Below are 56,451 nucleotides of genomic sequence, written 5' to 3' on the forward strand. Positions count from 1 at the left end.
TGATCCCATCCCGAACTCAGCAGTGAAACGATGCATCGCCGATGGTAGTGTGGGGTTTCCCCATGTGAGAGTAGGTCATCGTCAAGATTAAATTCCGAAACCCCAATTGCGAAAGCAGTTGGGGTTTTGTTTTGCCTGCGAGAAAGTGCCCGAACAACCTGACTAGGTTGCCCGCGCCAGCTTCCACTGCCTGGCCAGATGCACATAGACAATCACGTTGATGAGAAGCACCAGGCAGCCCAGCCCTAGCTGTATCGCCGGTGTCAGTCCGGCCGGGTATATCAACGGCCACACATAGTGCTCGATGAAACTGTCACGGTAACCGTCCTGTCCGGCAGATTGGCGCCAGAGGTTTTCCCAGCGGGTCAGGGGACAGGTCAACTGGAAAACTTCGACGACCACGCCCCACACGGCGGCAGGCAGGTGCCACCAGATCAAGTGCCGCCATTTGAGCGTTAACAGTCCGCCGAAAAGCACGAACAGAATGAACAATAGATGAAACAGTACCAGCCCGTCGGCGGCTATTCGGTAAAGCATGACGACTCCGTCCCCTGATTGTTTTCCATAGCCGCGGAATATGCGGTTTTGCTGAAGTAAGGCTGCTCGCCTTCACCAAAACCACAGATTCACACGGTGATTTTTTGTCCTGTCTCTCGCCACCTATACTCAAAATAGCATGGTTGGAAATGCTGCTCGTTTCGTTCGGACAGCGTAAAGGTTAGCGCTGCCGTGTCATTTCTAGGGGACTGCGATCTTGAATCTGCGTTTCCTGCACGTTGTCTTGTTAGCGGTGTTGGCGGGATGTGCCACAGTACATCGCGCCTCCGAGCCGACTGCGCCGGTGGTGATCTCGCAAGCAACCTGGCAACAGATTGATCAAGACATAGACACCGCTTCATTGGCCTCCAAAGGGGTAGTCAAGCGTTACACGCGTAGCGCCATGGAGCGCTGGAGGGAGCTGGTCTACCAGCGTACTGAAACAGACTTCATCCCGTGGTTTACCAACTATTGGACTCAGCAATGGCTGTCTGCGAAGGTGGGCTGGTACAAGATGAGCAGCGGGGGAGAGGTCGATCCTGTGGTAAACCGGCTAACGGTTTATCTGCAGGAGCAATACCATGAACGCGTGCTGGACCCCGTCGCCAAGGTCACCGATCCCAACGCGATCATGGTTGACGCAATTGCCCTGTATTTACAGACCCTCGACGCGCATCTGGTGGAGATTCAGCAGCACTACAGCGCACCTCAAGATCAATTCGACCGTCGACTCAACGACATTCCGGCAATTGCGCTGGCACCTCCGCCTGCACGCAACGCTTCGCTCTATCAAATTGCTCACGCCGAACCGGTTACCAATCTGCCAGCCTATCAGGCCTTGATCGAACGAGTCCGCAGCGCTAACAGCGGTGCGGGAGCCGGGTTATCGGACGCCGGTATATCGTCGGTGGCCAAGCGAGCCGGTGAAAAACTCGAAGCCCAGATCGCCACCCGTAGTGCCGCGGGTGCTGTTGCGGCGGCCGTTGGCCGAGTGGCGGGGGCCGTAATTTCTGTGGTGACGGCGAGTATTGGTGCCGTCTCGAACGAGAATGATCGAGCGGAGACCGAAGTACAGCTACGCAAAAGCCTGGGCGACGCGTTCGACAAAGCGTGGCTTGGGTTGATAGAAAACGAGGCCAATGGGGTAATGGCGGGGGTCTACTACATTTCGGGACAGATAGAAGGCAGCCTCGCCAAAAGCCTGCCGGTCGTGCCCGAGCCTGCACCGCTAGAGTCTCCTCTGCAAGGCGGTCAGGCTCTTCAGTAGGAAAATAGCCCACCTCTGCTACTCAACAGGTGGACATCCACTGAGGGGCGCGCTGGCCATTTTACTGATCAGGCCGGCCAGTCGTTTTACGTTGTTTTGATGAGCCGCCACCAGATCATCAATGGTCGACCCCGCCGGTGTTTGCAACGTTGTGCGGCAGGTCAGCGGTGCGCTGTTTGCATCAGCTCCCGCAGTCCTCAGGCGCCATTTCACATCGACGAGCGCGTACTGACCGGGGACTGAATCAAAGCGCTGCACATCGACCCGTAGCGATGCAGTGCGTTGAGACGTTGTGCCGGACAGCTGATCGACCAAGGCACTTTTCAACTCGTCGGACAGGCTGGCCCCCCACCATTCGGTATCCAGAATTGCCAGGCCGCTGTCGCCCTGGCGAACGACGATTTGCGGGCGATCGACCTGAGGCGGCACGGTGACTCGCTCAATCTGGATATCTGCGCCGCTCCGCGAGCCTGTGGCTGGCTGGGCGGGAGTCAAGGTGTGGTAATGAATCGGATCACTGCGGCACGCAGCGAGCAACACCGCCAGGCTGAGCAACGAAACTTTTAGTGACAAAGACATGGACGTGCTCCTCGGTCAGTTGCTCGAAGACGGTTTCAGGTTCAGTACGGGAAGACCTGTGGGCCGCCCGCGCAGCAAGGATTCCGGGTGCTGGGTCAGATAGTCCGACAACTCACGCAGCGAGCGTGATACACGCCCGAGTTCGTCCAGGGTTTCGCGCAGTTGTTCACGTTGTGGCGAGTCTTCGGCGAGGGTCGAGCTGGCCGATTGCAGGGTTTTACTCATGTCCTGCAAGGTGTTCTGTACGCCCGGCAATGTCTTGCTGTTGACCTGTTTGAGGCCTTTGCGCAGTTCCGTCAGGTTGTCATCGAGGTTATTGGCGATGCGCTCGATCGGCAGTTTGTTGATCTTGTCGACCATCGCCTGGAGCTGCTCTTGCAGCTGTTCGAGGCTGGCAGGAACGGTAGGTATCCTGAGCGGCCGGGTATTGGGGTCGTAGGCAATTTTTGCGGCTTTGGGGAAGAAGTCCAGCGCAATATACAGCTGCCCGGTCAACAAATTGCCACTACGTGCCTGAGCGCGCAGGCCATTTTCGATAAAGCTGCCCATGAGTCGGTTAACAGCCTGTTCGTCGTCGGGATCGTACTTCAAGACCTTGAGCAACTTGATATGGGCCTGTCCCAGGCGTTGCGGGTAGATCACGATGCCCACGTTGATGGGGAAAGTGTGGGTCTTCTCGTCGAAGTCCAGATTGATCGCGACCACCTTGCCGATTTCCAGTCCCTGGAACTCCACGGGGGCATCGACTTTCAAGCCGCGCAACGCCTGATCAAAACGCAGCGACAGAAATTGCGCCTTGCCATTAGGTGGGGCGAGGGCGGTCTGTTGATTGTCGAACAGCTCGAAATTCTTGTCTTCGGCGGCCGGTTGGTCGTTGGGGCTGTAGTCGGGAGCGCGGAAGGTAATACCACCTACCAGCAAGGCTGACAGTGACTCGGTTTTGAACGCAAAGCCATTGGCGCCGACATCGATGGCGATGCCGCTGACGTTCCAGAAGCGAGTGTTTTCGGTGACGTGGACATCGTTCGGCGCCTTGACGAAGACCTGGATATCTACACCCTTGCCCTCTGAGTCCAGGGCATAGGCGACCACCTGGCCGACCGGAATCTTGCGGTAATAAACAGGAGAGCCAATATCCAGCGAACCGAGATCCTGAGTGTGCAGTGTGAAACGCTTGCCCGGTTCACCAAGGGTGAGGGGCGGCGGGGCCTCCAGGCCGATGAAGGTATTGGCGCGGGCATCGGCGTTGCCGGCGTCGGCACCGACAAAGGCGCCCGAGAGCAAGGTGTCAATTCCAGACACGCCGCCGGCACCAATGCGTGGCCGCACGACCCAGAATTTCGAGTCTTCGCGGGTGAAGGACTCTGCCTGTTTGACGAGTTTTACCGTGGCATTGACGCTCTTCTGATCGTCGCTCAGTTGGACATCGGAGACCTGGCCGATCACTACGTTGCGGTACTTGACCTCGGTCTTGTTGGCCGTCAGACCTTCGCCGGTCTTGAAGTTGAGAGTGATGGTCGGCCCTTGTTGCAGCACGTTATGCACCACCAGGGAAATCCCGACCAGCACCGCGACGATCGGTACGATCCATACCAGCGAAACACTCCAGCGACGGGTCTTGATGTCGGCATGGCCGGGCACTGGTTGCCCCTCAGTGGCTTGCGACTTCATCCATGTCCTCCTCGGATTTTCGGTTTTCCCAAATCAGGCGAGGGTCGAAGCTCATCGCCGACAACATTGTGAACACCACCACCAGGCCAAAGAACAGAATCCCCGGTCGGGGTTCGATATCGCCCAGCGCCTGAAACTTCACCAGTGCCGCGACTAGCGCGACGACTATCACATCGAGCATCGACCAGTAGCCGATCAACTCGACGAAACGGTAGAGTTTTGAGCGCTCTCTACGAGCCCAGAGGCTGCGGCGTTGTGCGGTGATCAGCAGCAGCGAGAGGGCAACGAACTTGATGCCCGGCACCGCGATACTGGCGATGAAAATGATCAGTGCAATGTCCCAGGCACCATGCTCCCAGAACTCCAGCACGCCGCTGATGATGGTGCTGTCGGAGCCACTGCCGAACATGCTGGTGTTCATCACCGGTAACACGTTGGCCGGAACATAGAACACCAGTGCAGCCAGCAGGTAGGCCCAGGTCCGGGTCAATGAGTTGGCTTTGCGCACATGCAGTGGTGCGCCGCAGCGCTCGCACTCGTCGGGATGGTCGGTCATGTCACAGGCGTTGCCGCAGCTGTGGCACAGACAAAGGTTGAGATCGCGGGCCTCGGGCGCGGTGTTCATAGGGTGTCCCAGAGATCACGAACGTCGCGGCCGGCAATCCGGATCAACAGCAGGCTCAGCACCGCGAGGGCAAACAGGCCGATGCCCGGTAATACATCAAGCAGGCCCGCGAGCTTGAACACCGCCACCATCGCCCCCAGCAGGCAGACCTCAAGCATGCTCCAGGGCCTGAGGGTTTCCAGCCAGCGCATGCACAGCTTGAATGCCGGTGAACGCCTGGCCGCAAGGGCGAAACTCAACACCCAGACCAGCAACAGCAGTTGAAAGATCGGCGCAATGATTATGGCGATGGCCGCGACCATGGCCATGAAGGTAATCGGCCCCTGGCTGAGCGCCAGCACCGAGTCCCATAAGGTGGCGCTGTTCTTCAGGCCTTGCAGGCTGATGCTCATCACCGGATAGAAGTTGGCGAAAATCCACAGCACGGCGGCTGTCAGGCTCAAGGCCAGGCGTTGCTCCACCGACATTCCGTTGTAGCGCTGAAGTACCCCGCCACAACGCGTGCACACGGCGGTTTGATGTTTGGCGAGCGCGACTTTTTCATACACGCAATCGCAATGTTCACAGATGATCAAATGATCAGTCCTGGTCATGGTTCGCGCTCAAAAAAAAGTCGAAAGCTGCAGGCAGTTAAATGAATATAGAAGTGCCTCGCGATAGAGCAAATTTAAAGTGCGGGGGGCCTTGAGATGGAGTAGGAGGTTGAGCGGTAGTGGCTTACGGGGGGACACAACGAAAAACTGCGCGCTCTTGCTGATCAAGAGCGCGCAGTCAGTGGATCGGATAGAGGGGCGAGAGAGGCTATTCGCCGCGAATGTACTGCTCCAGCTGCTGGATCAGCTCGGCCTGCTCGGCGATGGCTTCCTTGACGAGGTCGCCGATGGACAACAAGCCCAGCAGTTGACCATTTTCCACCACCGGCAAATGACGCAGGTGCTTGTCGGTCATGATATTCATGCAGGTTTGCACGGATTGATGGGAGTCCACCGTGATTACCGGCGAGTTCATGATGTCGCTGACGGGCGTACCGACCGAGGAGCGACCTTTGAGCACCAGTTTGCGCGCATAGTCACGTTCACTGATCACACCAACAATTCGACCGTCTTCGAGCACCGGCAACGCTCCGACGTTTTTTGCGGCCATCACCATCAGGGCTTCGAGCACCATCTGATGCGAGTTGATGGTATGAACCTGCTGGTTCTGTTCGGCCTTTAACTTGAGCAGTTGCGCGACGGTCTTCATGAGGGCCTCTCCGGTGTTGTACTTATTAGGCGTCGCCAGCGCGCTGACGCCTATACAGAATCATAGACGCACGCCAACAGAGCAAGAGGGTAAAGCGGCATTCAGGGGTTCTAAAGCGTCATGGAGGGGTGTTTGACCGCGCTCCTGGCAGTCGCTGATAACCCGGGCGGGCTATCAGCGTCCTGGCAGACTCGCTTAGCAGTAGCGGTCGATCACGTACACGTCGGACTGGCCCTGTGCACTTTTCCACGCCTGATTCAGCGTCTCAAGAACACGCCCGACAAAGTCTTTGTCGGCGGCGGCTTTCTTGCCAACATAACCCTGGCCGCGACGGTACATCTTCAGTCGGGCACGCAAGTCATGTTTGTTCTTTTCGAACTCATCTTCATGGGCGTGGGGCGACAGGCAGTCGATATGCACCTGGCCAGACTCGGCAATCCACAGGATATGGCTGTCATGGCTGTCCTTGTGTGCTGCGAACATCCGAGCCAGTTCATCAATAGTCGGTTGATTGTTCAGATTCATTTGTAAGCCCCTTGACCAGTGTTTGATCTGTCTAGTTGGTTCGCTAATTCACTTCTCTGCATCGGTAAGTTGATATCTGGTACCGAAACCAGGGCGACAGTGGGTGTCTGCCGAATATCGGCAGGGCCTTGAGCAGGATGCATGTAGTCTTGCCGAGAAACTGCTACGCACGTGCGGCACAGCGGGGAGAAACAGCGATTACCTGGACGTTGTTACCGACATTATTCAGCTCGGCCACAAGCATCTTGAGGATTGATCGCCAGCGTTTCTCGTCCTTGTACTGGACACTCATGCTGGGTCAGCTTCATCAATCTGCCTTGTGGGCAGTACACATCCGGGAGCAGCTCGGCGGTCAGTCGAGCTTTTTCACAACACTTTTGCCAATGCTCCCGATCGGGGAGACGTCCGCATCATGCAAGGGGAAAAACAACTCGTCAACGGTTTTGTAGTGAATATTTTAAATCACTACATAAAACTCTTTGGCGCCTGCAGGGTCGGTCTAGAGCCTTGTCCTACAATCACTTGCGCGGCAAACGCAAAGGCAGCCTTGAGCATCGATGACGCGTAGAATCACCCTGTGGAATAGTCTTCGAGGTTGCAGTGGTGGATTTACAGCAGGGCTTCGTCTTGACCCGGCATTGGCGCGATACCCCGGCCGGCACGCAAGTCGAGTTCTGGTTGGCGACCGATCAAGGTCCAAGGCTTGTCCGGCTGCCGGTTCAGCCGTCGGTGGCGTTCATTCCCGAACAGCAGCGCGAGCAAGCCGAGTTGCTGCTGCGTGGCGAGCAGGGTATCGAGCTTCGCCCGCTGGGGTTGCAGGATTTTCAGCATCGGCCAGTGTTCGGGCTGTATTGCCAGCAGCACCGCCAGTTGATGCACCTCGACACGCTGTTGCGCAGGGCTGGTGTCGATGTGTTTGAGGCGGATATCCGTCCGCCGGAACGCTACCTGATGGAGCGCTTCATCACCGCGCCCGTGTCATTCACTGGAACGGCGGACGACTCCGGCACACTGCTCGACGCTCATCTCAAGCCTGCACCGGACTATCGCCCGCGCCTGAAGCTGGTTTCGCTGGATATCGAAACCAGCGAGCAGGGCGAGCTGTATTCGATTGCACTGGAAGGCTGTGGTCAGCGCCAGGTCTACATGCTCGGGGCGCCAAATGGCGATGACTCGTTGGTGGATTTTGCGCTTGAGTATTGCGACTCGCGAACCCTGTTGCTGAAAAAACTCAACGAGTGGTTTGCGCTCCATGACCCCGACGCAATCATTGGCTGGAACCTGGTGCAATTCGACCTGCGCGTGCTGCACGAGCATGCCCGGCGCCTGGCAGTGCCGCTGCGCCTTGGGCGCGGTGGCGACGAAATGCAGTGGCGCGAACACGGCTCGGGCAACAATCACTTCTTTGCCGCCGCGGCTGGCCGGCTAATCATTGACGGCATCGAGTCGCTGCGCTCGGCAACCTGGAGCTTCCCTTCGTTCAGCCTGGAAAACGTCGCGCAGACGCTGCTGGGCGAAGGCAAGTCGATCGACAATCCGTATCAGCGCATGGACGAAATCAACCGCATGTTCGCCGAGGACAAGCCCGCACTGGCGCGCTACAACCTCAAGGACTGCGAGCTGGTCACGCGGATCTTCCACAAGACCGAACTGCTGACCTTCTTGCTCGAGCGCGCCAGCGTTACCGGTTTACCGGCGGATCGCAGCGGCGGTTCGGTAGCGGCCTTCACTCACCTCTACATGCCGTTGATGCACCGTCAGGGCTTTGTGGCGCCGAACCTCGGCGAGCGTCCTCCGCAGGCCAGTCCCGGCGGGTTCGTCATGGATTCGCAGCCGGGGTTGTATGAGTCGGTGCTGGTGCTCGATTACAAGAGCCTGTACCCGTCGATCATCCGGACCTTTTTGATCGACCCGGTGGGATTGGTGGAGGGCTTGCGCCACCCCGACGACAGCGAGTCGGTACCGGGTTTTCGTGGTGCACGTTTCTCGCGGACCCGGCACTGCCTGCCAGCGATTGTCGCCCGTGTATCGGAAGGCCGGGAAGTTGCCAAGCGTGAGCACAACGCGCCGCTTTCCCAGGCCTTGAAGATCATCATGAACGCGTTCTATGGCGTGCTCGGCTCCAGTGGTTGCCGGTTTTTCGATACGCGTCTGGCGTCATCGATCACCTTGCGCGGGCACGAGATCATGCTCAGGACTCGCCAACTGATCGAGGCCCAAGGGCACGCGGTGATTTATGGCGACACCGACTCGACCTTCGTCTGGCTGCGGCGTGCTCATGGTCAGGAAGAAGCGGCGCAGATCGGTCGCTCTCTGGTCGAATACGTCAACCAGTGGTGGCGCGATCACTTGCTGAAGGAGTTCGGGTTGCACAGCGTGCTCGAACTGCAATTCGAAACGCACTTTCGACGGTTTCTGATGCCGACCATTCGCGGTGCAGAGGAGGGCAGCAAGAAGCGCTATGCCGGGCTGGTGACACGCGCCGACGGCACTGAGGACATGGTCTACAAAGGCCTGGAAACCGTGCGTACCGACTGGTCGCCGCTGGCCCGGCAATTTCAGCAGGAACTCTACCTGCGGATCTTTCACCGTCGGCCTTATCAGGATTACGTTCGCGAGTTTGTCCGTGCGACTTTGGCCGGTGAGCACGATGACCTGCTGATCTATCGCAAGCGCCTGCGCCGGCCGTTGGACGACTATCAACGCAACGTACCGCCCCATGTGCGCGCCGCGCGCCTCGCCGACGAATACAACGATCGGCAGGGCCGGCCACTGCAGTATCAAAGCGGTGGCTGGATCAGTTACGTGATTACGGTGGCGGGTCCCGAACCGCTGGAAACCCGCAGCGCACCGATTGACTATGACCATTACGTCAGTCGCCAGTTGCAGCCGGTGGCTGACGCGATCCTGCCATTTGTCGACGACGATTTCGGCACGCTGATTGGCGGGCAATTGGGTTTGTTCTAAGCCTCAGACCATCGCCAGTCGATGCTTGCGGCTGGGCGCGCGAAACGCTCGATCAAGCGCCTGAAGATCTTCAGCATCGAGCTTCAAATCAGCGGCGGCAGCGTTCAACCGCAGGTGTTCTGGATGTACGGCTTTGGGGATCGCAATCACGCCGTCCTGACGCAGAATCCAGGCCAGTGACACCTGGGCCGCAGTGACGTTATGGCGTGCAGCGATCTGCTTCAGTGCCGGCTCGACCAGAAGGCCCCCGGCCTGGGCAATCGGACAATAAGCCATCAACGGTATGCGCTGTTGCTGGCACCAGGGCAGCAGGTCGAATTCGATGCCGCGCTCCTCGAGGTTGTAGAGCACCTGATTGGTCGCGCAGGCGTCCGAGCCCAATTCGTGCAGGTCCGCTACATCGAAATTGGACACGCCCCAACGGCCAATCTTGCCGTCGTCGCGCAGGCGCTCGAAAGCATCGACGGTCTCTGCGAGTGGAAACTGGCCGCGCCAGTGCAGTAGATACAGATCGATGTAGTCGGTTCCCAAACGGCGCAAACTGCGTTCGCAGGCTTGAGGAATACCGCGTTGGCTGGCGTTGTGCGGGTAGACCTTGCTGACCAGAAACACCCGATCGCGAACACCGGCAATGGCTTCGCCAACCACTTCCTCTGCACCACCTTCGGCATACATTTCTGCGGTGTCGATCAGGGTCATTCCCAGCTCGATGCCGGTGCGCAATGCGGCGATTTCACGGGTTCGTTTTCGTGGGTCTTCACCCATGCGCCAGGTGCCCTGACCAATGACAGGGACGGACACCCCTGCCAGTTCAAGCGTTCGCATCACAACCTCCAGACGAGACTTGATGAATAGAAATTGGGCCGCAGCGAAGCCAAGAGGTTCTATCGCACACTCGACGCCATCCATTGCATATATTTAAAAGGAATAAATATCTAGTTATTTATTCCTTTGTTCCGTGTTCAATCAGGTGCATTTTAAGGTCATGCACAACCGTGCTTTTGTAGCCATTTCGACAGGAAGCCTAGTCATGACCATCAAAGCAATCAACGTCCGCAATCAATTCAAAGGCATCGTCAAGGAAATCCTGGAAGGGCCGGTGGTTTCTGAAGTCGATGTGCAAACCGCTTCCGGTATTGTCACTTCGGTGATTACCACGCGTTCGATTCGCGATCTCGAATTGGTGGTGGGCAGCGAGGTCATCGCGTTCGTCAAATCCACCGAGGTATCGATCGCCAAGCTCTGACGATAGAGGGATAACTGTGAAAAGCAAAAAGGGCGCCCGAGGGCGCCCAAAATCACCTTAACCGAGGAGCCAGGTGAGGCCGTTCGTGTAACTGCGGCGGTGGTAAGGCGCTGCGTGAACGGAATTGCGTGGAACGCCCGGCAAGGGGAGCGCCATTGTTTATTTGCCGAGTTTTACCCGGGTCCAGCCACGGGTCATCACCCGTTGAGTGGTGATGGGCATGTCGGGGATGGCATACAGCGTCGCCATCACTTCTTGCGGCGGATACGAACCCGGGTCATCACGAATCGCTTCGTCTACCAACGGCGTGGCTGCTGCGTTGGCGTTGCTGTAGCCGACGCTGTTGGTGATCTCGGCGATGATGTCCGGGCGCATCAGGAAGTTCATGAACCGGTAGGCGTTCTCGACGTTGGCCGCATCCCGAGGGATGGCGACCATGTCATAGAAGCTGCCGGCGCCTTCTTTCGGGATGCTGTAGTCGATCTTCACCAGGTCGCCGGCTTCCTTGGCACGCGCCTTGGCTTGCAGTACATCGCCGGAGTAACCGACGGCAACGCAGATGTTGCCGTTGGCCAGGTCCGAGATGTATTTGGACGAATGGAAGTAGGTTACCGATGGGCGAATCTTCATGAACAGCGCTTCGGCTTTGGCGATCTGTTGCGTGTCCTGAGAGTTCACCGGGTAGCCCAGGTAGTGCAGGGCGGCCGGGAGCATTTCTGTCGGCGAGTCGAGGAAACTGATGCCGCAGGCTTTCAGCTTTGCCGCGTTTTCCGGTTTGAACAACAAGTCCCAGGAGTTCACCGGAGCGTCCTTGCCCAGCACTTCCTTGACCTTGTCCGGGTTGAAGCCAATACCAATCGAGCCCCACATGTACGGAAACGCGTGAGCGTTATCGGGATCGCTGGCAGATGCGTTTTTCAACAGCACCGGGTTGAGGTTTTTCCAGTTGGGCAGTTTTGACTTGTCCAGTGTCTGGTAGACCCCGGCCTTGATCTGCTTGGCCAGAAAACTGTTGGACGGCACGACGATGTCGTAGCCCGATTTGCCGGCGAGCAGGCGCGCCTCAAGGGTTTCGTTGCTGTCGAACACGTCGTAGGTCACCTGGATGCCGGTCTCGTCTTCGAACTTCTTGACGGTGCCAGGGGCGATGTAATCCGACCAGTTGTAGACGCGTAGCACCTTGTCATTGGCCTGGGCGCCGGTAGCGAAAGCGCCCAATAAGGACAGTGTCAGCAGAGTCCTGCCAAGGGTTTTCATGAGTACAGCTCCATTTCTTGTTGTGCACATTCCGGTTGCGGTGAATCGCGACGGCGTTAAGCCGTCGCACCGATCTGTTGAGTGACAGGTCGCTGTGAAGCCGGTTGCTTCCAGGATTCGCTCGCGGTCTGATCCATGGCTTCCTGGATCGCGCGCTTGCGAGTGGCTTCGGCCTTGCGGCTGAAGTACCAGACCATGAAGGTCACGATCGACACCGCCAGCAGAATCAGGCTCGCCACGGCGTTGATCTCAGGCTTCACACCCAGGCGCACGGCCGAGAACACTTCCATCGGCAGGGTGGTCGAACCTGGGCCAGACACGAAGCTCGCCAGCACCAGATCGTCCAGTGACAGCGCGAACGACATCATGCCGCCCGCGGCCAGCGACGGTGCAATCATCGGAATGGTGATCAGGAAGAACACCTTCAATGGCCGAGCACCGAGGTCCATGGCCGCCTCTTCGATGGACAGGTCCAGCTCACGCAAGCGCGCCGATACGACCACCGCCACATAGGCAGCACAGAACGTGGTGTGGGCGATCCAGATGGTGACGATGCCCCGTTCCTGCGGCCAGCCGATCATCTGCGCCATCGCCACGAACAGCAGCAACAGTGACAGACCGGTGATCACTTCCGGCATCACCAGCGGCGCGGTAACCAGGCCGCCGAACAGCGTGCGACCCTTGAAGCGGGTCACGCGGGTCAGCACAAAAGCCGCCAGCGTGCCCAGTGCTACTGCGGCAACCGCGGTGTAGCAGGCGATTTCCAGCGAGCGCACCACCGAGCCCATCAGTTGGGTGTTGTCCAGCAGGCCGACGTACCATTTCACCGACCAGCCGCCCCAGACTGTCACCAGTTTCGAGGCGTTGAACGAGTAGATCACCAGGATCAGCATCGGCATGTAGATGAACAGCAGGCCGAGCACCAGCATCATTCTTGAAAATCCGAAACGGTTCATGCCCGTCCCTCCATCTCTTTGGCTTGGCTGCGGTTGAACAGGATGATCGGCACAATCAGGATCGCCAGCATCACCACCGCCAAGGCAGACGCCACCGGCCAGTCACGGTTGTTGAAGAACTCCTGCCACAGCACGCGACCGATCATCAGGGTTTCCGGGCCACCGAGCAGTTCCGGAATCACGAACTCACCGACTACCGGAATGAACACCAGCATGCAGCCTGCGATGATGCCGTTCCTGGCCAGCGGGACGGTGATTTTCCAGAAGTTGTTGAAGTTGCTAGAACCCAGGTCCGATGCGGCCTCCAGCAGGCTCCCGTCATGTTTGACGAGGTTGGCGTACAGCGGCAGCACCATGAACGGCAGGTACGCATACACCACGCCGATGTAGACCGCGGTGTTGGTATTGAGGACTTCAATCGGCTGCGAAATCAGCCCGGTCCAGAGCAGGAATGCATTGAGCAAACCGTTGTTGCTGAGGATGCCCATCCACGCATAAACGCGGATCAGGATCGCCGTCCAGGTCGGCATCATGATCAGCAGCAGCAAGACGTTCTGCGCTTCCTTGCTGGCCTTGGAAATCGCGTAGGCCATCGGGAAACCGATCACCAGGCACATGGCCGTGCTGAGGGCGGCCATTTTCAAGGAGCCCAGATAAGCCGAGATGTACAGCTCATCGTCACCCAGCATGGCGTAGTTGCCGAGGTTCAACAGCAGCTGGAATTTCTGTTCAGCGAAGCTGTAGATCTCGGAGTAGGGTGGAATGGCCAGGGCTGCTTCGGAAAAGCTGATCTTCATCACCAGGAAAAACGGCAGCATGAAGAACAGGCACAGCCACAGGAATGGAATACCGATCACGACTTTACGGCCGCTCGGCAAAAACCGCTGAAACTGCTGAGTGAGAGTGTTCATGCGCGCAGTACCACGCCGCTGTCGTCTTCCCACCAGACGTAGACCTGATCGTCCCACGTCGGGCGTGTGCCACGGCGTTCGGCGTTGGCCATGAACGACTGCACGATCTTCCCGCCAGGCAGCTCCACGTAAAACACCGAGTGCCCGCCGAGGTAAGCGATGTCATGCACTTTGCCCTGGGACCAGTTGTAACGGGTATCGGGTTTGAGGGTGCTGACCAGCATTTTTTCCGGGCGGATGGCGTAGGTGATCGACTTGTCCTGCACTGACGTACTCACGCCGTGACCGACGTAGATCTTCTGTTCCAGGTCCGGGCTGTGAATGATCGCGTGACCTTCCAGGTCTTCCACAACGGTGCCGTCGAAGGCGTTCACGTTACCGATGAATTCGCAGACCATGCGACTGACCGGCGCTTCATAGATGTCGACCGGGCTACCGATCTGCGCGATCCAGCCCAGGTGCATGATCGCAATGCGTTGGGCCATGGTCATGGCCTCTTCCTGATCGTGGGTCACCATCACGCAGGTCACGCCGACGCGCTCGATGATTTCCACCAACTCGAGCTGCATCTGCGAACGCAGCTTTTTATCCAGTGCGCCCATCGGCTCATCGAGCAACAGCAGTTTCGGGCGCTTGGCCAGCGAGCGGGCCAGTGCAACACGCTGACGCTGACCACCGGAGAGCTGGTGTGGCTTGCGCTTGGCGTACTGGGTCATGTGCACCAGCCTGAGCATTTCTTCGACGCGGGCTTCGATTTCGCTGGCGGGCAGACGGTCCTGCTTCAAGCCGAAGGCGATGTTCTGCGCCACGGTCATGTGTGGGAACAGCGCGTAGGACTGGAACATCATGTTGATCGGCCGCTCGTACGGCGGCATATCGGTGATGTCTACGCCATCGAGGTAGATCCGCCCTTCGGTCGGTCGCTCAAAGCCTGCCAGCATGCGCAGGAGTGTCGATTTGCCGGAACCCGAACCGCCCAGCATGGCGAAGATTTCGCCTTGGTGGATGTCCAGGGACACATCGTCTACGGCAATGGTTTCGTCAAACTTCTTGGTTACGCGGTCGACTCTCACCAGAACCTTTTTCGGTTGCTGATTACCTTCTAGAGCCTTCCTGTAAATGCTGGAGGCGTTTGCCATGTGAAACTCCCAACAGGTGTCAGTCGTCGGGCCAATACGGCCTGACTTAATAGTTGATTGCGAACCCGCACCGGGTACGGCCTTTGTGGGAGCCGAGCTTGCTCGCGATGAGGCCCTGACAGCCGACATCAATACTGACTGTCAGATCGCCATCGCGAGCAAGCTCGGCTCCCACAAGGGTTGCCCGTACCGGTCGGGCTAATTCGGCGACGCCGTCCTGGCTGCCTGGTCGTACTTGTTGTTATTGCGGTTTGTCGTTTTCGTGAGTCACGGATGCGCAAGGGCGCGCCCGCCCGACTCACGTGGGCAGTAAATGGATTAATCGAGTGTCAGGTCAGCGCGTATTGCGCAGCGCTGCCCGTTGCCGGCACGCGTCGCCAAACGCCTGGAAAATACTCAAGTAGGGAGGGTTGGCCAGGACTTGCCATTCCGGGTGCCATTGCACGCCGAGGGCGAAGGCCTTGCTGTGCTCCACGGAGATCGCCTCGATCAAGCCATCGGGAGCGATGGCCTCGGCGCGCAGGCCAGGGGCAAGTCGGTCGATGCCTTGGCTGTGAATCGAATTGACCTGGAACACCTGAGGCAATTCCAGTGCTTCGAACACACCGCCCGGTTGCACGTTGACCGCATGAGCTGGTGCGTACTGCACCGCCAGATCCGGATGATCCGCTTCCCGGTGATCAAGCATGCCGGGCAGTTCGTGGACCTTCTGATGCAGGCTGCCACCGAATGCCACGTTCATTTCCTGAAATCCGCGACAGATACCGAGCACCGGAACACCGGCGGCAATCGCTGCACGCAATAAGGGAAGGGTGGTGCTGTCCCGGGCAGGATCGTGATCCGTGCCAGGTGCGCTGGCGGGGCCTTGATAGTGGAAGGGTTCCACATTCGACGGCGAGCCGGTCAGCAACAAACCGTCGAGATGCGCGAGCAGCTCATCAATCTCGGTTAGTTCAGCCAGGGAGGGAATGACTACCGGCAGCCCCAAAGCCGCGACGCTGACAGCACGCAAGTACTTGTCGCCGCTGACGTGGTAGGGGTGCAGGCCAATCTGTTTGACGCACGCAGTAACGCCGATCAATGGCTTGAGTGCCATTTTTATCACCTCGAAGTTTCACACTTGAACGAGCTTTTCCGGAGCTTAGCCTCGTTGATTTTAATTAACAACTCTCATGTAAAAAATTCTAAACGCCGTACGTCCGATGTTCAGGATTTTTGCTCGCTGAAAGACTGTTCTGGCACTCATGTGCCCTAAAAAGGCCCGAAAAATAACGCTGAAAGGTCGAGTGTTCGCTATTGACTTCACTTTGCCTTTCGGATTGACTGGGCTCGTGAAAGGGCGGTGAACATAATAATTAACAGCTAATAGGTGCATCATGTCGGTCCCTCTGCGTGCCGTTCAACTCAACGAAGCAAACGCATTCCTTAAGAAATATCCTGAGGTTCTGTACGTTGACCTTCTGATTGCGGATATGAACGGTGTGGTGCGCGGCAAGCGCATCGAGCGCACCAGTCTTCATAAGGTTTACGAAAAAGGCATTAACCTGCCGGCGTCGCTGTTCGCTCTGGACATCAACGGTTCCACGGTGGAAAGCACCGGCCTGGGCCTGGACATCGGCGACTCCGACCGAATCTGCTACCCGATTCCCGGCACCCTGAGCATCGAGCCTTGGCAGAAGCGCCCCACCGCGCAACTGTTGATGACCATGCACGAACTCGAAGGCGAGCCGTTCTTTGCCGACCCGCGTGAAGTGTTGGCCAATGTGGTGCGCAAGTTCGACGACATGGGCCTGACCATCTGCGCCGCGTTCGAACTCGAGTTTTATCTGATCGACCAGGACAACGTGAACGGTCGTCCGCAGTCGCCACGTTCGCCGGTCTCCGGCAAGCGTCCGATGTCGACCCAGGTGTATCTGATCGACGACCTCGACGAATACGTGGATTGCCTGCAAGACATCCTCGAAGGCGCGAAAGAGCAGGGCATCCCAGCCGACGCCATCGTCAAGGAAAGCGCCCCGGCGCAGTTCGAAGTGAACCTGCATCACGTCTCCGACCCGATCAAGGCCTGCGATTACGCGGTGTTGCTCAAGCGTCTGGTGAAGAACATCGCCTACGACCATGAAATGGACACCACCTTCATGGCCAAGCCGTATCCGGGCCAGGCGGGCAACGGTCTGCACGTGCACATTTCGATTCTCGACAAAGAAGGCAACAACATCTTTGCCAGCGAGGATCCCGAGCAGAACGCCGCACTACGTCACGCGATCGGCGGTGTGCTCGAGACCCTGCCAGCGCAGATGGCCTTCCTCTGCCCGAACGTCAATTCGTACCGTCGTTTCGGCGCACAGTTCTACGTGCCGAACTCGCCAAGCTGGGGCATCGACAACCGCACCGTTGCGGTCCGTGTGCCAACCGGTTCCGCAGACGCCGTGCGTATCGAGCACCGCGTGGCTGGTGCCGATGCCAACCCGTACCTGCTGATGGCGTCGGTGCTGGCCGGTATTCACCACGGCCTGACCAACGAAATCGAGCCGGGCCCACCGGTCGAAGGCAACAGCTACGAGCAGAACGAACAAAGCCTGCCGAACAACCTGCGCGATGCACTGCGCGAGCTGGACGACAGCGAAGTCATGGCCAGATACATCGACCCGCTCTACATCGACGTGTTCGTCGCGTGCAAGGAAAGCGAGCTAGCCGAGTTCGAGAACTCCATCTCGGACCTTGAGTACAACTGGTATCTGCATACGGTCTGATGGCCAATTCCCCCGTCCGTTAGGGTGAAAAAAACCTGTGGGATCGGAGGTGTACACAGAGCATGTGTACACCGCCAATCCCCTGTGGGAGCGAGCTTGCTCGCGATGAGGGCGGCACTGTCAACATTGATGTCGTCTGACATACCGCTATCGCGAGCAAGCTCGCTCCCACATGGATTGCGGTTTTCTGATCCTTAATGGGTTGGCCTTGGTCCGACAACTACTTATTCCTCTGCGTTGAGTCACTTCAATGGCAATTACTCGCAGCGACTGGGAGCAACGCTTCCAGTCCTTGACAATCGAAGGTCGGGCATTCATTGACGGCCACTACTGCTCGGCACTCAGCCGCGACACCTTTGAATGCGTGAGCCCGGTGGACGGCCGCTTCCTGGCGAACGTCGCCAGTACCGACGAAGCCGACGCGAATGTGGCGGTGCAGGTTGCACGCCGGGCATTCGAGTCCGGCGTCTGGGCCAAGCTGGCCCCGGCAGAGCGCAAGCGCATCCTGATTCGTTTCGCCGATCTGATTCTGGCGAACCAGGAAGAACTGGCGCTGCTGGAAACCCTCGACATGGGCAAACCGATCAGCGACTCCATGAGCATCGACATTCCAGCGACCGCCAACGCGATCCGCTGGAGTGCCGAGGCGATCGACAAGATCTACGACGAAGTCGCGGCGACGCCGCACGATCAGTTGGGCTTGGTCACCCGTGAACCGTCGGGCGTGGTTGCGGCTATCGTGCCGTGGAACTTCCCGTTGATCATGGCCAGCTGGAAGTTCGCACCGGCCCTGGCGGCGGGTAACTCGTTCATCCTCAAGCCTTCGGAAAAGTCACCACTGACGGCAATTCGAATCGCCCAACTGGCGCTCGACGCCGGCATCCCGAAAGGCGTGTTCAACGTGCTGCCGGGCTTCGGTCACACCGTCGGCAAGGCGCTGGCGCTGCACATGGACGTCGACGTTCTGGCCTTCACCGGCTCGACGGCGATTGCCAAGCAACTGCTGATCTACGCCGGGCAAAGCAACATGAAACGCGTCTGGCTGGAAGCCGGAGGCAAAAGCCCGAACGTGGTATTTGCCGACGCTCCGGATTTGCGCGCGGCAGCTCAAGCTGCGGCCAGTGCGATTGCCTTCAACCAAGGCGAAGTCTGCACCGCTGGTTCGCGTTTGCTGGTGGAGCGTTCGATTCGCGAGCAGTTCATCCCGCTGTTGGTAGAAGCGCTGCAAGCCTGGAAACCGGGGCATGCCCTGGACCCGGCGACCACCGTCGGTGCGGTCGTCGATCAGCGTCAACTGGACAACGTGCTGCGCTACATCCGCATTGGCAAAGAGCAGGGCGCCCAACTGATCGCGGGCGGCAATCGCACCCTTGAAGACACCGGCGGCCAGTATGTGGAGCCGACGATTTTCGACGGTGTGACCAACGCCATGACCATCGCCCGGGAAGAGATCTTCGGCCCGGTGCTGTCGCTGATCACCTTCGACACCGCCGAAGAAGCATTGGCGATTGCCAACGACAGCATCTTTGGTCTGGCCGCCGGGGTCTGGACCAGCAGCCTGAGCAAGGCCCACACGTTCGCTCGCGGTCTGCGTGCCGGCAGCGTCTGGGTCAACCAGTACGACGGCGGCGACATGACCGCGCCGTTCGGTGGGTTCAAGCAGTCGGGTAACGGTCGGGACAAATCGCTGCATGCGTTCGATAAATACACCGAACTCAAAGCGACCTGGATCAAGCTCTAACACTTTTACAACGGCGGCTGCGGGCGTGTGCCGGCGGCCATCGGAGAAATTTATGAAGCAAACTCATGTAAACAGCTACTACGCCGCGACCCGCAACGAGACCATCGATTTTCCGGTGCTCGACGGACTGGTCGAGTGCGATGTCTGCGTCATCGGCGCGGGCTACACCGGTTTGTCCTCGGCCCTGTTCCTCAGTGAGGCGGGCTACAGCGTCACCGTGCTCGAAGCCGCCAAAGTCGGCTACGGCGCCAGCGGTCGCAACGGCGGTCAACTGGTCAATTCCTATAGCCGCGACGTCGATGTCATCGAAGAACGTTACGGCGACAAGACTGCCGAAGTACTGGGCAGCATGATCTTTGAGGGCGCGGACATCATCCGCTCGCGCATCAAGCAGTACGACATCAAGTGCGACTACAAGCCCGGCGGCATTTTCGCGGCGCTGAACAAGAAGCAGCTCAAAGGCCTGGCCGAGCAGAAGCGCAGCTGGGAGCGCTACGGCAACAAAAACCTGAGAATGCTCGACGCGGCTGAGATCAAGCGCGAAGTCGGTTGCGACAACTACGTCGGCGGCCTGCTGGACATGCAGGGCGGCCACATCCACCCGCTGAACCTGGCACTCGGTGAAGCCACGGCGATCATCGGCCTGGGCGGCAAGATCTACGAACAATCGGCGGCGGTAGAAATCACCTACGGCGAGCCGATCACCGTGCGCACCGCCAAAGGCGTGGTGCGGGCCAAATACCTGCTGATCGCCGGTAACGCCTACTTGCCTCAGGACCTCGACAATCGCGTCACCCGCAAGAGCATGCCCTGCGGTTCGCAAATCGTGGTCACCGAGCCGTTGTCGGCCAAAGTCGCCAAGAGCCTGATCAGCAACAACTACTGCGTCGAAGACTGCAACTACCTGCTCGACTACTACCGCCTAACCGCCGACAACCGCTTGCTGTACGGCGGCGGTGTGGTCTACGGCGCCCGCGAGCCGGATGACATCGAGCAACTGATCCGCCCGAAAATCCTCAAGACCTTCCCGCAATTGAAGGACGTGAAGATCGACTACCGCTGGACCGGCAACTTCCTGCTGACCATGTCACGCATGCCGCAATTCGGCCGTATCGAGAAAAACGCCTACTACATGCAGGGCTACAGCGGCCACGGCGTCACCTGCTCGCACCTGGCCGGCAAACTGATCTCGGAAATGATCCGCGGCGACGCCGAACGCTTCGACGCGTTCGCCTCCCTGCCGCACATGCCAATGTTCGGCGGCCGCACCTTCCAGGCCCCACTCACCGCCATGGGCGCCGCGTATTACGCACTGCGTGACCGTTTCGGTATCTAGCGGCGGCGCGCGGCGGTGTACACAGCCTCTGCAAACACCACCGACCAAATGTGGGAGCGAGCTTGCTCGCGATGAGGCCAGCACAGCCAACATTGATGTCGCCTGACACACCGCCATCGCGAGCAAGCTCGGCTCCCACAGGAGATCGATGGCGGACACAACGCCTGTGGACCACCGAGACCAAACTGTGGGAGCGAGCCTGCTCGCGATGAGGCCGGCACAATCAACATTGATGCCGCCTGACACACCACCATCGCGAGCAAGCTCGGCTCCCACAGGAGATTGATGGCGGACACAAAATCTGTGGACCACCGGGACCAAACTGTGGGAGCGAGCTTGCTCGCGATGAGGCCGGCACAATCAACATTGATGCTGCCTGACACACCGCCATCGCGAGCAAGCTCGGCTCCCACAGGAGATCGATGGCGGACACAACGCCTGTGGACCACCGAGACCAAACTGTGGGAGCGAGCCTGCTCGCGATGAGGCCGGCACAGTCAGCATTGATGCCACCTGACACACCACCATCGCGAGCAGGCTCGCTCCCACAATTTGCGCATCTAAACTGAGTGGCATCAGGCTCAACAGCCTTTTTATCCAGCCGTTTATCGAACCTGCTGAGCAACACCAGCAAACGTGATTTAATACCCGACTTTCACGGTTCAGGGACAGGGAAGCGGTGTTCTTCGCGGCCAAAAGTCGCCCGCCATCCACCCCCATTACCCCTTAAGTCGTTCTCACATAAGGCTGTCATGGATACGGGTTCTCGACTCAAACTAGTACGCGAAAGCTACAAACTGTCCCAGCGCGAGCTGGCCCGGCGTAGCGGCGTCACCAATGCCACCATCTCCCTGATCGAACAGAATCGAGTCAGTCCTTCTGTCAGTTCCCTGAAAAAGCTCCTCGAAAGCATTCCCATGTCTTTGGCGGACTTCTTCACCTTCGATCAACCGCCCCAAGAGCACAAATACGTCTTCCGCGCCAACGAGCAGCCCGACCTAGGCCGTGATGGCCTGCGTCTTTTATTGATCGGTGCGTCGGTGCCGAGTAGGCAGATGCGGCTGTTGCGCGAGCAATACGCGCCGGGTGCCAGCTCTGGCGAAGAGCCGATCGTGCATGCGGAAGGGGAGGAGTGTGGGCTCGTAACCCGTGGCACAGTTGAGCTGACCGTGGATGGGCAGATTAGTGTGCTGAATGCTGGCGATGGGTATTACTTTCCGACGACGCTGCCGCATCGGTTTCGGAATATAGGGGCGGATGAGGCAGAGATTATCAGCGCTAACACCCCAGCTAACTTCTGATCTCTAAAATGGACGCTGACCTGTAGCAGCCTTCGGCAGTTGCTACAGGCATTCTTCAATGTAAATGGACTTTACTGCATGACCACGCAACGCATCCGCCCCCTCGCACTCTGCGTCTTCCATCACGATGGAAAGATTCTGGTCAACGAAGCCTACGACCCCATCAAAAAGCAGACCTTCTTCCGCCCGATCGGCGGCGGCATCGAGTTCGGCGAAACAAGTTCCCAAGCCATTGTGCGAGAAGTACAAGAAGAACTCGGTCTACCTATCACAGATGTTCACTTGCTCGGCACCCTTGAAAGCATCTTCACGTACAACGGCACTCCAGGACACGAAATAGTGCAGGTGTACGATGCGAGGTTTGTGGATTCAGGTGTCTACGAATTGCCGCACCTGAACGGTCAAGAGAGCGATGGCGCTGCCTTCACGGCGAAGTGGCATTCTTGCGCAAGCTTCACTGACGAATCGCCGTTGGTGCCTGATGGGCTTTACGAACTGCTGAAGAAAGTCGCGTTGCTGGACTGATGCCCATCGCCCAATAAATTTGGATCAATCAGCGTCAGGCTGTTTCCTGACAAATCATGGAAGTGTGTGATGAGAGTCATTATTGCGTTGTTTTTGATGTTTAGCGGGTATGCCTATGCCGGTTGCTCCAGCATCAAGGACAATGACCAGCGCATACTGTGCGAGGCCAGAACAAACGGTGGTAGCTGCGGCAGTATTAACGACAGGGATCTTCGCTATACCTGCCAAGCGGAAACCGGCCACGGCAGTTGCGGCAGCATCGACAACAATGACCAGCGCAAACTGTGCGAAGCCAGAACAAACGGTGGTAGTTGCGGGAGTATTGATGACAGGGATCTTCGGTATATCTGCAACGCGGAAACGGGTCATGGCAGTTGTGGCAGCATCGACGACGATGACCAGCGCAAACTGTGTGAGGCCAAGACTGGCAATGGTAGTTGTGGGAGTATCGGCAATGCCGACCTGCGTAATCAATGTGAAAGCTATAAGCGCTGATTGAACGATTCGCCAGGCGAACTGGGTAGTCGACAAAAAAGGGCCTATATATGGCCTGACACCAGCCAATCAATTCCTATTGCTTGCCCTTTGGCCGCAAAGAATCAAAAGATCCGATGCCTGAACGGGCATCGGATTTTTTATGCGCGGTGCCCCGGTGTTGGAGCGGACCCACTACATCGCCTCTATCACTCCTTTCAATCAAGGAATGTGCGCAATCAGGCAGCCTTGGTCAGCAGCGCGGCGAATTTACGCTTGGCATCTTCAACGGCATCGGCGATATCGCGGGCGGCGTTGCTCGATTCGGTGCGGTAGGAACCAAAAAGGTGACAGATCTATTTGAGTAAATAGATCTGTCACCTTTGTATAGGGTTAGGCTGCATTGTTAATTGCAGCTTCTAAATGTTTAATCATGTCGTGCTCTCCGAGTGCCGATAGAGCCTGATTAACTATAGTCCAGCTATCACCTAGCTTCCCTGTTATGTGGTACTGGTAAAGATTGTAAATTGAATAATATGCCATTTCCATGTCGGCGCTAAATTTTAGATCTTCGTCTTGTAGGGCTGCAGTAGGTTCTAAGTATCGCTCATTAATATTTAATTCGTCTTTACCATGGATGACTGCTTCTATCGCGTCGTAGGGTAAAGAAAAGTCAATTTTTTGCACTGTTCCTGCAATGGTTTCACGGTATTCAGTGATTCCGTTGTTGCTGGTGTAGTTAAGCCAAAGCTTATAAACCTTTTTGCAAAGATCAATCTGGACCTTTTTTTGTTTCTCTGGGTGTAACTCAGAATATTTTTTCGCTACTGGATGCATACGAAGCCTAATGTTTGGTTTAGGGGAGGGCACGCGGAGTGCAGCTCCGAGTAAGCGACGCGAACGGCCTTGAACCATCTATTAGGCGTCACTGCCGCCAGATAAGTAAATGACCTTGAAAAAGGGGGCATTAACCGATCTCAAGTCAAGGCTAATAGTTCACCCATTTATTGCGCAACAAATACCAACTTTTGGTTGTGAATGATTAATTCCTCTGTTTGTCACAGATATAGAAACTACAAAGCCTGCAACAGGCTGTCCGTGATTATTCCCGAAAAAATCGTCTCGACCGGTCCTGTCAGAAAGACAGGTCCCACGCCATCCCAGTGAACCGTTACAGTCCCGCCATCACATTCCACCTCAACGGAGTTGTCTAGCAAGCCACGACGAATTCCGTTAACAGCGGCGCCACAAGAGCAGGAACCTGAACCAAGCGGAATACCGCCCCAGCGCTCCCAAATGCGCAATCGAATGTGCTTTCGGTCAATGATCTGGACGAAATGTACGTTCGTCCTGAGGGGAAATAGGGGGTTGGTTTCAATTGTCGGTCCAATTGTCGCGATATCAACAGTTGTTAGATCATCCACAAAATAGGTGCAGTGCGGATTTCCCATGCTGCAAGCTGTTGGGCTGCCAGCAAGTGGCAAAACATCAGAGTCCATTTCCAGAGCCAGAGGAATGTCCGACCAGCCGAAAAGCGGCTCTCCCATGTCGACCGAAATTGCGCCGGTTGAGGTTCGTTCGCAAGTCAGGAGACCACGGTTGGTTCGGAGCGCTATCGAAGTAATGTTTGATTCGCGCATCAGCATATCCGCGACACCCCGCGTTGCGCTGCCGCAAACGTCCAGCGTGGAGCCATCTGCATTCCAAAACATCAAGCGCGCATCTGCATCATCGCAATCGAGCACCACTACGAGTTGATTGAATCCGACTCCTTGGTTCCGATCCCCCATCCGCCGCGCCATGTTACTTGTCATTGGATTGGACGAGTTTCGCGAGTCCACGATAACGAAGTCATCACCATTGGCGTGCATCTTATGAAAACTCAGCAGCATTGATAGACCCTGGCGACGAGACATGTGGTGAATTGACGTTTAAAGGCGATCTAGCCCCGTTCGCCCCATTTTTGCAAGCTGTGTGAAAGCTTGAGAGGCAGACGCGTTTGACAATGTGCCCATCGGCTGTCTCTTGGCTAATTATCCCAAGGAGCAACCATTCATGCGGTACAAGCTAACGGCAAATGTTAAAGTGCCATCATTCTCCGTTGACGAAGTACGCCCGCATGGATGCCTCATTTCACCGTTTCAGCTTATTGTCATTACTTGGATTTGCCTTGATTCTTTCCGGGTGCCAAAGCATCGGCTCCGGCACTCAGGACGATCGGTTCGCCAACTTCCGCTGCTGGTACTACCGGGATCAGGATGCCATCACCTGGGAGCAGGTCGAATACATCCGCAAGCGCAGCGAGAACGGCGACCTCCTTTGCAAGACCATGCTCGGCGATTTGTATGAGCATGGCCATGGCGTGCCGCAAGACATACCGAAGGCCAAGGCCCTCTATCAATCCGTGGCCGACGTGGAAGTGTCGGCCAATTACCAACTCGGTCGCATGGAGGAAGAAGGCATCGGCGGGCCGCCTAACTACGTGAAGGCCAGGCAGTTTTACCAGCGTGCCGCCACCAAATCCGAGAGTACCCGCAGTAAGATACAGTTGGCCGGACTCATGGAGGACGGCAAAGGTGGCCCTCAGGATCTTGAGGGAGCGTTGGCGCTTTACTTCAACGCTATCAAGTACATCGGGGATGACGCCTGGAAGGGCGTTCAACGGCTGCGCGCCAAAGGCTTGGCTCTGAATGCCGAACAGGAAAAGCGCTACAACGAAATCTGGCTCAGTAGCGTAAGGGACAGGCTCAGTAGAAAGATAACGGATGCGCAAATAAAATTGTCGAAGGAGTTCAAGCCAGCCCCGGCTATCAAGCCGGTAAAGCTCCAGTTGGAATACGCCCCTGGTTCCGTTATACCCCTGATATCGCCGCTGGAAAGTTCGGGCGATAGCGCCATCGACCAAGCGGTGTTGCAGGTCATGAGCAACTACCGGTTCCCCGACGAGCCGATACTGCACGAGGGCGAGAAGACCTGGAAGGTGATCGCCATCGTCAACCTGGGCTCAGAGTGACACGCCCCAGCATCCTGTGTGTGCAACCCACAGCGAGTAGAAAGTTTCGCGACCTGGATTCCGCTTTTGGAAGCGGTCAGTCGTAATCGACTAACCGCTTCCCGCAGGATAAAAACAGAATGTAAGCAGGCAACAAAAAACCGCAGCAATGCGGTTTTTTTGCGACTAAATGCGGGTCGCTACTCCTTGGGCGTATCAAACCCACGCTGCTCGATCACTGCAAATGGAAAAAGAGGAGGATTTATTTACAGCTATCGTCTAGCCCCTTAAATGAACGCGGGGCAGGCCCTGAGTGCAGTGCCCTCCAATAATCCCCTCCGAGACCTCAACCCATCACTGGGCAATAAAGTCCCGAACCGCCCGAGTAGTCTGTGTCGGCGCCTCTTCCATCAGCCAATGTCCTGCCCCCGGCACCACCACTTCCGTGACCTTGTCCGCCGCGTTGCGCATCACGATCGCTTCATTACTTCCAAAAGACTTTTCACCACCAATGGCCAGCACCGGCATGGTCAGTCGCGTCGCCATCGAGGCTTTGTTGTCCACCTCATCCTGACGAATGCTGCGGAACTGGGCGAAGGCTGCGTGCATGGCGCCGGGGCGGGCATAGAGCTTGGCGTAATGCTGACGGGTTGCTTCATCCACCTTGGTGGGATTGCCCGCGAACTCGTTCCAGAACCGGTCCAGGTAGATGCGCTCACGACCGGCCACCAGACGTTCAGCATCCGGCCCGCCAAAGTCGAAGTGCCAAAGCATCGGTGAGCGGACAATCTCGTTCCAGGGCGGAATGCCCGGCACGGGCGCATCCATCACCACCAGACGATCGGTACGCTGCGGATAACGCGCGGCGTAGGCGTACGCGACCATGGTGCCGATGTCGTGGCCGATGACCACCGAGTGTTCGATACCCAGCGCGGCCAACACTGCACGGATGTCGCCCGCCTGGGTCTTCTTGTCGTAGCCGCTGTCCGGGATCGACGACAAGCCCATGCCGCGAAGGTCCGGCACCACGACCGTGTGATCCCGGGCCAAATCGGCAGCCAGTGGCGCCCACATATCGCCGGTATCGCCAAAGCCATGCAACAGCACCACGGCCGGCCCCTTGCCGCCGACCCGAACATGCAGTGTGACGCCTTCTACAGGGATGTCCTGAATACGAAAGGAGGCAGGAAATGGCGTCACCTGAGCATGTGCCGGGATGCTTAGAGCAAACAGTATAAAAGCGGTCAACAGGACGCGGATCATGATGGTGCCTCCGGATGTGCGTGTGGAAGGGACCCCGAGCCAATGAGTGTGTCGCTTGGGCGGCAGAGTTCACCGCGTAACGTGATGCACAGAGTCGACATGTGCCATTTAGCAGCAAGCCGATAGACCAAAATGGCGAGTCTTCTGAAGCACGATAAGGTCCCGTTCGGATGAGCTTAGATTGTTTGGTTGTGATTGCTGGTCGTCATCCTGACCGGTTGAATCCACAGTCGTTTTCTGCTCGTCGAGAGAGGCAGAAAACGACCCAAAACGGACAGTGGAGGACAAGCTCTGCTGGTGCGCCGAGTGGCGGAAACCTCAGGCCAAATACCCCGTTGCAAGGCACAGGCTTGCTATGTGGAATAAAAAATATGTAGCCTACTCAATCACTTAATGGAGTCTCTGCATGCCAGATAAAAATAAGTCAGATTTACCTGATGGGGATGATGGCAATCAAGACGACGCACTTGTACCCACTCTCACCAATCCCGAGCTTTCGTACGACCCTAGAATTAGGAAGTTGCAGGAGGTCAGGACGAAGCTGCCCAACCTCACAGAGGATAATGCTGATATCGCAGATGAGTTGATCAGGACTGATGTGCCCGTAAGCGAGGTCGTTGAGATAATCAAGGAACGTTCTCGTCGACCAACACCATCTCAGGACGATGGTCTATCTCTGTGAGGCTATGATCGCTAGGCGCCAATTGCAGACGTTGCGATTGGCTAAAGCGGGGTTCTGCATCACGCAGCCCAATCTTCCTCCGATATTGCCCAGCGTTTGATGTGGTTCTCCCAACGGAGATGCCTCCTTTTGAGGAATCCTGCCGGTGTCCCTGCGCAATTACTCAATGGTTTTTTGAGTTGCCGGTAGTGAGGGTATTGACGCGGGACGGCGCGCAAGCTTTTGCGCCCAAAACATTATTAATCAGTTGTAACCTGAGTGCCGCTCAGTAACCGAACCCCTAACACTCTCCTTCGCGCCTCGCCATCCGCCTTCGCTAGCACTGTTGTCTTTGTTGCTTCAAGAGACATGAGCTGTTGAGAGACGAAATCGTCTAGGGCTTTCATGGACTGAGAGCCATTGCAGAACGTAAACGCCTTTCCCCATCCCAAGATGATTTTGTCGATTCGGTAGAGGGCTGATGAATAGGAGTACTTACCGTTACCGTCTTTATACTCTGCGTTGTATCGAAGGGCATGAGCGGCTGTCTTAAATTCGGCCCCCAGCTTCACTTTGAAGCGCTTACGAGTTGCTTCGCTAGGCTGGACTAGCCCTGGAGATACATTGCAGCCTAGGAAGTCGAAGCCCTTGTCTGTGGATCCCCGAGACGCTTTTACTTTATCTGCACGTGGGTCGTAGGCGCTCAAGCCTATTTTGCCTAGCACCTTTAAAGCCCTGTTGAAGGCACGATCTACATCGCTAAGACTTTCTCCAAGAAGCAGGAAGTCATCAATGTAACGAAGGCAGGTGATGCCATCGGCGTTCATGGCTACGTCGAAATCGGCCAGGTAGATATTGGCTAACAACGGGGATAAAGGTGAGCCTTGCGCTACACCTTCGATTCCTATCGGAAATATCTCGTCGAGCCCCTGCCGTCTCAAGTCGTCGATGTTAGCGAGGTCGGTCGTGATCGCTAGGTCAAGGAGTTTGAGCGTTGCATCGCAGTTGATGTGGGAACGTAACAAGTCTTGGACACGGTCTTTATTTATCTTGGTAAAGAAGGCCGGAATGTCCGAACGAATATGGAAGCGGGCACCGTTACGCATAGCATCCCTAGCGTCAGAGATGGCCATAGCAACGCGTTTCGCAGGTATTCCCCCATAGCTCGTTGGAGTGTCGAGCACTTTTCTAACAAGCCGCACACGGCGTTGTAGAACGTCGAGCAAGGCACGTTGAACTACGCGATTGGGGATAGGGGAAAGCACCAAAGGACGAGATTTTCCGCCCGGCTTCTTTTGGGCAACTCCGGTCTGTTGGAGAAACGCGAATGTCTGCTTTGATAGAGATCGCTGAATTTCAATCAATGAGTCAGGCAGTCGACTCTCGAACTCTTCAGCGTCTCGTCTTATTTCGTCGGAGGACGAAAAGAATGCGCTACTTCGCACCTTCCTCCACGCGCCGTAAAGGGTTCGTTGACTACAGATGTCCTTATACAGTCTGCTCACTCAGACGATCCTTGTGTTGTTGGGCATCACCAGTTCTCTCTCACCCAACTGCTACAGGGAATAACTACCTTCGGGAGACCCAGATACCTGAACGGCTATCTTGGTCGCGACCCGCACAGCGCCCTCCGAAGAGATAACGCTGCCGTCTGGCAAACTCGGTTCAACGCCGCGTGGCGGCTCGACCAGCAAGCAGACGAAGCAGAGGGCAGCTACAAAGAGCCTAACTGCCGCACGCGCCACATTGGCACGTTTTTGCATGGACACATATAGGCCTCCTGGGCGCAAGGGGTGCGAAGAATCGTACCTTTTTCGTCCTATCGGTCAACTGCGCCTCACGCAATTTGACGTCGAGCGCCGCACTGAAAACAAAGCTGCCAACCGTCTGGCGCGCCCAATAAAAGGACAGAGTTACGGTTGTTGACGCAGCAGTCGGGCAACACTCACTACCTTCGGGAGACCCAGATACCTGAACGGCTATCTTGGTCGCGACCCGCACAGCGCCCTCCGAAGAGATAACGCTGCCGTCTGGCAAACTCGGTTCAACGCCGCGTGGCGGCTCGACCAGCAAGCAGACGAAGCGGGTCCATAATAGCAAATTAATAGCTTGGGGCTAGTATGGGCAATGGTAGTGAAACAGTCCCTGATCGAACGTCTGCTAATGGCCGGTTGCTGTCTATCATCAAGGGCCGCCTCCGACCTAAAGCGGTCATCTCCGTGTTCCAGTATTATTATGCCGATGCTCGGACTGTTTATAGGTAGGTTGATCTATGGCCAGAAGCGTTAGGCTTCAAAAAAAACTTCATGCACGGCATCTGATGGCGACAGCTGAAGAGGTGGTACTTGATGATAGCCTTGTTGGAAAGCTATGGGCGCTCAACCAAGGTGACAAATTTGAGTTGAATTCAGCCTCCTTCAGTTCTGGAGCTGTTCAAAAGTACCGCTTGGAATACGTGATAACGCGAGGCCCTGTTTCTGGACACTGGCTGTACAAAAAATTTTACCCAGAGGAACTTGTATTATTTTTTACGGCAAAAGACTTTGACGGCATTTGCCATGGCTGGACTCTGTTTGACGAGTGACAACCTCAGTTTTAGCTCTCTGAGAGGCAGCTTTGGGTCGTTTGCTATCCATCGCCATGGGCAGCAATCGGCCAAAAGCGGGCAGTCAGACTAAGATGCTTTTGGCCGAAAGTGTTTGAAAAGCGGGGTTTGTGATAGAAATGAACAGCACTTTGACTCTACAGGTGGTCAACGCCATTCTTCAGGTATCGATAAGGAAACGAATCAAATCTATCGAATCCGCTTGATGCCGCTTTTTAATTAGCCTGACAGAATTTGAGGGAGCCATGTCCAAGAGAAACCAGTTGAATTTTGTCGCTGAGAAAAAATCGCGGGCTGAATACTGGGAATATGCTGGTATGAGTGAGCTTGTCACGTTGCACAACGGCTTCTCGTCGCTCAATTCTCCTGAACCTTATCAAATTTCGCTTCATGTCGTGGCTATCGCTTCCTGTCTTGAAGCTTTTTCCAGGGCATGTTTGAAAATTCTCATCGATGAAGAAAATAGCCCTTATTTGGAAAGAGCTAAGAAATTTAAGGACCTAACATTTGACTTTGAGCTTACTAAGGCATTAAGTCGCAAGGAAATAACTTTTGGTGATCTGGTTAGCCATAATGTTAGCATTAGTAGTGCGGATCAAATAATCAAGCATTTCGACACTCTATTTGATGGTGATGCTGGCTACCGAGACTTTAAAGAAAGCCTATCTGCGGTGCGAGAATTCGTAGAGCCGCCTGAAGAAGCAATCATGGGTGATCCTAACGAATACCCAATAGAGTATGGCGAGATAGTTGTCAACGATGCCAACCAGCTAATTAGTAATATCCAAGACATATTCGCCGCCCGCCATATCGCCGCTCACGAAGCGAATTTTCGCTTGGTCAGTGCAGACCAACTGCGTCGCTGGTTTGAAAGCGCGATGAGCTTCGCAAGAGCAACGTACGAGATTATCGAGCAAAAACTTCGCCCTGGCGCTTCGCGCGGAGCATTTGGAAGTTCGGTTCAAGCCTTGCAAAACTCTGGGATGTTATATTCCACGATAGGCGACATGTGGCAGGAGTTAGTAGCAAAGTGGGAAGTTGAATGGAGCCTTGATGAAGCCGAGGTGAAAAAATTATGGGCGACAATCACTGACTCAGAAAAAGCGTTTGGTGAATATATCGAGAAAGAGATTGCGCTTCACTTTCAGCGTGTAGGAATGATTTCGGGGGACGGATATCGCCATCTTGAAGCGAAAATTCGAAAAATACTTCTCGAATCAAAGTTGGACTACCTTAAGCGCCTGAGAGCCGAAGTTTAAGTGCGCTCGCGAAAGGCCGACTTGGATCGGTTCCGGCCTGTCTCGACCGCAATAAAACGACAAAAAGCAGATGCTTGATTATGAAGCAGTTAAATCCAGAATATTTACTAAAAGAAAATGCACATGAAGAAGCTAAGTAATGATTTCAGTGGAGCACTCCGAACGTTTGCGTACTTCATGGCAAGTGGAAGCCACTACATGCTTGAAAACGTGGAGTACCTCGACATTTATGGCTCTGAGCCGAGTGCAATTGAGATGGTCTTCGCGATATTCGCGAACGTAATAGAGATGGACAGTGAAGGCAACGTGCTCAATTTCACCTGCGCCCAAAGGAGAGCGACTGACTACTTAAGGTCATACTGCGACCCATCTTTCAAAGTAACGCCGCCTCTTGAAGACTGGGAAACTGAGCTCTATGGGCCGCCCTCACTCGGACGCTAAGAAATGGCTTTAGCTCGCAGACACGAGGGACCGGAATAGGTCGAAAGTATCCAGCCAAGTGACCGCTCCTGGCCGGAAGTGGTCAGTCGTAATCGACTAACCGCTGCTCGCATAATAAAAACGGAATGTAAGCAAGTAACAAAAACCGCAGCAATGCGGTTTTTTTGCGACTGAAATTTGCTCACTGCCCTTTGGGCGTATCAAACCCACGCTGCTCAATCACCCCAAATACATCAGCAACATCCTGGACCATGATCCGAGCAATATTGGTGACGGTGTTGATGTCGTTCTCGGCGTAGTCGGGCAGGCTGGTGCAGGCCATGAGGTTCAGGTATTTGAGGACGGCGTTGAGGCGTTCGCTGACGCAGTTGTGGAGTTCGCGTAGCGGGACGTCGCTGTCAATGTGCAGGACTGGGCAGTCGGTGGCGAATTGGGACATGGGGGTGAAGCGGTGGGGCGGGTGTTGAGTTGTCATGGTGTTAATCCTCACAAAAGAAGAATTGCCACCTTGTCTGCTGCGAAACAAATTGGGTGGCAGCTGTACGCGGGTTCGCAGACCGGAGGATTAACACCATGACCCGGCAGACCCGAAGGTCTCCCACGCACAACCGCCATAAAACGATACGCAGCCGGGAACCGGCCGAGCCTGACGGAACAAGGTGTCAATCTTAAGGGCTGCGAAACCCTATCGCCAACGAATGTCTGCGACAGACCAACTTTAGGTGTCGATTTTGGGGGCTGCAACCGGGGTGTAGGACGCTACGCGGCCATTGTGGCGAGGGGGCTTGCCCCCGTTCGGCGGCGTAGCCGTCGTAAAATCGGGCGTTGCAGAGTGTCTGAGGAATTTTGGAGGTAGGGCTTGGGGCTGCTTCGCAGCCCAACGGGGGCAAGCTCCCTCGCCACGGTGGGTGGATTCCTACGAGAGTTTCGGAGCTGAAAATCAAGAGATCGTCCGAACGCGGCCCGAGCCTTCGGCAGCGCCGAGCGTGGGGAGTGGAAGTCCGTCGCGGGTTGGCTCAAGCTCGGCATCTACGTGAGCAACCGCTACGGCTTTGTAGCCAAGGAAAACCGAGATGACTCAAACACTGGAACGTGCCATCGCCATTGCTGCTGCCGCTCACGAAGGGCAGGTCGACAAGGGCGGTTCGCCGTACATCCTGCACCCGCTGAAAGTGATGCTGAGGGTCAGCACCCTGGAAGAACGGATCGTGGCGGTTCTGCATGACGTGGTTGAGGACTGCGGCGTCAGCCTCGATGATTTGCGTCAAGAAGGCTTCAGTGAACCGGTGCTGGCGGCCATTGAGTCTGTCACCAAGCTGCCGGGAGAGTCCTACGAGCTGTTCGTCGAACGAGCGGCGCAGAACCCGATAGGCCGTGTGGTCAAGCTGGCTGACCTTGAAGAGAACAGTGACCTGTCCCGAATCGCACAGCCGTCCTGGGAAGATCTGGAGCGAATTGAAAAATATCGGCGGGCGATTGGCAGACTGCGTTCGTAGCGAGCCAACCCAATTCATACCTTCGCCCACTGGAATCATCCCCCTTGGTAAAATGGATTTGGGGTAGACCTAGGGGCAGGCCATGATTTCAACGGTTGTTGAAATCATGGTCTGTCCCGGTATTTAAAATTTATTGGCCTTCAGGTCTCATGGCTCGGCGGCTGCCCCGGGCAAAACAGGCGTATGAGTTTTTGGACTGCTACTCAAATTATGGAGATGCCAGGATGGTTGAAAAGGTTTTGAAGTGGAAGCTGGTCAATTTTCTGGTGGCCGATGCCGAGGTGGATTACAGCACCGTTAGCGATTTATACACCGTGGCCGAGAGTGGCGATGTGGATGCGTTGGCCGACGTGCTGGAGGCCTTCAAGGAAGCATACGGAGGGCTGTGGGTTGGCGGGGGGCTTGTGGTTACTCAACATGTGGTTCGCTTGAGCGCCAATGCTCTGAACCGCGCCGTTCAGGATGGAACCCTGGATATTGAACTCCCACTGGCATTGGTCCGAAAGGTCAGCATTGAAGGTGGGTTTATCACGAAGATCGTCCGTCTGGATACCGACGCTGGCAGCGTTAAATTCCGGTGTTTTGGTGCGAAGGATATCGCCTCGCTGATTGAGAAGTTGATCACCTCACCGACCTTGATACCCGCCCTGTAAGAGTGGATTTGGGGACAGCCCACGATTTCAACGGTTTTGAAATCGTGGGCTGTGGCGGTATTTCTGGTGAGTAGAGATCGGGATGGCCGAGTCCCGGTGACTTCGTATTCCAGGCCGGAACTTTTCTATAAAATGATGTCAATTTGATAGCGTATCGCGACGCTCAATCATCTGGGATCAAGCAGTGCCAGGCTGTTTCCTGGCAAACCATGGAAGAGTGTAATGAGGCTAATAATTGCGATGTTGTTGATGCTCAGCGGCTACGCCTATGCCAGTTGCGGCAACATTGACGACCACGACCAGCGCGCTTATTGCAATGCCAAAAGCGGCAATGGCAGCTGCGGAAATATCGACAATCACGATTTGCGTAATGCGTGCAACGCAGAAACCGGCAATGGTTCTTGCGGCAACATTGACGACCATGACCAGCGCGCCTATTGCAATGCCAAGATGGGCAACGGTAGCTGCGGAAATATCGACAATCATGATTTGCGTAGTACGTGCAACGCGGAAACCGGCAATGGTTCTTGCGGCAACATTGACGACCATGACCAACGCGCCCTTTGCAATGCCAAAAGCGGCAATGGCAGTTGCGGAAATATCGATAATCATGACCTGCGCAACCAGTGTGAATCCATGAAACGCTGATCAAATGGCTCGCCGGGCGAACCCGACGTCCTGATCGAATTCAATCAAAATCCGATGCCTGAACGGGCATCGGATTTTTTATGCGCAGTGATCCGTTCTACTTCCGCAACACCGGAGTCCTCGGCGGAATCATCCGCTTCGTCCCCGTCGCCTCGAACGCCGAAGCCAGCCGCAGCAACGTCGAATCATCATACGCACGACCGGCAAAGGTCAGCCCAACCGGCATGCCGATGTCCGGCATCACACCCATCGGTACAGTGACCGTGGGCACGCCGAGGTGGCGGATGGCGAGGTTGCCGTTGGCGACCCAGATGCCGTTGCTCCAGGCGATGTCGGCAGACGTCGGGTCGACATCTGCATTCGCCGGGCCGACGTCGGCGACGGTTGGGAACAGCACGGCATCGAGGCCGAGCCGGTCCATCCAGTCTTCAAGGTCGATTTTACGGGTCTGTTCAAGCCCTCGCAGGCCGTCGGGTACTGTGGCGATCTGGTCCCACGGCGTGATGCCGCGCTCGGCCATCCGTACGTATTCGTCCATGCCGGCGGCGAGGTCGCCTTCGCGGTTGGGCAGGGTGCCGGGGTCGTGGGGGAAGATCAGCGGTCCGTTGACGTCGACCAGGCGATTCAATTTTGGATCGCCGTTGGCTTGCAGGAAGTCATCGAACGCCCACGCGGTCAGGTCCCACAGTTCATGGTGGAGGAACTCTTTGGAGACGATGCCGCGATTGAACACGGTCGGCGCACCGGGGCGGTCGCCTTCGCAATTGGAGACCAGCGGGAAGTCGACGTCGATCACTTCGGCGCCAGCGGCTTCGAGTGCCTGGCGAGCCTGTTCCCAGAGCCCGATCACCGAGGCACGGGTGTTGATTCGTTGCCCGGTCGGGCCACCGATGCCCGGCGCTTCAGAGGTGCCGGCTTCGGGGTCGGCGTTGATGTACATCCGCGGAATGCCGAAGCGCTTTCCGGCGAGTGCATCGGGATTGGCGGCAAGCGCCACGTAGGAGGCGGGACGCACCGAGGCGACGCTCGGGATCGGCACCCAGGGTTGCATCCGCCACAGGTCGCCGCGTGTGTCGGGGTCTTCGGCCACCACCACGTCGAGCACTTCGAGCAGGTCGGCCATGGTTCTGGCGAACGGCACCACAACGTCCATGGTCGGCGTCAACGGCCAGTTACCGCGCACCGAGATCACCCCGCGTGACGGCGTGTAGGCGCACAGTCCGTTGTTGGAGGCAGGGCCGCGTCCGCTGGACCAGGTTTCTTCCGCGAGGCCGAAGGCCGCGAAGCTGGCGGCGGTGGCAGTACCGGCGCCGTTCGATGAGCCGGAGGCGAAAGGGGCGGTGAGGTAGTCAGCGTTGTACGGGCTTTCTGCACGGCCGTAGACCCCGCGCTGCATGCCTCCGTTGGCCATGGGCGGCATGTTGGTCTTGCCCAGGCAGATGGCGCCGGCCGCGCGCAGCCGTTCGATGGTGAACGCATCGCGACAGGCCATCAGGTTGGCGAAGGCGGGGCTTCCGGACGCAGCGGTCAGCCCCTTCACCAGATAACTGTCCTTGGCCGTGTAGGGAATGCCATCGAGCGGGCCCAGCGTCTCGCCTTTGGCGCGGCGGGCATCGGACGCCTGCGCCTCGTTCAGCGCCTCGGGGTTGCGCACCACCACAGCGTTAAGGGCGGTGGGCGTGTCGGGGCCGTCGTAGGCATCGATTCGGGCGAGGTAGGCCTGCACCAGTTCAACCGCCGTGGTCTGGCCCGATTCGAGCGCCGCCCGTAGTTGGGCAATGGAAACCTCGGTGACCTCGATCATGTTGCTCTCTCAAAATGGGTGTTCATAGGGGGGCTCGTGGCACTGTAGTACGCGACAGTGTCTGGGTTTTCAATCTGAGCATTCTATTAAACACCCAGCAAAAAAGAGCAGAAAAAACCCACAACACCGTGTAATGCCAGTCAGTCAGGAGATTCCGGGGCGAGGCTAGTCTGCTGTCGATTCACGACTCGCCGCCAACACGTCTCACTCTGTGGCAGTCAGACGGTCCAAGTTTTTGACCGCTTGATGAGCGAACATCAATCGGCATCAGAGGCTCACCGGACTCGTTGTCCATCAGTACAGAACGCGTCTCCTGCGGCTTGAACAGGAAACGTTCGCCCCACTGCCTCATGCTGACCACAACTGGGAAGATCTCCCGCCCTTTTTCCGTAAGGACGTACTCCTTGTAGGCGCTGCCATCTGACGCCGGTCGAACGTCGAAAACCCCGACCTCAACCAGCGTCTTCAGTCGCGATGCCAGAATATTCTTGGCCACGCCCAAGCTCTTTTGAAATTCGCTGAATCGGCGAATGTCGTCAAACGCGTCGCGGATAATCATGAGCGACCAACGATCCCCGATGGCCTCCAGTGTTCTTGCGACCGGGCATTCGCTGCTGTGTGGTGAGGCATCTTCGACCATCTTTTTTGACCTTGCGGAATGTGGAGTTGCCAAGTCTGTCCGACAGCCTGGTGCAATCTGGTTGCAATTTAAAACCTGATACAGCAACAATGGAATCTAGTTCTGAATTGAAACCAGTTTAACGCCATGGAGGTGTACATGACAGCAGATGCCGACTCAGCCACCAAACGGTTCTCCAGACAGCCTTCGGGATTACTGCATTCGGATACCGGAGAACGCAGCAGGACCGACCGGTCCCCAGGGCTTTCGCCGTCGCTCACCTTATTGTTTTCCGTCACCTGCGCACTTGCAGTCGCCAACGTTTACTTCGCCCAACCTTTGCTCGCCTCAATGGCTGAGAGCCTGGGCGTCACCTCAGGATTGATCGGGGTCGTGGTGACGGCCACTCAGGTGGGTTACGCGTTGGGGTTGCTGTTCATCGTCCCACTGGGCGATAGGGTCAACCGTAAGCGGCTGATTCTGACTCAGGTCCTGCTGTCTGCGGTTGCACTCGCGGCGATCGGCGCAGCACAGCAATGGCTGGCCCTGTTGGGCGCGATGATCGTGATGGGCTTACTCGCAGTGGTTGTTCAAGTTCTGGTGGCATACGCCGCCGTGTTGGCAACGCCATCACAACGCGGGCAGGCAGTGGGGACGGTAACCAGTGGAATTGTCCTGGGCATTCTTCTGGCTCGGTTTACCTCTGGCCTGATAGCGGACATCGCCGGCTGGCGCGCCGTTTACTTCGTGTCCTCAGGATTGATGCTGACCATCGCGGCGGTGTTGTGGAAAGTGGTTCCTGTCACGGCGCCACCACGGCACCAGGACTCCTACCTGACGCTCATAAGTTCACTCTTCAAACTGTTCATTACCGAACGCACTTTACGCGCCAGAGGCCTTCTGGCCTTACTGATCTTTGCCGCTTTTTCCGTGCTGTGGACATCCATGGTGCTGCCGTTGAGCGCTCCGCCGCTGTCACTTTCACACACGGCCATCGGCCTGTTTGGCTTGGCCGGCGTCGCCGGTGCCCTTGCTGCCAGTAGAGCCGGTCGCTGGGCCGATCAAGGCCTGGGGCAACGAGTGACCGGCATTTCGCTGGGGCTCCTGACGCTGTCCTGGTTACCCATCACGTTTGCCGAGACGTCCCTGATCGCGCTGGTCTGCGGCGTAGTCCTGCTCGACTTCGCGGTGCAAGCGGTACACGTCACCAACCAGAGCCTCATTTTTGCTGCACGACCCGACGCCCAAAGTCGCATGGTCGGCGCATACATGTGCTTCTACTCGGTCGGTAGTGCGCTGGGAGCGGTAGCCGCGACCCAGGTTTATGCGCTCTGGGGCTGGGTGGCAGTAAGTCTGCTGGGCGCCTTGATCAGCGCTGCTGCCTTGCTGCTGTGGATTCTCACGTTTAATTCTTCAACGACCCATCAAGGAAGATCAGCATGAAAGCCAGGCACCTGCTACTCGCCATTTCGATTACTGCCATATGGGGCGTGAATTTCTCGGTTATCAAACTGGGCCTCAGCAGCGTTGACCCGCTGATTCTTGCTGGCATTCGCTTCACGCTTTGCGCACTTCCAGCGATCTTTTTCATTCCGAAACCTGATGTGCAGTGGCGCTACATCATGGGTTACGGCCTGGTCTTCGGTATCGGGCTTTGGGGCATCGTCAACCTTGGCATCCAGTCTGGTCTTTCAGCAGGCATCGCTTCGCTGGTGCTTCAGTTCAGCGCGTTTTTCACCATCCTGCTGGGCTCATGGATATTCAAGGAAGCGATTTCCCGCTACCAACTAGCGGGTATGGGTATCGCCTCCTGTGGCTTGTTGAGCATCATCTCGATTGTTGATGGGACAGTCACGACGGCCGGGCTGCTTTTGGTGCTGCTGGGAGCGGTCGCCTGGAGTGCGGCCAATGTGATCAACAAAAAAGCGAAGACCACCCAGGTCTTCGCTTTCCTGGTGTGGTCCAGCGCGTTTTCGCCCATCCCTCTTTTCGCGCTGGATTACGCTGTCAACGGCTCGACGGGTTACAGCGCATTGGTGAATCAACTCGACTACCGCGCCGTCCTGTCGATCCTGTTCCAGGTCTACCCCAATACACTATTCGGCTACTGGGTATGGAATTCACTTCTGAAACGATATCCAGTGTCTACAGTCGCTCCATTGTCGTTATTGGTGCCGGTATTCGGACTGCTCGGTTCAGTCACAATTTTCAATGAGAGCCTGTCAGTCAACAAAATCGTTGCAGTCGCTCTCATCGTGTTGGGTCTTGGCGTCGGCTTATATGGACAGCGCGTCCTCAGTGCGGTGCTCAAGCGTTCTGACCGATGCCCATCGTGATCTGACGGGCATTACGCAACACGGTGCGGGTTTTTTACGATTGAAAAGGTGCTCGTTGTTCCTTACACGGCGCTCGCCAGTTTCCCGCTCGACAACCGACGCTTGTAGGCGCTGTCCCGATTCGCCAACCACCAATACAGCGGCGACGTAATCAGCAGCCCCACCAACCAGGACAAGTCAGCCCCATCGATGTGCGCCGAGATCGGCCCGACGTACAGCGGTGTGTTCATGAACGGAATCTGCACGGCAATCCCGATCGCATAGGCCAGCAGTGCCTGCGGGTTGTAGCGCCCGTAAATCCCGCCATCGACGTGGAAGATCGAGTCGATGTCGTACTGGCCTTTGTGGATGGCGTAGAAGTCGATCAGGTTGATCGCGGTCCACGGCACCAGCACTACGAGCAGCACCAGCACCATGTCGACGAAGTGGCCGATGAAGTCCGCCGAGGCGCCGATGGCGGCGAAGCAGCAGGCGGCCAGGACGAGGATCGAGAGTACCGCGCGGCTCTTGGCGGTCGGAATCCAGCGCGCGGCGAAGGTCTGCACCAGGGTGATCAGCGACAGCACGGCGCCGTACAGGTTGAGGGCGTTGTGGCTGATCACGCTGAGCAGAAACAGCAACAGCATCAACGGGCCGATGGAGCCGGTGGCGAGTTTGACCGCGTCCATGGTGTCCATGCCCACGGGCGTTGCCAGCACGGCGACGGCGCCGAAGATGAACGAGAGGCTGGAGCCGAGCACGGTGCCGAGGTAAGTGGTCCAGAAGGTCGAGGCCACCGGCACGTCGGCCGGCAGGTAACGCGAGTAGTCGGACACGTAGGGTGCAAAGGCGATTTGCCAGAGCGCGGCCAGCGACACGGTGGCCAGCCAACCGGAGATGTTGAAGCTGCCGCGGGTGAGGAAGTCGGCGGTCTGCACGTGGGTGAAGATGTAGCCGAAGCCCAGCACGATGCCGGCGCCCAGCACCCAGGTGCCGATGCGGTTGAGCACGTGGATGAAGCGGTAGCCGATGATGCCGATAATGCCCGAACCGAGGGCGCCGATGACGATACCCACCGGCACTGGCACGCTGTCGACCACGCCGTGCAGGGACTTGCCGGCGAGGACGATGTTGGAGGCGAAGAAGCCGATGTACATGATGCCGGCGATCAGCACCACCAGCAGTGCGCCGAGCGAGCCGAACTGGGCGCGGCTCTGGATCATCTGCGGAATGCCCATTTGCGGGCCTTGCGCCGAATGCAGGGCCATCAGCACTCCGCCGACCAGATGCCCGACCAGAATGGCGACGATGCCCCACACCAGGTTCAGATGAAACAGTTGCACACCCAGGGCGCCGGTGACGATGGGTAACGGTGCGATGTTGCCGCCGAACCAGAGGGTGAACAGGTCCCTGACTTTTCCGTGGCGATCTTGGGGTGGCACGTATCCAATCGTGTGTTTTTCGATAAGCGGGGCGGAGGGTGTTGTTGCGGTGACCATGACGGACTCCAAGGCAAAGTGAGTACGTGGACGTACTTCAGTGAGCGCCGCGCAAGCGACGCTTTTCTTGTTGGAGTGATCATGTGCAATGCATCGGGATAGATAAATTATTAAGTTTGTTGCTTCAAACCTTAAAAAATAGTGCCCGCGGTTTTTCCGCCTCCGGTATGTTCAGTGATGATCGTGCGTCCAAAAAACACTCGTTGGTGTTGGGGTTCGATTCGCAATTTTCTGGAGGTCCGCATGGCCGCTTACAACCTGCGACAGCTTCGGTATTTCGTCACCACCGCCGATTGCGGCAGCGTGGCTGAAGCCTCTCGCAAGCTCTATATCGCCCAACCGTCGGTGTCGACCGCCATCAAGCACCTGGAAGACAGCTTTGGCGTTCAGCTGTTTATCCGGCATCACGCGCAGGGTGTTTCGCTGACGCCGAGCGGGTCGCGTTTTTACCGCAAAGCGGTTGAGCTGCTGCGGGTCGCTCACGAGTTCGAGCAGAACGCGCTGGCGGACAATGACATGGTGGCTGGGCAGATCGATATTGGCTGTTTTGAAACGGTGGCGCCGCTGTACCTGCCACGCTTGATCGCCGGCTTCAAAGAGCGCTGGCCGGGTGTGGAGATCCGTATTCGGGATGGCGAGCAGCAGGAGTTGGTGCAGGCACTGACCGCCGGCAGCATTGATCTGGCGATGCTGTTCGAACACGATCTGGACAGCACGATTGAGACCGTGCCGCTGATGCCGCCGCAGCAGCCCTATGCCTTGCTGCCGGCGGATCACCGGTTTGCGCAACAGGCGAAAGTCTCGCTGCATGAGCTGGTGCTGGAGCCGATGATTTTGCTCGACGTGGTGCCGAGCCGGACCTACTTCGTAGCATTTTTGAAGAGCTCGGATTGCGGCCGCACATTGTGTTCAGCTCGCCGTCGATCGAGATGGTGCGCGGGATGGTGGGGCGCGGTTTCGGCTTTTCGATTCTGGTGACCAAGCCGTTTTCGGATTACACCTATGACGGGCAAAAGGTCGTGTGTGTGCCGCTGGCTGAAACGGTCACCGGCTCGGGCTTATCGGCGGCGTGGTTGCGTCGCACGCAACTGACCAAACCGGTGCAGCTGTTCGTGGATTATTGCCAGGAAGAACTGGCCCGATTGCATACCTGAGCGTCGCAGGCCGTGTGAAAACTACTGCGCGCTGGGCGCCTTCGGCGCTACGCAGTCAATCCTGCGTTAAAAACAGGCTCGGAATGCTCATTTACAACCCGTAAAGTCGGGTGCGCCCCCAGCCGTTCCTCGCCTGTTTTTGCCTTGTCTTGCCTTCGCTCGCTACGTTTTCACACGGCCTGTTCGGCCAATCCTCGCGGCTCAGCAGATCGATGACAGCATCCGTTGCAGCATGGCGTCGCAGCCCTTCAATTGATCGAGGCTGACAAATTCGTCCGGTTTGTGGCCCTGATCCATGCTGCCAGGACCACAGACCACCGTCGGAATCCCCGCCGCGTCAAACAGCCCGCCCTCGGTGCCGAACGCTACCGTCCCGAACTCCCGAGAGCCGGAAAATGCCGCGATCAATTCAGCCGCTTCGCTGTGCGCATCGGTGGCCAAGCCGGGATACGCCGACAACTCACTGAAGCGGATGTCGCTCTGATCGCTCACGGCGCGCATGCGCGGTAATACCTGTTGTTCGGCGTAGGTCTGCAGTTCCTGCGCCACCACGCTTGGGTCCTGTGAGGGTAGGGCGCGGATTTCAAAGTCGAAGCGGCAATCTGCCGGAACGATGTTCAAGGCTTTGCCGCCAGAGATGACGCCGGTTTGTACCGTGCTGAACGGCGGATCGAAACGGGCGTCGTGATGCTCTGGCGCTTTGAGCCGCTCGCCAATCCGCCCCAGTTCACCGATCAGTTCGGCGGCGTATTCAATCGCGTTGACCCCGAGCGGGGCGTACGCCGAATGGCACGCTTCACCATGAACATCGCAACGAATCGCCAGTTTGCCTTTGTGACCCAGCACCGGTTTGAGCTCGGTTGGCTCGCCAATGATGCAGAGCATCGGTTTGACCGGGCGTTGTTCGAGGGCTTTGAGCAACGAGCGGACCCCAAGGCAGCCGACTTCTTCATCGTAGGACAGCGCGATATGCACCGGCCGCCGTAGTGGGGCTTTCACCAGAGACGGGACCAGGGCGAGAACACAGGCGATGTAGCCTTTCATGTCGGCGGTGCCGCGACCGTACAGCTTGCCGTCGCGCTCGGTGAGCTGGAACGGCGCAACGGTCCATGGCTGGCCGTCGACGGGCACCACATCGGTGTGCCCTGACAGCACGATGCCCGGTTGATCTGCCGGGCCGATGGTTGCGAACAAATTGGCCTTGCTGCGCTGCTCGTTGTAGACCCGTTCGCAAGGCACGTCGAAGCGTTCGAGGTAGTCCCGGACAAACTCGATGAGGTGCAGGTTTGATTCGCGGCTCGTGGTGTCGAACGCCACCAGTTGCTTGAGCAAATCGACACTGTTGTTCATCGATCGTCTCCCGCCACGCCGTAGCCAGGCGACTTGTCGGGAGCCAAGGCGCGGTCGATGTAGTCCTGAACCTGTGGGCGATAGGCGTCCCACAATTTCTCCAGTTCGCCTATCGGATCGTGATCAGCCCAATCGACCCGCAGGTTGATAATCGGCCAGGTCAGTTCGCCGACCACGACGACCGCCGCCGAATGCACGGGTCCGGCTTCGCCTCCCGCCGCCACAGCCGCTTTCAGTGCTGCCAGCAAGCGGTCGGCCAGTTGACCTTCGCCGTGCTCGAACGCCTTGACCATGGCCTCGATTACCCCACGGTCCGCCAGCATGTTGCCGGCAGCCACGCATTGCTCGCCCGACACGGCGTTGTGAGTGCCCAGGGTTTGCGCGCCGCTGAAGTGCGCGGTTTGGCCGAGGTGGTCAATCGCGGTGATCTGCCGGTATTGGCTGTAGCCGTTGCGGGTCAACACCTTGTCGAATGCAGCAGAGGGCGCAAGGCCTTGCTCCATGAGGGCGAGGACTTCCGGGCCGAGTGACGGCAAGGTGATGTTTTGCGTTGAGACGGCGCCAACGCCCGGAAGCAGCCAGGGGCAGCGTGCACCGACGGCGATGCTCGAGGAACTGATCGCAATGCCCAACTGACCGGTTTCGGGGCAACGGGCGGCGATGGAAAAGGTCATGGTTTGGCTCCTTGGTTAACCTTGAGTAAATGGTTGTCTGGGCGGGCGCCATCGCGAGCAAGCTCGCTCCCACAGTGGATCTTTAGTGGCCACAATTTTGTGTACGACGCAGATCAAATGTGGGAGCGAGCTTGCTCGCGATAGCCGCAACCCGGTAATCCTGCTTACTCAGGAATCACCGCAATCACATCAATTTCCATCAGCCACTGCGGCTGCCCCAGTGCCGAAACCACCAACCCGGTCGAAATCGGAAACACCCCTTTAAGCCACTTGCCGACTTCCTGATAGACCGGCTCGCGGTAACGCGGATCGATCAGGTAGGTGGTGGTTTTTACGATGTGGCTGAGGTCGCTGCCGGCTTCTTCCAGCAATTGTTTGACGTTACGCATGGCTTGCTCGGCTTGCGCGCGCGGATCACCAAGACCGACGAGGTTGCCTTCAAAATCGGTGCCGACCTGACCGCGAACATAAACGGTGTTGCCAGCCCGGACCGCCTGGCACAAGTCATTGTCCAGGCTCTGGTTCGGGTAGGTTTCTTTGGTGTTGAACATGCGAATGCGGGTATGGGTTGGCGTGGACATCGGAAGCTCCTCAAGAAAAATTCGGCCCGGCGCTGTGCAAGCGCCGGCGCGGATATCAAGCACTGACAGGTGTTTTATGGACGGCCGGCGCGGTTTCAGCCTGACGCTGACCGGCATCGCGGTAGTCGAGGTACGAACGCTGAATGGCGATGTGATCCGCCACATACTTGGCGTCGTGCCAAACGCCCCAGATGAACGACGAGCCGCGCCTCGACTGCCACGGCAGCCCCAGGAAATACACACCCGGTTCGCTCGACACGCCGCGCTGATGCTGCGGTTTGCCGTTGTCGTCGAAGGCGTCGACTTTCAGCCAGCTGTAATCGGTGGCAAACCCGGTGGCCCAGATGATCGAGGTCACGCCGGCCTTGGCCAGGTCGAGCTCAAGAATCGGATGGGTCACGCACTCCGGATCCGCGAAGGTATGGCGCGCTTCAGGTTCTTCCGGCAGGTCTAGGCCATTGCGCTCGATGTAGGCGTCAGCGGCATTGAGCAGGGCCAGATAGTTCTCGTCGCCGCGCGCCAGGTTGTCGGCAAGATTCGGTTGGAAGGTCGCCACGCTGCCGTTGAACGATTGGGTCAGACCGACGAGCGTCATCCCGCGATGTGCCAGCCCGCGGAAGTCCACCGTGCGGCCGCCGTGTGCACCGCTCACGGCGATGGTGACGTGTTCGCGGCCGGGCTTCATGGCCGCTTGATCCCATTCGCCGAGCACGCCCAGCCACCAGCAGAAATCCCGGTTGCGATAGGCGCGAGGAGGGCGATCGTGTGCGCCGACCGAGAGGTACACCTGCTTGCCGGCACGCTGCAATTCATCGGCGATCTGCACTCCCGACGACCCGGCGCCGACGACCAGCACAGCGCCCTCGGGCAGTTGCGCTGGATTGCGGTAGTCGGCTGAGTGGATCTGCAGGAACGGCTGATCTTTCGGCGCGATCGGCGGGATGACCGGACGCTGGAACGGCCCGGTGGCGGCCACCACACGGTTGGCCTCGATCACGCCTTCAGAGGTTTCAATGGTGAAGCCCGGGCGACCGACATTGCGTTCAACCTTCTTCACCTCCACACCGGTGCGGATGGGCGCATTGAATTTCTTGGCATAGGCTTCGAAGTAGTCGGCTACCCGCTCTTTCGGGGCAAAGCCGTCCGGGCTGAGATCGTCGAATTCAAGACCGGGAAAACGGTCGTGCCAGGCCGGACCATTGGCCACCAACGAATCCCAGCGTCCGGTGCGCCAGCGCTCGGCGATACGATTGCGCTCCAGGACGATGTGAGGCACACCGAGTTTGCTCAGGTGTTCACTCATGGCCACACCCGCCTGACCAGCGCCGACAATCAGCGTGTCTGTTTTTATTGTTTCAATGGTCATCTCTATGCCCTTCGAAGTTGGATTAGGGTCGATTACGACCTGCCATTTCTTGGGCTCAAGACTAGGGATCACCCCGGTATCGGTAAAATATTATTAAGCTGGCAATTGAATACAAATATCTGATGCAGAGCCTTTAAACCCGTCTACGCTGCGGCTCACTCATTGTTTTATAGAGAGTTGGTTTTCCGAACCGATGTACTTTCCTGAATAGATCTGTCGCCTTTATCCCGTTAACAGAATTCTGCCGCGACGCATGCTTTTCGTAGCAGCTGGCGCAGCCTGCGTTCGGCTGCGCAGCAGTCGTAGAATCAGACGGCGCGGTGTTTCAGGAAGACCGAATTCGCAGGTTTTACGGCTGCTGCGCAGCCGAACGCAGGCTGCGCCAGCTGCTACGGATCGTGTTACGGCTTAGGTTGTGTTTCTGTTGATTCAGGTCGCTCTGAAGTTCCAGACAATCTCGACAACCCTGAACGCCATCACTACATAGATCAGGCAAAGCACTATTTGCAGGCTCAGGTGGTAGCGGGTTTTGGCAAGTTTGCGCAGGCCATCGCACATGTTCAGCAGCATCAGCAGCGCCGCCAGTCCGATCAGGCCCCAGCCTGCGATCCAGTAGCCAAACAGGCCGAGAAACAGTGGCGACACGTTGTGAAGTGCGTCGGTGCCGGCTGCCAGCAGCAGGGCGCACATCAACAGATTTCTGAGATTGTCGAAGATTTCCTTGCTGAAACCCTGATCCAGTAAACGACCGAATTTCGCCAGTAGCGCGCGCATGGTGAGGCATCCTGTTGATTAAGCGTGTCTGTAGCGGGCTCTACGGGCGATAATGCCGCGCATCCTGTCTTCAACTTAGCAAAAGAGCCCTGCCGTGATGTTCGAGATCAAGCCGTGGAACCCCGAAACCTATCGACAGCAGACGCGCCGCAGCACCGTGATCATCGCCGTGACCTTCGTCCTGCTGGCGATGACGCTGTCCGGCCTGGCCGTCATGCTATTCGGCGAACCCGGCGGCGACAACTTCCGCTTCAACCTGGGCGGCGTCATTGCTGCAGTCATCGTTAGCGCGGCGCTGATGAAAACCAAAGGCTGGTCGCAGCCGTGGATGGCGGCGGCCGTTTACGGCTGGCAACTCAAGCGTAGCCTGATGAGCGTCACCAACGTCATGCATAAGGTCACCGATGCGGTGCAGGCCGGTAACCCGAGCGCAATCAAGCTGCTGCGCTTTTATCACCTGGGGCTCACACAAATGCACCAACTGGACGGCAACACCAGCAGCCTCAGCCAAATGACTCGCGAGATCGATCAGCACAAGGCAAGCATGGAAGCACTGGGGATCGACACTGAGCAGAATCAGTTGAACCCTGAGTGGCTGGCGGCGGTGAAGGCGAAGGAGGCATGAGTTCGATGTTCACGATTACCCACTTTGAAACCCCGTGCGCCGAGCCCATCAATGACCAGATTCTGCAGATGGTCGTCGACTATCTGACCGATATCAGCACGGTGGCGATTGCGCCGAGCAACCTCCTGTTCAACGTGTATCAATATGCGATCGGCTACGAGGTTCATCTCTATCTGCAAGCTCTCGACGGGTCGAAAGAGATTGCTGTCGAATTGATCGTCGCGATGGATGAAGAGGACCCGTCTAAGGTCATCGGCTTTTTGCTGTATCTGCCGGTCAAGGACGATCCCGAGGCGTGCGGCGTGGCCTATATGGCGGTGCAAGCCAGTCATCGACGCCAGGGCGTCGCGCGGGCAATGGTCCAGGAAATGGTCAATCGCTACCCGCATGCCGAGCTGACGTGTGCGGTCGGCAAGGTTGCCTGGTTCGAATCGATGGGGTTTCAGGTGCTGGGTGCGCGCGGTCCGCAGGTGCTGATGAATACGCGTGATCACAGCACGGGCGGCTTGATGGGTGTGCTCGACACAGCGCCGATCTACAGCTCGACAGAAGTGCGGCAGATCCATACGTATCTGCTGCAACGACACGGGAAGCGGGCGATGCTCGATGCTGAAAAACAGCGCGACCGGCATCTCGACCAGATGACGGCCAAAGCGAAGGCTTTTGTGCAGGAGCGACTTGGGTAGGCGGCTAATCAGCCTGCCTTGAATACCAGCGCCTTCAGACCGCTTTCAGCATCGACATCGGGAAATTCCGGTGGGTTTTCCAGGCGTTGTTCGAAGCGCAGGCTTGGGGCTTCGCGGGTGACGCCGTCGATGAGAAAGTCCGAGCCGAAGGCCGGGTCATTCATGCAGGCCAGTACGACGCCCTCGCTGCTGAGCAGTTCCGGCAGGCGACGTAGTACGCGTTGGTAGTCTTTGGTCAGCAGAAAGCTGCCTTTCTGGAAAGACGGTGGGTCGATGATCACCAGGTCGTAAGGGCCGCTGTTGATGACCTTGCCCCAGGATTTGAACAGGTCATGGCCGAGAAAGCTGACCTTGCTCAAGTCGTGTCCATTCAGCCGGTGATTGTCGCGTCCGCGGCTCAGGGCACCGCGGGACATGTCCAGGTTGACCACATGCTCTGCGCCGCCCTCGATGGCGGCCACCGAAAACCCGCAGGTGTAGGCGAACAGGTTCAAGACACGTTTGCCCTGGGCATTGGCTCGCACCCAATTGCGGCCGTAGCGCATGTCGAGAAACAGGCCGCTGTTCTGTTTTTTGCCCAGGTCGATGCGATAACGCAGGCCGCCCTCGGTGATCGTCCATTCCTCGAGCATTTCCCCCAGCAACCATTCGGTGGTGCTTTGCGGCAGGTAGCGGTGTTGCAGCAGCAGCGTATGCGCGCCGGATTTTTCCCACGCAGGCGAGTGCGCAATCTCCATCAGCAACTGCTTCAATGCCTCCAACTGCGTCGGGTCAGGCTCCTTGAACAGCGAGACCAGCACCACACCCTGCATCCAGTCGACGGTCAGTTGTTCCAACCCCGGCCAGCATCGGCCCCGGCCATGGAACACGCGGCGGGTTTCTTCGGGGACAGCGGTCAGAGCCGTCAGTAAATGCTGGCGGAGGGTGGCGAGGGCGTCAGGGTTCATCGGGCGGGGTCGGCAATGTGAAGGGGCGGCATTTTAACCACAATTGTGGTGCCAGGGGTTCTGCGAGGCAAAAGGCGATTGCGCAGGCGAGCCGCTGTCAAAGCATTTGCGCAAGTACAGGTCCGGATCAACAATGTACCGGCAGTCAGGCAGCGAGGTTTTCACTCGGTCACGTCGTCAGTCGACACGGAGTGCTCATGAACGATCGTTACACCCGTACGGCGATTTACCTGCACTGGCTGATAGCCCTCGGGCTGATCGGCACCTTCGCGCTCGGCTACTACATGCCTGAGCTTGTGCTTTCGCCGACCAAACTGAAGCTGTACTCATGGCACAAGTGGGCCGGGGTGACCTTGTTTTTTCTGGTGCTGCTACGGCTTGGCTGGCGCCTGGGCCATCCTGTCCCGCCCTTGCCGACGAGCGTGTCGCCCGTGATGAGGTTCGCGTCCCACATTTCGCATGGGGTGATGTACGCACTGATGCTCGCGATTCCGCTCAGCGGCTGGCTGATGAGCTCGGCAAAAGGCTTCCAGACGTCATGGTTTGGTGTCTTGCCGTTGCCGGATCTGCTGCCCAAGGACGACGTGCTCGGCGATCGTCTCATCGATGTGCACAAGGTGCTCAACTACACATTGCTGGTGCTGGTGATCGTTCATACATGCGCGGCGCTCAAGCACCACTTCATTGATCACGACAACGTGCTGACGCGCATACTGCCGCCAAAGCGCCAGCCTGACCCTCGGCATCTCAAGCCATGAAGCAGGCCACTGACCGGATAATCCCATGACCCATCGATTTCCACGCTCCATCTTGCTGGCTGCAGCCCTTGTATTCGGTACCACGACGGGCGCCCAGGCCGTCGAATACAAGCGCGTGAACGCGAGCGCCAGCCGGATCAGCTTCACCTATAACCAGATGGGGGCGAGGGTGTATGGCACGTTCGGCAAATTCGAGGCCACCCTCGATTTCAACTCCGCGAACCCCTCGGCGGCCCACGCCACACTGACCATCCAGCTCGACAGCATCGATGCCGGCAACAGCGATGCCAACAGCGAGTTGAAAAAGCCCGCCTGGTTCAACACGGCGGCCTATCCGGAAGCGAAGTTTGTATCGAGCAGTGTGGCTGCGCTCGGCGACAATCGCTACGAGGTCACTGGCAAGCTCACGCTCAAGGGCATTACCCGCGAGGTCGGCGCACAAATTACCTTGAAGCCTGAGAGCGCCATCGGCGTATTCGATGGCGAGTTCATTCTCAAGCGTGGCGACTTCAAGATCGGGGAGGGCGAATGGGCCGATTACGGGGTTGTCTCCAACGAGATCAACATCAAGTTTCGGGTGGTCGCTCCCGAGCAGTAGCCTGTGGTCGAGCCCGGATGCCTGCCGATGGGTTGGTCACGCAGTGAAGGGAAAACATCCAAAAGCGCTACGCCCTCGGCTACACTCCGGCCATGCCAAATAACTCTCATATGCCCTTGAATTTCAGCCGGATCTTCAACAGCGTTGTCACTCGGCTGTTGGGGTTGGCGCTGTGTATTGTCGTGTTTGGGGCGGTCGTGCGCTATTACGTGCTAACCGACTTTCTGCGTGAGGATCTGAGCGCGGTCGTGGAAGGCCAGCAATTAGCGTTGGCGACTTATGTCGCTCACGATATCGACGACAAAATCATTCAGCGTCAGCGTTTGCTTGAGCTCCTTGCCACCTCCATTCCTGTTGATTTCCTCAAGCAACCCGAGCGACTGCGGGCCTGGCTGAAAGAACATTACGCCTACCAGACGTTGTTCTCGACAGATGTGTTCATCGTGAACACCAATGGGGATTTGCTGGCGAGCTATCCCGACCTGACGCCGCCGCTCAATACCCGTTATGCGGAGCGTGATGACATTCAGGCCGGATGGGCAGGACGTTCATTTGTCGGGCGTCCTGCGGTGGATCAAGCGACAAAAAAACCGCTGCTGCCGATGTCCGCGCCCATCAGGGATGAGCACGGTAGGGTTCAAGCCGTTCTCGTGGGTGTCACGGCATTTGCAGCGCTAGGTTTTCTGGATTCCTTGCTCCAGAGCCGCATGGGGGAGACGACGGGCGGATTCCAGCTGGTTTTCCCGGAAAGTCGATTGTTTGTCGAATCCTCGGCGCAGGATATGACGCTCAAGCCAACGCCACCTCCTGGCGCCAATGCGCTGCATGATCGGGCCATGGCCGGATTTCGCGGGGCGGGGGTAGCGCTCAACGCCAATGGGGTTGAGGAGGTCTCTGCAATGGTCTCGGTTCCAAGTACCGGTTGGTTCGTCGTTGCCCGTTTGCCGAGCAGTGAGGCTTTTGCAACCGTCGACCGAACACAGCATTTTTTGATCAGGGGGGCGTTTATATCTATTTTGATTTTCGCCGTGTTCTCGTCCATTACCCTGTACTTTGTCTTTCGTCATCTGTTTCGTGCCGTCGCACAGGCTGACCGCATGACGCGTGATGAACAGCCACTGGCCCCCTTGCCAGTCACGCGCAATGATGAAGTCGGTCATTTGATCTCGGCCTTCAATCGTTTGCTGATCAAGCTGGATGAAAAACAGGCCCAGCTTAAAAAAATTGCTCATCACGATATGTTGACGGGTTTACCCAATAGGCATCATCTCTCGGGCCGCCTTCGCCAGGTATTGGCACTGGCACAACGCAAAGAGGCGGGTGTGGGCCTGTTGTTCATGGACCTCGATGGCTTCAAGCATATCAATGACACCCTTGGCCACGAGGCGGGTGACGAGGTGTTGCGGCAGGTGGCGAGGCGTTTTCGCCGGGTTGTCCGGGAGACCGATACCCTGGCGCGCATCGGGGGTGATGAGTTCGTTGTTCTGCTGAGTGACCTTGGGGACGATGCCGAAGAGATCGTGAGCACCGTCGCGACTAAATGTATTGAAGCACTGGGAGCGCCGTTTTTTATTTCCGGTACGGTCTGCATCGTGGGTGTTTCGATTGGTATTGCACTGGGGAATGGGGACAGTTCTGCGGATATGCTCCTGCTGGCCGCAGACCGCGTCATGTATCAAGCCAAAAAAACCGGGCGCGGCCGGTATGTGACCTACAAGCTTTAGGCAACAGTGCTCGATAGCCCACCTGGGCGTCGAAGCTGTCGCCGAGAGGACAGGGGGCGTCCATTGATTGCTCCCGGACGATGGGGCTGTAAACTGGCCGCGGCTTACACGATTACCTCTTTATCACTTCAAGCAAGAGATCCTCTCATGGCAAACCACGACCTGACCTTTATCCCCGACCCGGACGCGGACTCCATCTCCTCCGACGTTGCCGGTTTTGGCGGCGTGCTGGTCTCGACCCAGATCCCCACCCGCGCTGACGGCAGCCTGGAGTTGGGTGGCATCACCGAGCAGAGCGAGTGCACGTTGCAGGCACTCAAGGTCGCGCTGGAACGGGCCGGGAGTTCCATGGACCGGGTCATGCACTTGACCATCTACCTCACCGACATGGCCGACCGCGCCGCCTTCAACGAGGTCTATCAGCGCTTTTTCGTCAAGCCGTGGCCAGTGCGTGCCGCCGTTGGCGTAGCTGCTCTGGCAGTCGAAGGTATGCGCGTTGAAGTCACCGCGATGGCGGCCAAGGGCTGAGCCCGCGAGTCAGTCATTGTGCGCAGTGAGTATGTTGGCCGCCGGGTGTGGCCGACAGTTGAGGTAGGCCGAGGCTTTCAGCCAGTGCTGGTCGGGATACCAGGAAAACATGAACTGGCCGTCCTTGAGTTTATCTATCACCCGGCGCGCCACTTGCGGGCGCACTGCCGGGCAACCCAGGCTGCGGCCGATGCGGCCCTGGCGTTCGCTCCATAAGGGATTCACGTAGTCGGCCGCGTGAATCACGAGGTCGCGATCACGTGCGCGGTCATTGAAACCCGGTTCCAGACCGTCCATGCGCAGCGAGTAGCCGTGGCTGCCCTGATAGCTTTCCTGGGTGCGGAACAGGCCCAGGCTGGACTGATAGCTGCCGACGCGATTGGAGAACTGCGTGGCGAAATTGTCCCCGGATTTTTGCCCGTGAGCGACCAGGTCGCGCAGCACCAGGGACTTTTTGCGCAAATCGAAGATCCAAAGACGACGAGCCGTGGACGGTTGCGAATAGTCGATCACGGCCAGGCGTTCGGCCTGCTTCGCGCCACTGTTGACAGCGCATTGCATGGCGTTCAGGGCACTTTGTAGCGCTTGGGGATTGAGTTCCGGAGCGGCGTGCGCGAGGCTGTTATATAACGTTTGATTGTGGGTGTCGGCGGCGAATGCCGGACTGCACATTGCGCCCAGCGTCATAGCTGCCAGACAGAGTCGGCGCACAAAGGTCAGCATGCGTTGAGAGTCCTGTTGTTATTGTTGGCTCCCGACCTCCTGTCGTTCCCTCGGCAGACGTGTTCATACGCTGGCCTTGGTGCTTGCCGCACCTGCTGCAGAGGTTGACCGTCTACCTGACGGCCATGGAGTGGAGTGAAGCAGTTGATCAAAAAGTACGCATGTTACTTGAGCCTTTTCCTGCTCGCTGCGCCATTGGTCGCGACTGCCCAGAACGAGCTGGCTGATCACGACAGCCCATTGAAATTGGCGCTCACTCAATTGCCGGTCGATTGCCCGCGCCTGGCCGTGCACCTGAGTGCGTCGGCGCAAATGCTGTTGCAGGCTTTTTATCAGCAACAGAACGACGTCCTGATCTGGACGACCAACGGACGCTTGTCGGCCTTGCAGGCACAGGTGCAGCAGTTGGCCGATGACGGACTGGACCCCAACCGCTACAGCCTGCCCAAGGGTGCTGCCGAAGGGGATGCAGTGTGTGCCGACATCGGCATCAGTCAGCGTTACCTGCAAGCCTTGCAGGACCTGCGTTATGGCCGCTTGCGGCAATCGCGTTTCGAACCGCTGTGGCATGCGCAGGCGTTACCGCACGACCGACTCAGCGAGGTGCTGGCCATCGCCGGGCCGGGCCTGCAGGACATGGCGACGGCTTTTCAACTGGCCCGTCCAAGCCTTGAGCAATACCAGAGCTTGCGCCGTGTCTATGCCCGGCAGCGTCGGCAGCCGTTGCCCCATTGGCAGGCGCTCGCCAGTGGGCCCCTGTTACAACCCGGCGCACAGGATGCGCGAGTACCTGAACTGGCGAAGCGTCTGTTCAGCGAGGGTTATCTGGCCAGCGTTTCCGCAGGTGTCGGCACTGTCTACAACAAGCAGCTGGTGAGCGCGCTGAAAAACTTCCAGCTGAGCCATTCGTTGCAAGCGGATGGTGTGCTGGGGGAGGGCACCTTGGCCGAACTGAACGTCAGCCCGGCGGTGCGGCGCGAGCAGTTGCGGATCAACCTCGAACGCTTTCGCTGGCTGGCGCAGGATCTGGAACCCAATGGTTTGCTGGTCAATGTGGCCGCGGCAACGTTGACCGTCTATCAGGGCGGTATGCCGGTCTGGCAGACGCGCACTCAGGTGGGGCGTGCCGAGCGGCAGACTCCGCTGTTGAAATCGTCGGTCACGCGTCTGACCCTGAACCCGACCTGGACAGTGCCACCGACCATCATGCGTGAAGACAAACTACCGGAAATTCGCCGGGATCAGGCGTTCCTCGGTAAACAGAATCTGCAGGTGCTGAACAGTGACGGCCATCCGTTGGCGGTGGACGAGATCGATTGGGATAATCCCGGCAACATCCTCCTGCGCCAGGACGCAGGACCGAAGAATCCGCTGGGGCAAATGGCGATCCGCTTCCCCAATCCGTTCGCCGTGTACCTGCACGACACCCCCAGCCAGGCGCTTTTCCAAAAGGCGCCGCGGGCGTTCAGTTCAGGCTGTGTGCGGGTCGAGCAAGCGATGCAGTTGCGCGATCTGTTGTTGAGTCCGGCTGAGCGTCTGCGGACCAATGAGTTGCTGGCGACCGGGCTGACCCACGAATTCAGGCTCACAACGCCGGTGCCGATCCTGCTCAGTTACTGGACCGTGCAAGCCGACAGGCAAGGCCAGTTGCTGTATGCCCCGGATATTTATGGGCGCGATGCCGCATTGTCGGCTGCGCTGGGCGGCAAGTCCTGAGTATTACTCGCACTCCAGTCGGGAGGTACAAGGCATGAACACTGGACCGCGTGAGCAGGGTGAGCCGTTCAAGCGGTTGTTTTTCGCGCTGCCCTGCGCCACGGCACAACGTCGAGCGATCGCCCAATGGCGAAGCGCTCTGCGGCTTAATAGCGGACGCCCGGTGCCAGCGGAAAACTTTCATCTGACGCTGATGTTTCTGGGGGCTGTGGCGGTGACGCAAATTCCGGATATTTGCGCGGCTGCCGCGCACGTCCGAACGCCAGGCGAGCCGTTGAATGTATCGCTCGACCGTCTGGATGCATGGCGCCGCGCTGGTGTTTTGTTACTCGCGCCAACGCAGACGTCGTTGCCGTTGCGTCAGTTGGTGTATGCCTTGCAACAGGCGATGTTGCCGTTTGGGTTTGCCGACGCGCCTCGTGAATATCGTCCTCATTTGACCTTGATGCGCGACTTTCGGGAGCCTGTCCCGGAGTTGGACACGCCCCCGGACTTTCATCTGAGTACGGGGCATTTTGCGCTGTTCGAGTCGCACAAAGGTCGCTATCGGGCGCTGGCCGAATGGCCTCTGACGCCGTAGGCCCAGGATCTTTTGACCTTGGCGGCCTGACAGCCGACCCATCTCTTGCAGATGTACATCAACCCATTGTGGGAGCCGGGCTTGCCCGCGATGGCGGCCTGACAGCCGACCCATCTCTTGCGGATGTACACCAATCCATTGTGGGAGTCGGGCTTGCCCGCGATGGCGGCCGGACAGCCGACCAATCTCTTGCAGGTGTACATATCCATTCCTGCGGTAACGGCCACTTAGGGTTTCGCCCTGACGGCGACTCACTTTTCCAGACGCCGAAAAGTAAGCAAAAGGCTTCGCCCCAAGCGTACGGCACCTCGCCTAGGCTCGGCGTCCCCTCACTCCGGTGTCCATCAGGGGGCATCGCCT

55 protein-coding genes, 1 rRNA gene and 1 pseudogene are annotated in these 56,451 nt (G+C 57.6%); 28 read left to right on the forward strand and 29 right to left on the reverse strand.

Annotated features, from left to right (window positions below; all coding sequences use genetic code 11):
- A 5S ribosomal RNA gene (gene rrf / locus AC1DIG_RS27310) occupies positions 1-87 on the forward strand; the annotation flags it as partial.
- A gap of 75 nt (positions 88-162) precedes the next feature.
- Here the strand turns inward: rrf and AC1DIG_RS27315 are convergent.
- Positions 163-537 (reverse strand): DUF2784 domain-containing protein, encoded by a 375-nt coding sequence (locus tag AC1DIG_RS27315; RefSeq protein WP_477769808.1) that lies wholly within the window; start codon positions 535-537, stop codon positions 163-165.
- A 217-nt stretch (positions 538-754) separates the two neighbouring features.
- Here AC1DIG_RS27315 and AC1DIG_RS27320 point away from each other — a divergent pair, with 217 nt between their 5' ends.
- The gene (locus AC1DIG_RS27320) at positions 755-1,804 is read left to right on the forward strand and encodes a hypothetical protein (RefSeq protein ID WP_477769809.1); all 1,050 of its coding nucleotides are present in this window, start codon (positions 755-757) and stop codon (positions 1,802-1,804) included.
- Positions 1,805-1,822: 18 nt separating this feature from the next.
- On the opposite strand, the gene AC1DIG_RS27325 is transcribed toward AC1DIG_RS27320, so the two are convergent.
- The 6 genes from AC1DIG_RS27325 to AC1DIG_RS27350 form a co-directional block, all read right to left on the reverse strand.
- A complete protein-coding gene (locus tag AC1DIG_RS27325; protein ID WP_477769810.1) occupies positions 1,823-2,383 on the reverse strand; it encodes a PqiC family protein in 561 nt (186 codons plus the stop codon).
- Positions 2,384-2,398: 15 nt separating this feature from the next.
- Positions 2,399-4,054: a PqiB family protein gene (locus AC1DIG_RS27330; RefSeq protein ID WP_477769811.1), complete on the reverse strand. Its 1,656-nt coding sequence runs from the start codon at positions 4,052-4,054 to the stop codon at positions 2,399-2,401.
- Positions 4,035-4,679, reverse strand: a complete 645-nt coding sequence (locus AC1DIG_RS27335) for a paraquat-inducible protein A (RefSeq protein ID WP_477769812.1) — start codon at positions 4,677-4,679, stop codon at positions 4,035-4,037. The genes AC1DIG_RS27330 and AC1DIG_RS27335 overlap by 20 nt, the downstream gene beginning before the upstream one ends.
- Complete coding sequence (locus tag AC1DIG_RS27340) at positions 4,676-5,272, reverse strand: paraquat-inducible protein A (RefSeq protein ID WP_477769813.1); 597 nt, start codon at positions 5,270-5,272, stop codon at positions 4,676-4,678. The genes AC1DIG_RS27335 and AC1DIG_RS27340 overlap by 4 nt, the downstream gene beginning before the upstream one ends.
- 208 nt (positions 5,273-5,480) lie before the next feature.
- Entirely contained in the window at positions 5,481-5,921 is a 441-nt protein-coding gene (locus AC1DIG_RS27345) for a CBS domain-containing protein (RefSeq protein ID WP_071554753.1), read from the reverse strand.
- A 195-nt stretch (positions 5,922-6,116) separates the two neighbouring features.
- The gene (locus AC1DIG_RS27350) at positions 6,117-6,446 is read right to left on the reverse strand and encodes a hypothetical protein (protein ID WP_477769814.1); all 330 of its coding nucleotides are present in this window, start codon (positions 6,444-6,446) and stop codon (positions 6,117-6,119) included.
- Between the two features lie 603 nt (positions 6,447-7,049).
- Between AC1DIG_RS27350 and AC1DIG_RS27355 the strand changes: the two genes are divergently transcribed.
- Entirely contained in the window at positions 7,050-9,413 is a 2,364-nt protein-coding gene (locus tag AC1DIG_RS27355; RefSeq protein ID WP_477769815.1) for a DNA polymerase II, read from the forward strand.
- A 3-nt stretch (positions 9,414-9,416) separates the two neighbouring features.
- Here the strand turns inward: AC1DIG_RS27355 and AC1DIG_RS27360 are convergent, their stop codons facing one another.
- Positions 9,417-10,238 carry an aldo/keto reductase gene (locus tag AC1DIG_RS27360; protein WP_477769816.1) on the reverse strand — a complete coding sequence of 274 codons (822 nt, stop codon included), beginning with the start codon at positions 10,236-10,238 and terminating at the stop codon, positions 9,417-9,419.
- Positions 10,239-10,443: 205 nt separating this feature from the next.
- Between AC1DIG_RS27360 and AC1DIG_RS27365 the strand changes: the two genes are divergently transcribed.
- On the forward strand, positions 10,444-10,659 hold the full coding sequence (locus AC1DIG_RS27365; protein WP_054598130.1) for a TOBE domain-containing protein: 216 nt from the start codon (positions 10,444-10,446) through the stop codon (positions 10,657-10,659).
- A gap of 159 nt (positions 10,660-10,818) precedes the next feature.
- Here the strand turns inward: AC1DIG_RS27365 and AC1DIG_RS27370 are convergent, their stop codons facing one another.
- The 5 genes from AC1DIG_RS27370 to AC1DIG_RS27390 all read right to left on the reverse strand — a co-directional run bounded on the left by AC1DIG_RS27370 (position 10,819) and on the right by AC1DIG_RS27390 (position 16,018).
- Positions 10,819-11,916 (reverse strand): polyamine ABC transporter substrate-binding protein, encoded by a 1,098-nt coding sequence (locus tag AC1DIG_RS27370; protein ID WP_477769817.1) that lies wholly within the window; start codon positions 11,914-11,916, stop codon positions 10,819-10,821.
- 56 nt (positions 11,917-11,972) lie between these two features.
- Positions 11,973-12,872 (reverse strand): ABC transporter permease subunit, encoded by a 900-nt coding sequence (locus tag AC1DIG_RS27375; RefSeq protein ID WP_477769818.1) that lies wholly within the window; start codon positions 12,870-12,872, stop codon positions 11,973-11,975.
- Positions 12,869-13,750, reverse strand: coding sequence for an ABC transporter permease subunit (locus tag AC1DIG_RS27380; protein ID WP_477769856.1), 882 nt, complete (start codon positions 13,748-13,750; stop codon positions 12,869-12,871). Before AC1DIG_RS27380 ends, AC1DIG_RS27375 begins: the two co-directional genes overlap by 4 nt.
- 29 nt (positions 13,751-13,779) lie before the next feature.
- Positions 13,780-14,922 (reverse strand): ABC transporter ATP-binding protein, encoded by a 1,143-nt coding sequence (locus AC1DIG_RS27385; protein ID WP_477769819.1) that lies wholly within the window; start codon positions 14,920-14,922, stop codon positions 13,780-13,782.
- 334 nt (positions 14,923-15,256) lie between these two features.
- The gene (locus AC1DIG_RS27390) at positions 15,257-16,018 is read right to left on the reverse strand and encodes a gamma-glutamyl-gamma-aminobutyrate hydrolase family protein (RefSeq protein ID WP_477769820.1); all 762 of its coding nucleotides are present in this window, start codon (positions 16,016-16,018) and stop codon (positions 15,257-15,259) included.
- 280 nt (positions 16,019-16,298) lie between these two features.
- On the opposite strand from AC1DIG_RS27390, the gene AC1DIG_RS27395 reads away from it, so the two are divergent.
- From AC1DIG_RS27395 to AC1DIG_RS27415, 5 genes are all read left to right on the forward strand, one after another.
- Positions 16,299-17,675: a glutamine synthetase family protein gene (locus AC1DIG_RS27395; protein ID WP_019689634.1), complete on the forward strand. Its 1,377-nt coding sequence runs from the start codon at positions 16,299-16,301 to the stop codon at positions 17,673-17,675.
- Between the two features lie 250 nt (positions 17,676-17,925).
- Complete coding sequence (locus tag AC1DIG_RS27400) at positions 17,926-19,416, forward strand: aldehyde dehydrogenase (protein ID WP_477769821.1); 1,491 nt, start codon at positions 17,926-17,928, stop codon at positions 19,414-19,416.
- Between the two features lie 52 nt (positions 19,417-19,468).
- A complete protein-coding gene (locus tag AC1DIG_RS27405) occupies positions 19,469-20,752 on the forward strand; it encodes an NAD(P)/FAD-dependent oxidoreductase (protein ID WP_477769822.1) in 1,284 nt (427 codons plus the stop codon).
- A gap of 752 nt (positions 20,753-21,504) precedes the next feature.
- Entirely contained in the window at positions 21,505-22,053 is a 549-nt protein-coding gene (locus AC1DIG_RS27410) for a cupin domain-containing protein (protein ID WP_019689637.1), read from the forward strand.
- Positions 22,054-22,131: 78 nt separating this feature from the next.
- Complete coding sequence (locus AC1DIG_RS27415; RefSeq protein WP_477769823.1) at positions 22,132-22,578, forward strand: NUDIX hydrolase; 447 nt, start codon at positions 22,132-22,134, stop codon at positions 22,576-22,578.
- Between the two features lie 54 nt (positions 22,579-22,632).
- Here the strand turns inward: AC1DIG_RS27415 and AC1DIG_RS27420 are convergent, their stop codons facing one another.
- The 3 genes from AC1DIG_RS27420 to dapF all read right to left on the reverse strand — a co-directional run bounded on the left by AC1DIG_RS27420 (position 22,633) and on the right by dapF (position 24,944).
- The gene (locus AC1DIG_RS27420) at positions 22,633-23,109 is read right to left on the reverse strand and encodes a hypothetical protein (protein WP_477769824.1); all 477 of its coding nucleotides are present in this window, start codon (positions 23,107-23,109) and stop codon (positions 22,633-22,635) included.
- A 336-nt stretch (positions 23,110-23,445) separates the two neighbouring features.
- The gene (locus tag AC1DIG_RS27425; RefSeq protein ID WP_477769825.1) at positions 23,446-23,922 is read right to left on the reverse strand and encodes a hypothetical protein; all 477 of its coding nucleotides are present in this window, start codon (positions 23,920-23,922) and stop codon (positions 23,446-23,448) included.
- Positions 23,923-24,125: 203 nt separating this feature from the next.
- Entirely contained in the window at positions 24,126-24,944 is an 819-nt protein-coding gene (gene dapF / locus AC1DIG_RS27430; protein WP_477769826.1) for a diaminopimelate epimerase, read from the reverse strand.
- Between the two features lie 227 nt (positions 24,945-25,171).
- On the opposite strand from dapF, the gene AC1DIG_RS27435 reads away from it, so the two are divergent.
- Positions 25,172-26,065 carry a tetratricopeptide repeat protein gene (locus tag AC1DIG_RS27435; RefSeq protein WP_477769827.1) on the forward strand — a complete coding sequence of 298 codons (894 nt, stop codon included), beginning with the start codon at positions 25,172-25,174 and terminating at the stop codon, positions 26,063-26,065.
- 333 nt (positions 26,066-26,398) lie between these two features.
- Here the strand turns inward: AC1DIG_RS27435 and AC1DIG_RS27440 are convergent, their stop codons facing one another.
- Positions 26,399-27,307 carry an alpha/beta fold hydrolase gene (locus tag AC1DIG_RS27440; RefSeq protein WP_477769828.1) on the reverse strand — a complete coding sequence of 303 codons (909 nt, stop codon included), beginning with the start codon at positions 27,305-27,307 and terminating at the stop codon, positions 26,399-26,401.
- A gap of 406 nt (positions 27,308-27,713) precedes the next feature.
- Between AC1DIG_RS27440 and AC1DIG_RS27445 the strand changes: the two genes are divergently transcribed.
- Positions 27,714-27,989 (forward strand): hypothetical protein, encoded by a 276-nt coding sequence (locus AC1DIG_RS27445; RefSeq protein WP_477769829.1) that lies wholly within the window; start codon positions 27,714-27,716, stop codon positions 27,987-27,989.
- Positions 27,990-28,228: 239 nt separating this feature from the next.
- Here AC1DIG_RS27445 and AC1DIG_RS27450 read toward each other — a convergent pair whose 3' ends face one another.
- Positions 28,229-29,473 carry a reverse transcriptase domain-containing protein gene (locus AC1DIG_RS27450; RefSeq protein ID WP_477769830.1) on the reverse strand — a complete coding sequence of 415 codons (1,245 nt, stop codon included), beginning with the start codon at positions 29,471-29,473 and terminating at the stop codon, positions 28,229-28,231.
- Positions 29,474-30,240: 767 nt separating this feature from the next.
- Between AC1DIG_RS27450 and AC1DIG_RS27455 the strand changes: the two genes are divergently transcribed.
- The 3 genes from AC1DIG_RS27455 to AC1DIG_RS27465 all read left to right on the forward strand — a co-directional run bounded on the left by AC1DIG_RS27455 (position 30,241) and on the right by AC1DIG_RS27465 (position 32,273).
- A complete protein-coding gene (locus AC1DIG_RS27455; protein WP_477769831.1) occupies positions 30,241-30,552 on the forward strand; it encodes a hypothetical protein in 312 nt (103 codons plus the stop codon).
- Between the two features lie 266 nt (positions 30,553-30,818).
- Complete coding sequence (locus AC1DIG_RS27460) at positions 30,819-31,832, forward strand: hypothetical protein (RefSeq protein WP_477769832.1); 1,014 nt, start codon at positions 30,819-30,821, stop codon at positions 31,830-31,832.
- 123 nt (positions 31,833-31,955) lie between these two features.
- Complete coding sequence (locus AC1DIG_RS27465) at positions 31,956-32,273, forward strand: DUF7677 family protein (RefSeq protein WP_477769833.1); 318 nt, start codon at positions 31,956-31,958, stop codon at positions 32,271-32,273.
- 181 nt (positions 32,274-32,454) lie between these two features.
- Here the strand turns inward: AC1DIG_RS27465 and AC1DIG_RS27470 are convergent, their stop codons facing one another.
- Complete coding sequence (locus AC1DIG_RS27470) at positions 32,455-32,748, reverse strand: fructose-bisphosphate aldolase (RefSeq protein ID WP_477769834.1); 294 nt, start codon at positions 32,746-32,748, stop codon at positions 32,455-32,457.
- A 598-nt stretch (positions 32,749-33,346) separates the two neighbouring features.
- Between AC1DIG_RS27470 and AC1DIG_RS27475 the strand changes: the two genes are divergently transcribed.
- From AC1DIG_RS27475 to AC1DIG_RS27485, 3 genes are all read left to right on the forward strand, one after another.
- Positions 33,347-33,769: an HD domain-containing protein gene (locus AC1DIG_RS27475; protein WP_477769835.1), complete on the forward strand. Its 423-nt coding sequence runs from the start codon at positions 33,347-33,349 to the stop codon at positions 33,767-33,769.
- 224 nt (positions 33,770-33,993) lie between these two features.
- A complete protein-coding gene (locus tag AC1DIG_RS27480; RefSeq protein WP_477769836.1) occupies positions 33,994-34,422 on the forward strand; it encodes a hypothetical protein in 429 nt (142 codons plus the stop codon).
- Positions 34,423-34,644: 222 nt separating this feature from the next.
- Positions 34,645-35,070 carry a hypothetical protein gene (locus AC1DIG_RS27485; RefSeq protein ID WP_477769837.1) on the forward strand — a complete coding sequence of 142 codons (426 nt, stop codon included), beginning with the start codon at positions 34,645-34,647 and terminating at the stop codon, positions 35,068-35,070.
- A gap of 97 nt (positions 35,071-35,167) precedes the next feature.
- Here AC1DIG_RS27485 and AC1DIG_RS27490 read toward each other — a convergent pair whose 3' ends face one another.
- Positions 35,168-36,874: an amidase gene (locus AC1DIG_RS27490; protein WP_477769838.1), complete on the reverse strand. Its 1,707-nt coding sequence runs from the start codon at positions 36,872-36,874 to the stop codon at positions 35,168-35,170.
- Positions 36,875-37,055: 181 nt separating this feature from the next.
- Positions 37,056-37,514 (reverse strand): winged helix-turn-helix transcriptional regulator, encoded by a 459-nt coding sequence (locus AC1DIG_RS27495; protein WP_477769839.1) that lies wholly within the window; start codon positions 37,512-37,514, stop codon positions 37,056-37,058.
- Between the two features lie 138 nt (positions 37,515-37,652).
- Between AC1DIG_RS27495 and AC1DIG_RS27500 the strand changes: the two genes are divergently transcribed.
- The gene (locus AC1DIG_RS27500; protein ID WP_477769840.1) at positions 37,653-38,936 is read left to right on the forward strand and encodes an MFS transporter; all 1,284 of its coding nucleotides are present in this window, start codon (positions 37,653-37,655) and stop codon (positions 38,934-38,936) included.
- Entirely contained in the window at positions 38,933-39,829 is an 897-nt protein-coding gene (locus AC1DIG_RS27505; RefSeq protein ID WP_477769841.1) for an EamA family transporter, read from the forward strand. The genes AC1DIG_RS27500 and AC1DIG_RS27505 overlap by 4 nt, the downstream gene beginning before the upstream one ends.
- 62 nt (positions 39,830-39,891) lie before the next feature.
- On the opposite strand, the gene AC1DIG_RS27510 is transcribed toward AC1DIG_RS27505, so the two are convergent.
- Complete coding sequence (locus AC1DIG_RS27510) at positions 39,892-41,307, reverse strand: purine-cytosine permease family protein (protein ID WP_477769842.1); 1,416 nt, start codon at positions 41,305-41,307, stop codon at positions 39,892-39,894.
- Positions 41,308-41,550: 243 nt separating this feature from the next.
- Between AC1DIG_RS27510 and AC1DIG_RS27515 the strand changes: the two are divergent.
- Positions 41,551-42,461, forward strand: a pseudogene (locus AC1DIG_RS27515) (LysR family transcriptional regulator).
- A gap of 201 nt (positions 42,462-42,662) precedes the next feature.
- On the opposite strand, the gene argE reads toward AC1DIG_RS27515, so the two are convergent.
- From argE to AC1DIG_RS27540, 5 genes are all read right to left on the reverse strand, one after another.
- Complete coding sequence (argE, locus tag AC1DIG_RS27520; RefSeq protein ID WP_477769843.1) at positions 42,663-43,811, reverse strand: acetylornithine deacetylase; 1,149 nt, start codon at positions 43,809-43,811, stop codon at positions 42,663-42,665.
- The gene (locus AC1DIG_RS27525; RefSeq protein ID WP_477769844.1) at positions 43,808-44,485 is read right to left on the reverse strand and encodes a DUF1028 domain-containing protein; all 678 of its coding nucleotides are present in this window, start codon (positions 44,483-44,485) and stop codon (positions 43,808-43,810) included. Before AC1DIG_RS27525 ends, argE begins: the two co-directional genes overlap by 4 nt.
- 164 nt (positions 44,486-44,649) lie before the next feature.
- Entirely contained in the window at positions 44,650-45,066 is a 417-nt protein-coding gene (locus AC1DIG_RS27530; RefSeq protein WP_046027689.1) for a RidA family protein, read from the reverse strand.
- Between the two features lie 55 nt (positions 45,067-45,121).
- Entirely contained in the window at positions 45,122-46,432 is a 1,311-nt protein-coding gene (locus tag AC1DIG_RS27535; RefSeq protein ID WP_477769845.1) for a flavin-containing monooxygenase, read from the reverse strand.
- Positions 46,433-46,861: 429 nt separating this feature from the next.
- Positions 46,862-47,206 (reverse strand): hypothetical protein, encoded by a 345-nt coding sequence (locus AC1DIG_RS27540; protein WP_477769846.1) that lies wholly within the window; start codon positions 47,204-47,206, stop codon positions 46,862-46,864.
- Between the two features lie 97 nt (positions 47,207-47,303).
- Between AC1DIG_RS27540 and AC1DIG_RS27545 the strand changes: the two genes are divergently transcribed.
- Both AC1DIG_RS27545 and AC1DIG_RS27550 read left to right on the forward strand, forming a co-directional pair.
- Positions 47,304-47,831, forward strand: coding sequence for a DUF3087 domain-containing protein (locus AC1DIG_RS27545; RefSeq protein WP_477769847.1), 528 nt, complete (start codon positions 47,304-47,306; stop codon positions 47,829-47,831).
- A gap of 5 nt (positions 47,832-47,836) precedes the next feature.
- Positions 47,837-48,517: a GNAT family N-acetyltransferase gene (locus AC1DIG_RS27550; protein ID WP_477769848.1), complete on the forward strand. Its 681-nt coding sequence runs from the start codon at positions 47,837-47,839 to the stop codon at positions 48,515-48,517.
- A gap of 8 nt (positions 48,518-48,525) precedes the next feature.
- Here AC1DIG_RS27550 and AC1DIG_RS27555 read toward each other — a convergent pair whose 3' ends face one another.
- Positions 48,526-49,464: a class I SAM-dependent methyltransferase gene (locus AC1DIG_RS27555; RefSeq protein WP_477769849.1), complete on the reverse strand. Its 939-nt coding sequence runs from the start codon at positions 49,462-49,464 to the stop codon at positions 48,526-48,528.
- Between the two features lie 197 nt (positions 49,465-49,661).
- Between AC1DIG_RS27555 and AC1DIG_RS27560 the strand changes: the two genes are divergently transcribed.
- The 4 genes from AC1DIG_RS27560 to AC1DIG_RS27575 all read left to right on the forward strand — a co-directional run bounded on the left by AC1DIG_RS27560 (position 49,662) and on the right by AC1DIG_RS27575 (position 53,072).
- Complete coding sequence (locus tag AC1DIG_RS27560; RefSeq protein WP_477769850.1) at positions 49,662-50,222, forward strand: cytochrome b; 561 nt, start codon at positions 49,662-49,664, stop codon at positions 50,220-50,222.
- 25 nt (positions 50,223-50,247) lie between these two features.
- Positions 50,248-50,820, forward strand: coding sequence for a YceI family protein (locus AC1DIG_RS27565; protein ID WP_477769851.1), 573 nt, complete (start codon positions 50,248-50,250; stop codon positions 50,818-50,820).
- A 110-nt stretch (positions 50,821-50,930) separates the two neighbouring features.
- On the forward strand, positions 50,931-52,544 hold the full coding sequence (locus tag AC1DIG_RS27570) for a sensor domain-containing diguanylate cyclase (RefSeq protein WP_477769852.1): 1,614 nt from the start codon (positions 50,931-50,933) through the stop codon (positions 52,542-52,544).
- Positions 52,545-52,691: 147 nt separating this feature from the next.
- Positions 52,692-53,072 carry a RidA family protein gene (locus AC1DIG_RS27575; protein WP_477769853.1) on the forward strand — a complete coding sequence of 127 codons (381 nt, stop codon included), beginning with the start codon at positions 52,692-52,694 and terminating at the stop codon, positions 53,070-53,072.
- Positions 53,073-53,081: 9 nt separating this feature from the next.
- On the opposite strand, the gene AC1DIG_RS27580 is transcribed toward AC1DIG_RS27575, so the two are convergent.
- Complete coding sequence (locus AC1DIG_RS27580; RefSeq protein WP_477769854.1) at positions 53,082-53,795, reverse strand: murein L,D-transpeptidase catalytic domain family protein; 714 nt, start codon at positions 53,793-53,795, stop codon at positions 53,082-53,084.
- A 144-nt stretch (positions 53,796-53,939) separates the two neighbouring features.
- Here AC1DIG_RS27580 and AC1DIG_RS27585 point away from each other — a divergent pair, with 144 nt between their 5' ends.
- On the forward strand, positions 53,940-55,511 hold the full coding sequence (locus AC1DIG_RS27585; protein ID WP_477769857.1) for a L,D-transpeptidase family protein: 1,572 nt from the start codon (positions 53,940-53,942) through the stop codon (positions 55,509-55,511).
- A gap of 34 nt (positions 55,512-55,545) precedes the next feature.
- Positions 55,546-56,091, forward strand: coding sequence for an RNA 2',3'-cyclic phosphodiesterase (gene thpR / locus AC1DIG_RS27590; RefSeq protein ID WP_477769855.1), 546 nt, complete (start codon positions 55,546-55,548; stop codon positions 56,089-56,091).
- The last annotated feature ends 360 nt before the right edge of the window (positions 56,092-56,451 follow it).

It is taken from the genome of Pseudomonas sp. 05N431, from assembly GCF_056397005.1.

Coding starts and splice junctions, on each gene's coding strand:
- AC1DIG_RS27315 (WP_477769808.1), bottom strand. CDS start 537: ATGCTTTACCGAATAGCCGCCGACGGGCTGGTACTGTTTCATCTATTG.
- AC1DIG_RS27325 (WP_477769810.1), bottom strand. CDS start 2,383: ATGTCTTTGTCACTAAAAGTTTCGTTGCTCAGCCTGGCGGTGTTGCTC.
- AC1DIG_RS27330 (WP_477769811.1), bottom strand. CDS start 4,054: ATGAAGTCGCAAGCCACTGAGGGGCAACCAGTGCCCGGCCATGCCGAC.
- AC1DIG_RS27335 (WP_477769812.1), bottom strand. CDS start 4,679: ATGAACACCGCGCCCGAGGCCCGCGATCTCAACCTTTGTCTGTGCCAC.
- AC1DIG_RS27340 (WP_477769813.1), bottom strand. CDS start 5,272: ATGACCAGGACTGATCATTTGATCATCTGTGAACATTGCGATTGCGTG.
- AC1DIG_RS27345 (WP_071554753.1), bottom strand. CDS start 5,921: ATGAAGACCGTCGCGCAACTGCTCAAGTTAAAGGCCGAACAGAACCAG.
- AC1DIG_RS27350 (WP_477769814.1), bottom strand. CDS start 6,446: ATGAATCTGAACAATCAACCGACTATTGATGAACTGGCTCGGATGTTC.
- AC1DIG_RS27360 (WP_477769816.1), bottom strand. CDS start 10,238: ATGCGAACGCTTGAACTGGCAGGGGTGTCCGTCCCTGTCATTGGTCAG.
- AC1DIG_RS27365 (WP_054598130.1), top strand. CDS start 10,444: ATGACCATCAAAGCAATCAACGTCCGCAATCAATTCAAAGGCATCGTC.
- AC1DIG_RS27370 (WP_477769817.1), bottom strand. CDS start 11,916: ATGAAAACCCTTGGCAGGACTCTGCTGACACTGTCCTTATTGGGCGCT.
- AC1DIG_RS27375 (WP_477769818.1), bottom strand. CDS start 12,872: ATGAACCGTTTCGGATTTTCAAGAATGATGCTGGTGCTCGGCCTGCTG.
- AC1DIG_RS27385 (WP_477769819.1), bottom strand. CDS start 14,922: ATGGCAAACGCCTCCAGCATTTACAGGAAGGCTCTAGAAGGTAATCAG.
- AC1DIG_RS27390 (WP_477769820.1), bottom strand. CDS start 16,018: ATGGCACTCAAGCCATTGATCGGCGTTACTGCGTGCGTCAAACAGATT.
- AC1DIG_RS27395 (WP_019689634.1), top strand. CDS start 16,299: ATGTCGGTCCCTCTGCGTGCCGTTCAACTCAACGAAGCAAACGCATTC.
- AC1DIG_RS27400 (WP_477769821.1), top strand. CDS start 17,926: ATGGCAATTACTCGCAGCGACTGGGAGCAACGCTTCCAGTCCTTGACA.
- AC1DIG_RS27405 (WP_477769822.1), top strand. CDS start 19,469: ATGAAGCAAACTCATGTAAACAGCTACTACGCCGCGACCCGCAACGAG.
- AC1DIG_RS27410 (WP_019689637.1), top strand. CDS start 21,505: ATGGATACGGGTTCTCGACTCAAACTAGTACGCGAAAGCTACAAACTG.
- AC1DIG_RS27415 (WP_477769823.1), top strand. CDS start 22,132: ATGACCACGCAACGCATCCGCCCCCTCGCACTCTGCGTCTTCCATCAC.
- dapF (WP_477769826.1), bottom strand. CDS start 24,944: ATGCTGCTGAGTTTTCATAAGATGCACGCCAATGGTGATGACTTCGTT.
- AC1DIG_RS27435 (WP_477769827.1), top strand. CDS start 25,172: ATGGATGCCTCATTTCACCGTTTCAGCTTATTGTCATTACTTGGATTT.
- AC1DIG_RS27440 (WP_477769828.1), bottom strand. CDS start 27,307: ATGATCCGCGTCCTGTTGACCGCTTTTATACTGTTTGCTCTAAGCATC.
- AC1DIG_RS27445 (WP_477769829.1), top strand. CDS start 27,714: ATGCCAGATAAAAATAAGTCAGATTTACCTGATGGGGATGATGGCAAT.
- AC1DIG_RS27455 (WP_477769831.1), top strand. CDS start 30,241: ATGGCCAGAAGCGTTAGGCTTCAAAAAAAACTTCATGCACGGCATCTG.
- AC1DIG_RS27460 (WP_477769832.1), top strand. CDS start 30,819: ATGTCCAAGAGAAACCAGTTGAATTTTGTCGCTGAGAAAAAATCGCGG.
- AC1DIG_RS27465 (WP_477769833.1), top strand. CDS start 31,956: ATGAAGAAGCTAAGTAATGATTTCAGTGGAGCACTCCGAACGTTTGCG.
- AC1DIG_RS27470 (WP_477769834.1), bottom strand. CDS start 32,748: ATGACAACTCAACACCCGCCCCACCGCTTCACCCCCATGTCCCAATTC.
- AC1DIG_RS27475 (WP_477769835.1), top strand. CDS start 33,347: ATGACTCAAACACTGGAACGTGCCATCGCCATTGCTGCTGCCGCTCAC.
- AC1DIG_RS27480 (WP_477769836.1), top strand. CDS start 33,994: ATGGTTGAAAAGGTTTTGAAGTGGAAGCTGGTCAATTTTCTGGTGGCC.
- AC1DIG_RS27485 (WP_477769837.1), top strand. CDS start 34,645: ATGAGGCTAATAATTGCGATGTTGTTGATGCTCAGCGGCTACGCCTAT.
- AC1DIG_RS27490 (WP_477769838.1), bottom strand. CDS start 36,874: ATGATCGAGGTCACCGAGGTTTCCATTGCCCAACTACGGGCGGCGCTC.
- AC1DIG_RS27495 (WP_477769839.1), bottom strand. CDS start 37,514: ATGGTCGAAGATGCCTCACCACACAGCAGCGAATGCCCGGTCGCAAGA.
- AC1DIG_RS27500 (WP_477769840.1), top strand. CDS start 37,653: ATGACAGCAGATGCCGACTCAGCCACCAAACGGTTCTCCAGACAGCCT.
- AC1DIG_RS27505 (WP_477769841.1), top strand. CDS start 38,933: ATGAAAGCCAGGCACCTGCTACTCGCCATTTCGATTACTGCCATATGG.
- AC1DIG_RS27510 (WP_477769842.1), bottom strand. CDS start 41,307: ATGGTCACCGCAACAACACCCTCCGCCCCGCTTATCGAAAAACACACG.
- argE (WP_477769843.1), bottom strand. CDS start 43,811: ATGAACAACAGTGTCGATTTGCTCAAGCAACTGGTGGCGTTCGACACC.
- AC1DIG_RS27525 (WP_477769844.1), bottom strand. CDS start 44,485: ATGACCTTTTCCATCGCCGCCCGTTGCCCCGAAACCGGTCAGTTGGGC.
- AC1DIG_RS27530 (WP_046027689.1), bottom strand. CDS start 45,066: ATGTCCACGCCAACCCATACCCGCATTCGCATGTTCAACACCAAAGAA.
- AC1DIG_RS27535 (WP_477769845.1), bottom strand. CDS start 46,432: ATGACCATTGAAACAATAAAAACAGACACGCTGATTGTCGGCGCTGGT.
- AC1DIG_RS27540 (WP_477769846.1), bottom strand. CDS start 47,206: ATGCGCGCGCTACTGGCGAAATTCGGTCGTTTACTGGATCAGGGTTTC.
- AC1DIG_RS27545 (WP_477769847.1), top strand. CDS start 47,304: ATGTTCGAGATCAAGCCGTGGAACCCCGAAACCTATCGACAGCAGACG.
- AC1DIG_RS27550 (WP_477769848.1), top strand. CDS start 47,837: ATGTTCACGATTACCCACTTTGAAACCCCGTGCGCCGAGCCCATCAAT.
- AC1DIG_RS27555 (WP_477769849.1), bottom strand. CDS start 49,464: ATGAACCCTGACGCCCTCGCCACCCTCCGCCAGCATTTACTGACGGCT.
- AC1DIG_RS27560 (WP_477769850.1), top strand. CDS start 49,662: ATGAACGATCGTTACACCCGTACGGCGATTTACCTGCACTGGCTGATA.
- AC1DIG_RS27565 (WP_477769851.1), top strand. CDS start 50,248: ATGACCCATCGATTTCCACGCTCCATCTTGCTGGCTGCAGCCCTTGTA.
- AC1DIG_RS27570 (WP_477769852.1), top strand. CDS start 50,931: ATGCCCTTGAATTTCAGCCGGATCTTCAACAGCGTTGTCACTCGGCTG.
- AC1DIG_RS27575 (WP_477769853.1), top strand. CDS start 52,692: ATGGCAAACCACGACCTGACCTTTATCCCCGACCCGGACGCGGACTCC.
- AC1DIG_RS27580 (WP_477769854.1), bottom strand. CDS start 53,795: ATGCTGACCTTTGTGCGCCGACTCTGTCTGGCAGCTATGACGCTGGGC.
- thpR (WP_477769855.1), top strand. CDS start 55,546: ATGAACACTGGACCGCGTGAGCAGGGTGAGCCGTTCAAGCGGTTGTTT.